42 protein-coding genes are annotated in these 40,998 nt (G+C 64.4%); 20 read left to right on the forward strand and 22 right to left on the reverse strand.

Annotated elements, in window-relative coordinates; translation table 11 throughout:
• Positions 1-159: 159 nt before the first annotated feature.
• The 5 genes from I6F31_RS35820 to pncA all read right to left on the reverse strand — a co-directional run bounded on the left by I6F31_RS35820 (position 160) and on the right by pncA (position 5,908).
• Positions 160-1,455 (reverse strand): DUF1236 domain-containing protein, encoded by a 1,296-nt coding sequence (locus I6F31_RS35820; RefSeq protein WP_225154102.1) that lies wholly within the window; start codon positions 1,453-1,455, stop codon positions 160-162.
• A 104-nt stretch (positions 1,456-1,559) separates the two neighbouring features.
• On the reverse strand, positions 1,560-1,943 hold the full coding sequence (locus I6F31_RS35825; RefSeq protein WP_036012369.1) for a GrlR family regulatory protein: 384 nt from the start codon (positions 1,941-1,943) through the stop codon (positions 1,560-1,562).
• Between the two features lie 30 nt (positions 1,944-1,973).
• On the reverse strand, positions 1,974-4,007 hold the full coding sequence (locus I6F31_RS35830) for an NAD(+) synthase (RefSeq protein ID WP_225145727.1): 2,034 nt from the start codon (positions 4,005-4,007) through the stop codon (positions 1,974-1,976).
• Positions 4,008-4,149: 142 nt separating this feature from the next.
• On the reverse strand, positions 4,150-5,265 hold the full coding sequence (locus I6F31_RS35835; protein ID WP_225187025.1) for an alpha/beta fold hydrolase: 1,116 nt from the start codon (positions 5,263-5,265) through the stop codon (positions 4,150-4,152).
• Between the two features lie 16 nt (positions 5,266-5,281).
• The gene (gene pncA, locus I6F31_RS35840) at positions 5,282-5,908 is read right to left on the reverse strand and encodes a bifunctional nicotinamidase/pyrazinamidase (RefSeq protein WP_036028076.1); all 627 of its coding nucleotides are present in this window, start codon (positions 5,906-5,908) and stop codon (positions 5,282-5,284) included.
• Positions 5,909-6,174: 266 nt separating this feature from the next.
• Here pncA and glk point away from each other — a divergent pair, with 266 nt between their 5' ends.
• Both glk and I6F31_RS35850 read left to right on the forward strand, forming a co-directional pair.
• Entirely contained in the window at positions 6,175-7,146 is a 972-nt protein-coding gene (glk, locus tag I6F31_RS35845) for a glucokinase (RefSeq protein WP_036012393.1), read from the forward strand.
• Positions 7,147-7,282: 136 nt separating this feature from the next.
• Positions 7,283-7,495 carry a hypothetical protein gene (locus tag I6F31_RS35850; RefSeq protein ID WP_036039656.1) on the forward strand — a complete coding sequence of 71 codons (213 nt, stop codon included), beginning with the start codon at positions 7,283-7,285 and terminating at the stop codon, positions 7,493-7,495.
• 33 nt (positions 7,496-7,528) lie between these two features.
• On the opposite strand, the gene I6F31_RS35855 is transcribed toward I6F31_RS35850, so the two are convergent.
• The gene (locus tag I6F31_RS35855) at positions 7,529-7,906 is read right to left on the reverse strand and encodes a response regulator (protein ID WP_036012398.1); all 378 of its coding nucleotides are present in this window, start codon (positions 7,904-7,906) and stop codon (positions 7,529-7,531) included.
• Positions 7,907-8,018: 112 nt separating this feature from the next.
• The gene (locus tag I6F31_RS35860; RefSeq protein WP_225187026.1) at positions 8,019-8,822 is read right to left on the reverse strand and encodes a Spy/CpxP family protein refolding chaperone; all 804 of its coding nucleotides are present in this window, start codon (positions 8,820-8,822) and stop codon (positions 8,019-8,021) included.
• A gap of 475 nt (positions 8,823-9,297) precedes the next feature.
• On the opposite strand from I6F31_RS35860, the gene I6F31_RS35865 reads away from it, so the two are divergent.
• From I6F31_RS35865 to I6F31_RS35890, 6 genes are all read left to right on the forward strand, one after another.
• Positions 9,298-10,638, forward strand: a complete 1,341-nt coding sequence (locus I6F31_RS35865; protein ID WP_036012401.1) for an extracellular solute-binding protein — start codon at positions 9,298-9,300, stop codon at positions 10,636-10,638.
• A gap of 121 nt (positions 10,639-10,759) precedes the next feature.
• Positions 10,760-11,698, forward strand: a complete 939-nt coding sequence (locus I6F31_RS35870; RefSeq protein ID WP_057029220.1) for a sugar ABC transporter permease — start codon at positions 10,760-10,762, stop codon at positions 11,696-11,698.
• Positions 11,698-12,609, forward strand: a complete 912-nt coding sequence (locus I6F31_RS35875) for a carbohydrate ABC transporter permease (RefSeq protein ID WP_036012407.1) — start codon at positions 11,698-11,700, stop codon at positions 12,607-12,609. The genes I6F31_RS35870 and I6F31_RS35875 overlap by 1 nt, the downstream gene beginning before the upstream one ends.
• A gap of 20 nt (positions 12,610-12,629) precedes the next feature.
• Entirely contained in the window at positions 12,630-13,730 is a 1,101-nt protein-coding gene (ugpC, locus tag I6F31_RS35880; RefSeq protein ID WP_225148761.1) for a sn-glycerol-3-phosphate ABC transporter ATP-binding protein UgpC, read from the forward strand.
• A gap of 37 nt (positions 13,731-13,767) precedes the next feature.
• Entirely contained in the window at positions 13,768-14,757 is a 990-nt protein-coding gene (locus tag I6F31_RS35885) for a hydroxyacid dehydrogenase (protein ID WP_109143714.1), read from the forward strand.
• A gap of 167 nt (positions 14,758-14,924) precedes the next feature.
• A complete protein-coding gene (locus tag I6F31_RS35890; protein WP_036012421.1) occupies positions 14,925-15,416 on the forward strand; it encodes a hypothetical protein in 492 nt (163 codons plus the stop codon).
• A gap of 4 nt (positions 15,417-15,420) precedes the next feature.
• On the opposite strand, the gene I6F31_RS35895 is transcribed toward I6F31_RS35890, so the two are convergent.
• Complete coding sequence (locus I6F31_RS35895) at positions 15,421-15,918, reverse strand: DUF1993 domain-containing protein (RefSeq protein ID WP_225187037.1); 498 nt, start codon at positions 15,916-15,918, stop codon at positions 15,421-15,423.
• A 300-nt stretch (positions 15,919-16,218) separates the two neighbouring features.
• Between I6F31_RS35895 and I6F31_RS35900 the strand changes: the two genes are divergently transcribed.
• The gene (locus tag I6F31_RS35900; RefSeq protein ID WP_225187027.1) at positions 16,219-17,082 is read left to right on the forward strand and encodes a DUF2147 domain-containing protein; all 864 of its coding nucleotides are present in this window, start codon (positions 16,219-16,221) and stop codon (positions 17,080-17,082) included.
• A 179-nt stretch (positions 17,083-17,261) separates the two neighbouring features.
• A complete protein-coding gene (locus I6F31_RS35905) occupies positions 17,262-17,618 on the forward strand; it encodes a hypothetical protein (protein WP_225187028.1) in 357 nt (118 codons plus the stop codon).
• Between the two features lie 139 nt (positions 17,619-17,757).
• On the opposite strand, the gene I6F31_RS35910 is transcribed toward I6F31_RS35905, so the two are convergent.
• Both I6F31_RS35910 and I6F31_RS35915 read right to left on the reverse strand, forming a co-directional pair.
• Complete coding sequence (locus tag I6F31_RS35910; RefSeq protein WP_225187029.1) at positions 17,758-18,162, reverse strand: cupin domain-containing protein; 405 nt, start codon at positions 18,160-18,162, stop codon at positions 17,758-17,760.
• Between the two features lie 23 nt (positions 18,163-18,185).
• Entirely contained in the window at positions 18,186-18,884 is a 699-nt protein-coding gene (locus I6F31_RS35915; RefSeq protein ID WP_036012452.1) for a ribonuclease activity regulator RraA, read from the reverse strand.
• Between the two features lie 257 nt (positions 18,885-19,141).
• Between I6F31_RS35915 and I6F31_RS35920 the strand changes: the two genes are divergently transcribed.
• The 3 genes from I6F31_RS35920 to I6F31_RS35930 are packed head-to-tail and all read left to right on the forward strand — an operon-like array spanning position 19,142 to position 21,710.
• Positions 19,142-19,873: an allophanate hydrolase subunit 1 gene (locus I6F31_RS35920; RefSeq protein WP_036012438.1), complete on the forward strand. Its 732-nt coding sequence runs from the start codon at positions 19,142-19,144 to the stop codon at positions 19,871-19,873.
• The gene (locus I6F31_RS35925) at positions 19,870-20,907 is read left to right on the forward strand and encodes a biotin-dependent carboxyltransferase family protein (protein WP_225158495.1); all 1,038 of its coding nucleotides are present in this window, start codon (positions 19,870-19,872) and stop codon (positions 20,905-20,907) included. Before I6F31_RS35920 ends, I6F31_RS35925 begins: the two co-directional genes overlap by 4 nt.
• Before the next feature lie 32 nt (positions 20,908-20,939).
• Positions 20,940-21,710: a 5-oxoprolinase subunit PxpA gene (locus tag I6F31_RS35930; RefSeq protein WP_225145723.1), complete on the forward strand. Its 771-nt coding sequence runs from the start codon at positions 20,940-20,942 to the stop codon at positions 21,708-21,710.
• Positions 21,711-21,819: 109 nt separating this feature from the next.
• On the opposite strand, the gene I6F31_RS35935 is transcribed toward I6F31_RS35930, so the two are convergent.
• The 6 genes from I6F31_RS35935 to I6F31_RS35960 all read right to left on the reverse strand — a co-directional run bounded on the left by I6F31_RS35935 (position 21,820) and on the right by I6F31_RS35960 (position 28,389).
• Positions 21,820-21,972, reverse strand: a complete 153-nt coding sequence (locus I6F31_RS35935) for a hypothetical protein (RefSeq protein ID WP_036028094.1) — start codon at positions 21,970-21,972, stop codon at positions 21,820-21,822.
• Between the two features lie 224 nt (positions 21,973-22,196).
• Complete coding sequence (locus tag I6F31_RS35940) at positions 22,197-23,813, reverse strand: sulfite reductase subunit alpha (RefSeq protein ID WP_036012449.1); 1,617 nt, start codon at positions 23,811-23,813, stop codon at positions 22,197-22,199.
• Positions 23,810-25,594 (reverse strand): NirA family protein, encoded by a 1,785-nt coding sequence (locus tag I6F31_RS35945; protein ID WP_225148732.1) that lies wholly within the window; start codon positions 25,592-25,594, stop codon positions 23,810-23,812. The genes I6F31_RS35940 and I6F31_RS35945 overlap by 4 nt, the downstream gene beginning before the upstream one ends.
• Positions 25,595-25,928: 334 nt before the next feature.
• Complete coding sequence (locus tag I6F31_RS35950) at positions 25,929-27,092, reverse strand: CmpA/NrtA family ABC transporter substrate-binding protein (protein WP_225148731.1); 1,164 nt, start codon at positions 27,090-27,092, stop codon at positions 25,929-25,931.
• Positions 27,089-27,679 carry an ANTAR domain-containing protein gene (locus I6F31_RS35955; RefSeq protein ID WP_036012463.1) on the reverse strand — a complete coding sequence of 197 codons (591 nt, stop codon included), beginning with the start codon at positions 27,677-27,679 and terminating at the stop codon, positions 27,089-27,091. Before I6F31_RS35955 ends, I6F31_RS35950 begins: the two co-directional genes overlap by 4 nt.
• Before the next feature lie 149 nt (positions 27,680-27,828).
• On the reverse strand, positions 27,829-28,389 hold the full coding sequence (locus I6F31_RS35960) for a hypothetical protein (RefSeq protein ID WP_225187030.1): 561 nt from the start codon (positions 28,387-28,389) through the stop codon (positions 27,829-27,831).
• A 151-nt stretch (positions 28,390-28,540) separates the two neighbouring features.
• On the opposite strand from I6F31_RS35960, the gene rimO reads away from it, so the two are divergent.
• Positions 28,541-29,860 carry a 30S ribosomal protein S12 methylthiotransferase RimO gene (gene rimO / locus I6F31_RS35965; RefSeq protein ID WP_225187031.1) on the forward strand — a complete coding sequence of 440 codons (1,320 nt, stop codon included), beginning with the start codon at positions 28,541-28,543 and terminating at the stop codon, positions 29,858-29,860.
• Between the two features lie 99 nt (positions 29,861-29,959).
• Here the strand turns inward: rimO and I6F31_RS35970 are convergent, their stop codons facing one another.
• Entirely contained in the window at positions 29,960-30,901 is a 942-nt protein-coding gene (locus I6F31_RS35970) for a hypothetical protein (protein WP_225187032.1), read from the reverse strand.
• Between the two features lie 314 nt (positions 30,902-31,215).
• Between I6F31_RS35970 and I6F31_RS35975 the strand changes: the two genes are divergently transcribed.
• The 3 genes from I6F31_RS35975 to I6F31_RS35985 all read left to right on the forward strand — a co-directional run bounded on the left by I6F31_RS35975 (position 31,216) and on the right by I6F31_RS35985 (position 33,868).
• The gene (locus I6F31_RS35975; RefSeq protein WP_346656514.1) at positions 31,216-31,668 is read left to right on the forward strand and encodes a tetratricopeptide repeat protein; all 453 of its coding nucleotides are present in this window, start codon (positions 31,216-31,218) and stop codon (positions 31,666-31,668) included.
• A 97-nt stretch (positions 31,669-31,765) separates the two neighbouring features.
• Positions 31,766-32,407 (forward strand): hypothetical protein, encoded by a 642-nt coding sequence (locus I6F31_RS35980; RefSeq protein WP_225187033.1) that lies wholly within the window; start codon positions 31,766-31,768, stop codon positions 32,405-32,407.
• Between the two features lie 270 nt (positions 32,408-32,677).
• Positions 32,678-33,868: an acetylornithine transaminase gene (locus I6F31_RS35985; protein ID WP_225148726.1), complete on the forward strand. Its 1,191-nt coding sequence runs from the start codon at positions 32,678-32,680 to the stop codon at positions 33,866-33,868.
• Positions 33,869-33,981: 113 nt separating this feature from the next.
• Here the strand turns inward: I6F31_RS35985 and I6F31_RS35990 are convergent, their stop codons facing one another.
• The 3 genes from I6F31_RS35990 to pcsA all read right to left on the reverse strand — a co-directional run bounded on the left by I6F31_RS35990 (position 33,982) and on the right by pcsA (position 36,501).
• Positions 33,982-34,956, reverse strand: a complete 975-nt coding sequence (locus I6F31_RS35990; RefSeq protein WP_036012480.1) for a quinone oxidoreductase — start codon at positions 34,954-34,956, stop codon at positions 33,982-33,984.
• An 85-nt stretch (positions 34,957-35,041) separates the two neighbouring features.
• Entirely contained in the window at positions 35,042-35,767 is a 726-nt protein-coding gene (locus I6F31_RS35995; RefSeq protein ID WP_036012482.1) for a TerC family protein, read from the reverse strand.
• Positions 35,764-36,501, reverse strand: a complete 738-nt coding sequence (gene pcsA, locus I6F31_RS36000; RefSeq protein WP_225114990.1) for a phosphatidylcholine synthase — start codon at positions 36,499-36,501, stop codon at positions 35,764-35,766. Before pcsA ends, I6F31_RS35995 begins: the two co-directional genes overlap by 4 nt.
• Before the next feature lie 129 nt (positions 36,502-36,630).
• On the opposite strand from pcsA, the gene I6F31_RS36005 reads away from it, so the two are divergent.
• Positions 36,631-37,815, forward strand: coding sequence for a UbiH/UbiF family hydroxylase (locus I6F31_RS36005; protein ID WP_225187034.1), 1,185 nt, complete (start codon positions 36,631-36,633; stop codon positions 37,813-37,815).
• Positions 37,816-37,957: 142 nt separating this feature from the next.
• Entirely contained in the window at positions 37,958-38,794 is an 837-nt protein-coding gene (locus I6F31_RS36010) for a hypothetical protein (protein WP_225187035.1), read from the forward strand.
• 39 nt (positions 38,795-38,833) lie between these two features.
• On the opposite strand, the gene I6F31_RS36015 is transcribed toward I6F31_RS36010, so the two are convergent.
• Complete coding sequence (locus tag I6F31_RS36015; RefSeq protein WP_036012489.1) at positions 38,834-39,787, reverse strand: AEC family transporter; 954 nt, start codon at positions 39,785-39,787, stop codon at positions 38,834-38,836.
• A gap of 106 nt (positions 39,788-39,893) precedes the next feature.
• Between I6F31_RS36015 and hspQ the strand changes: the two genes are divergently transcribed.
• Entirely contained in the window at positions 39,894-40,226 is a 333-nt protein-coding gene (hspQ, locus tag I6F31_RS36020; protein WP_024341905.1) for a heat shock protein HspQ, read from the forward strand.
• A 73-nt stretch (positions 40,227-40,299) separates the two neighbouring features.
• On the opposite strand, the gene I6F31_RS36025 is transcribed toward hspQ, so the two are convergent.
• On the reverse strand, positions 40,300-40,998 hold a 699-nt coding region (locus I6F31_RS36025; RefSeq protein WP_225187036.1), incomplete at its 5' end, for an invasion associated locus B family protein.

The raw sequence follows: 40,998 nt of genomic DNA on the forward strand, positions 1-40,998 counted from the left end.
CCACATGGGGCGGGGGATTGAAGGCTGGGGCAAGGTGACGAGGTCCGGACTCCTAGGCACTCCGGACCTCGAAACTTTTTAGATTGAACGCAGCAACGCGCCGTCCGGTGGGGCATCCGGGCGGCGCGTTGTCGTTTCAGAGCCTCTTTGTTTCGGCGCTTAGCGTGTCTGCGGCTCCAGCGTCACCGTGCAATCGCCCTGCCCTTGCGTCGCGACCACGATGTTGCCCGCGGGAGCGCCGAGAGCGATCGGCGTGGACGAGCCGCCGCCAGGCATCTGGACGATCACGCTCAGGGAATCGGTGCGCGCAGTCGAGCCCACGGTGGTCGGCTCGGCCTGAGCGACGTTGCCGGAGGCATCACGTCGCATGATCTGGCAGTTCACCATGTTGTTTCCGCCGGCCGCCGCCATGCTTGACGACGAGGAGGCGCTGCCACCCATTTGGGCCCGGGCCCGCGACGGATCGCGGGGTACCTGGCTGACGATGCGATGCGAGCGCGGCTCCACGATAATGACCTCGTCTTCCGTCGTGAAATATTCGTAGCCGCGATATGCAGGCTCGATCGAGACGATCTCGGGCGGCAGCCGATGCAGACGCACGCGCGAGGGAATCGTCTCGCCGACCCGGATCGAGATGTTCAGATTGCGCTCCGGCTGCGCCAGGCGTGCGCGGCTCACCGTTTCGGAGATCCGCACCTGCCTCTCGGTCGTCACCTGGGCCTGCTGGTTGACCTGCGTGTTGGTCTGCGTGGTCTGATTGGCCTGGTTGGTCTGCGTGCCCGTGGAGCCGGGCGCGGTCTGTGCGTTGTTGGTCGGTGCCGCGCGGCTGGTATCCGTCGCAGTGGCCGGCTGGTTGCTCTGTTGCGCCGGCGGCTGCTGCTCGGCGGCACTGCGCGGCGGCTGGGCCTGGTTGCGCTCGTTCTGGTTGGCTGTAGCTCCGGTGCGCTCGTTCTGCTGGCCAGCCGGACCAGTCGTCGGGCCAGTCTTGGATCTCTCGGATTCGGCGGTTGATTTCTGCGGCGCAGCCTTGTCCTGCGCAGCCTTGTCCTGCTTGGTTTCCGCACCGCTCTTGCCCGCATCGCGTCCGGGCTTGGTGCTCTCGGCCTCCCGGTTGCGATCGCGCGAAGGCTCACGAGAGTCTTGTGCCTGGTCCCTCGCCTTCGGTTGATTGCGCTCCGAGGCCGTCGCCGGCTGGCGCTTGTCGTCACTTGCCTCGCTCTTGGCAGCGCCGCCTCGATCCTCGCGGCCTGCGCCCTGAAGCCGCTCTTGGGCGCCTTGCGCGCGCTCTTGAACGCGTTCTTGAGCCGCACCACCGCGCTGCGGAGAAGCGCCCTTGGCCGGCTCCTCGGTCCGTTTCGGCTCGTCCCTGCGCTCACCGGGCGCCTGGGCATAGGCAAGGCCGGATGCGAGCATGAGCCCGACGGCCGCAGTCGATAACATCAAATGTTGACGCATGGTCCCTCTCCTCGACAATTCGCAACAATAAACGCGAACGTTCTGTTCGTACGAAGGTTCCTGAGCAGGAACGCAGTCGTGGAGGTGAGCCAATCAAGTCGCCATTACATCGCATCCTTCAGCGTCAGCCGCGCCGTGAACGTCACGCTGGTCTTGCCGACCAGCGCCATGCCTTCGACTTCCGCACCGCCGGGGAAATAGTCGCCGGAAAAGCCGCAGGTGACCTCCCTGCCGCCGAATGCGAGCGTCCTGCCGACCGCCTCGGTGTGCTGATTGACGATCATGTCGCCCCGCCACTTGCCGTTCCGGAAGGTGTAGCTGCCGGTGTAGTAGAAGTAGCTGTCGCCGCCCATGATGCGGCCGTCGCTGAGCACGACCACGCCCCTGGCCTGCCCACGCTTGCCGTCCCGCATCTCGATGTCGAAGATGTAGAGGCCGTTGACGACCCTGGCCTCCTCACCCGCTTCCGCTTCATCGCCAGCTGACATCCGATCATCCCCACCGATCCGCTGCCCCGATCAGTTCGGCACGTTCCGCTCGAGATCCTCGAGCCATGCCGCTGCACTCGAATCCGAGGGCGCGCGCCAATCGCCACGCGGCGACAATGAACCGCCGGCCGAGACCTTCGGCCCGTTCGGCATGGCCGAGCGCTTGAACTGGCTGAAGGCGAAGAAGCGGCGCAGGAACACCTCGAGCCAGCGGCGGATCTCCGGCAGATCATAGGCCCGGCGCCGATCGCTCGGGAAGGCCGGTGGCCATTCGCCCTTGGCAACGTCCTTCCATGCCTGAAGCGCCATGAAGGCGATCTTGGACGGCCGCATGCCGAAGCGCAGCGTATAGAACAGGTTGAAGTCCTGCAGTTCGTAAGGCCCGACGGACGCTTCCGTGCTCTGCGGCTTCTGGCCGGCCTCGACGGGCACGAGTTCCGGCGAGATCTCGGCCACAAGGATCGAGCCAAGCGTCCGGTTGACGTCGTCGCTGAACTGCTTGGAGGAGATCACCCAGCGGATCAGATGCTGGATCAGCGTCTTCGGCACGCCGGCGTTGACGTTGTAATGCGCCATCTGGTCGCCGACACCATAGGTGCACCAGCCGAGCGCGAGCTCGGAGAGATCGCCGGTTCCGATCACGATGCCGCCGTGATGGTTGGCGAGCCGAAACAAATAATCCGTGCGCAGGCCGGCCTGCACGTTCTCGAAGGTGACGTCGTAGACCTTCTCGCCCTTGCCGAAGGGATGGCCGATATCCTTCAGCATCTGCGTCGCCGTGGTGCGGATGTCGAGCTCCTGCCAGCTCGTCTGCAACGCCTTCATCAGCGCGAGCGCGTTGGTCTTGCTCTCGCTGCCGGTGGCAAAGCCCGGCATGGTGTAGGCCAGGATGTTCTCGCGCGGCAGGCCGAGCAGGTCGACCGCCTTGGCGGCGACGATCAGGGCGTGGGTGGAATCGAGGCCGCCCGACACGCCGATCACCACGCGCTTGGTACTGGTGGCGCGCATGCGCTGCACCAGCCCGGCGACCTGGATGTTGTAGGCCTCGTAGCAGTCCTGCTCGAGCAGGCTCTCATCGCTCGGCACGAATGGAAAGCGCTCGACCTTGCGCAGGAAGCCGATATCGGCGGCCGGCGGCTTCAGGGCAAATGTCACCTTGCGGAAAAACGCCTCGCGCTGCCGCCGGTTGTCGTCGAACGTTCCCATCAGCGCGCGCTCCTGCCGGAGCAGGTCGAGGTCGACGTCAGCCAGCGTGATCTGGCCGCCCTGGCGGAACCGCTCACCCTCGGCCAGCAGCACGCCGTTCTCGTAGATCGAGGTCTGACCGTCCCAAGCGAGATCGGTGGTGGATTCTCCGGCCCCGGCCGCGGAATAAACGTAAGCCGCGAGGCAGCGCGCCGAGGTCGATTGGCACAGCAACGCGCGCGAGCGCGCCCGGCCGATCGTGATCGGGCTGCCCGAGAGGTTGATCAGCACGCTCGCGCCCGCAAGCGCGAGCTCCGAGGCCGGCGTCACCGGGATCCACATGTCCTCGCAGATCTCGACGCCAATGGTGAGGCCCGGAACGTCCTCGGCCGCGAACAGGAGATCAACGCCGAACGGCGCATGCAGGCCGCCAAAGGCGATGGTCTCACCGGCGATGCCGGCGCCGGAGGCGAAATGCCGTCCCTCGTAGAACTCGCGATAGGTCGGCAAGTAAGATTTCGGCACGACGCCGAGGACGTTGCCGCGATGAATGACGACGGCGCAGTTGTAGATGCGATTGCCAAAGCGCAGCGGCGCCCCGACGATCAGGACCGTCATTAGCCCCGCGGAGGCCGCAACGACGCTTGCGAGCCCGCGCTCGACCGCATCAAGCAGCGGATCCTGCTTCACCAGGTCCTCGATCGCATAACCGGACAGGCACAGCTCGGGAAACACCGCGACCGCGACCGACTGCTCATGGCAGGCATTGGCCGCCGCCAGCACGGCCTTCACGTTGGCGCTGGGATCGGCGACGTGGGAGGTGGTCACGCAGGCTGCCACGCGCGCAAATCCGTGGGCGTAAATCGAGTGGAACGTCATCGAGCGCAGTACCCTCAAATCTCTCGCCGGCGGCCAAAGCCGTCAGCTCCGGTCATATTTAGCCCATCGATCTGGCCCCGTGCAGGCCATCCGCCGTCATGCATAACGGATTTGCGCCCCATCCGGTCCAGTGCCGGCGAGGTCAGGCGCTGCGGGCCAGCACGCCGGGCAGATCGCCGCGCAGCCACCCGGCGATTCGGGGCCAGGCATGCGCATGGGTGCGCGCGCCCATGAACAGGCCGAGGTGGTTGCTGGGCTCGGATGCCGCTGCAACGAAGGCAGGTGGCGTACCGACGAGCCCCGCGGTGGCCAGCGCTTGCGTCGCTGGCACTACATCGTCGTCGAGGCCGGCGAGCAGGAAGATCGGCGCCTTGACGTCCTTCAGATCGATCGGGCGCCCGAGCGCGACGAAACGGCCCTCGGCGATGCGGTTCTCCCGGAAGATCGCGTTGACGATCTCGAGATAATAAGTGCCCGGCAGGTTGAGCGTCTCGGTGTTCCAGCGGTCGAACCGCGCCAGCAGCTCGGAGCCCTGCTCGTCCGAGAGATCCCGCTGCAATGCCGTCCTGATATCGTCGTTGTCAGGGGTTTTGGACCAGAAGCGCAGCATCTCCTCGCCGCTGACATTGCCGCCGCCGCGCGCGACGAGCTGGTCATAGACCAGCTCGGGCGCGTTGCGGGCGAGCCGGGCCAGCGAGGACTCGATCGACAGGTCCACGGGAGCACCGACCAGAACCAGCCGCCGCACCTTGCCTGGAAAGCGCGCGGCATAGAGCAGCGACAGCCACCCGCCCTGGCACAGCCCGACGAGATCGACCGGCGCGCCGATCTCGTCGATGGCGACGTTGAGATCGCCGAGATAGCTGTCGATCGAGAGATAGCGCATGTCCGGCGTCGCTGACCGCCAGTCGGTGAGATAGATCCGGTCGATGCCGCCGTTCTGCAGCGACTGCACCACGCTGTGGCCTGGGGCGAAATCGGCGATCAGGGCCCGGTGCAGCGCATAGGGCGCGCAGACCAGCGCCGGCTGGCCGGACCGGGTCTGCGAGCAATCGCGCAAGTCCATCGTCGGGAGCTCCAACGCAACGCGGCTCGGCGTCGTCCATGGCAGGCTGCTGTCATCCTGTTGCTCGGGTGCCCGCTCCAGCCACCAGAAGCAGGCATCCATGGCGAGCTGCGCTGCCGCAAACGGCCAGAGCCGTGGATCATCATGAGCCTGGGCTGAACTGCGTGGCGGTTTGGAGGTCTTGTCCACCATGGCTACCTCGACATCCTCACAGAAACGCCTCGAGGCTCACGACGGCAATGCCGAGGTCCCGAAAACTCCGATGGGTCGCCGCGACCGAGCCGTCGAGATCGATGCCGCGACAGGCATCCTCGATGACGGCCACCTCCAACCCTGCCTTGCGCGCATCTTCCGCCGAGAAGCGGACGCAGAAGTCCAGCGCCAGACCTGCGACAAAGACGGTCTTCAGCTCGCGTTCGCGCAAATAACCAAGCAATCCGGTCGGTGTCCGATGGTCGTTCTCGAACAACGCCGAATAGGAATCGATGCCGCGGCGAAAGCCCTTGCGCACCACGAGGCTTGCCCGTGTCACGTGGAGATCGCGATGAAATTCCGCGCCGGCCGTGCCTTGCACGCAATGCGTCGGCCACAGCACCTGCCGGCCATAGTCGAGCTCGATGGTCTCGAACGGCTGCTTGCCGGCATGGTTCGGCGCGAACGAGACGTGGTCGCTCGGATGCCAGTCCTGGGTCAGCACCAGATTGGCGAATTTTTGGGCGATCCTGTTGATGGCGGGCACGACCTTCTCGCCACCGGGAACGGCGAGCGCCCCGCCGGTGCAGAAGTCGTTCTGCACGTCGATCACCAGCAACACGTCGCGGTCGGAAATCTTCATCGCCGTCCCATTTCGATCTGCCGGGCGCGACGGCGCCGGGCGACCACCTCAGTGTCGGCCTTCCCGCGCGGCTTCGCAACCACTGGCACGCGCGGCAGCTGCGCGAATTGGTCACCGTGGCCGCCACGATGCAACGGTTTGACCTCGTCCGTGTTGACTAGGCGCACCCAAGGGCAGATTCTCGCACCGCCCGCGCCAGGCGGATCGGGTCGAAGCAGCGGAGGACAGGGCTGCCAGGGCCTGAAGGTCGTGGCGGCGATGAGGCCATGAATATCGGCAAGACCGGAAAAATTCTTCTCGCCGATATCGGCGGCACCAATGCGCGCTTCGCGCTGAGCCCGAGCGGTCAGACCGGACCGATCGACTATGTCAAGGTCGCCGACTTCCCGACCGTGCGCGAAGCCATCGCGGACGTTTTGGCGCGCCGGTCCAACGGCGAGCAGCCCCATCGCGCGGTGCTGGCCGTGGCGGGTCCCGTCACCAACAATCGCTGCGTCATGACCAACAGTCCCTGGGTCATCGACGGCAACGAGCTGCAGTCCGCGCTCGGCTTCGACAGCGTCCATGTGCTGAACGATTTCGAGGTGGTGGCCTGGTCCCTGCCTGCCTTGGAGCCTTCAGACCTGGTCCCACTCGGCGGCGGCGACGGCCTGGCCGGCGAGCCGTTGCTGGTCGTGGGGCCTGGAACCGGATTTGGTGTGTCCTGCCTGGTCGACCGCCATGGTTCGCGCCTGGCCGTCGTTACCGAGGCTGGACATGCGACCCTGCCGGCGGAGAACGAGCGCGAGGAGCGCGTGATCGCCTGCTTGCGGCAGCGCCTCGGCCATGTCTCGATCGAGCGCGGTGCCCTCTCGGGCTCGGGGCTGCAAAACCTGTATGAAGCGTTGGCTGAGATCGACGGCGTCCAGGTGCCGCATCGCGATGCCGCCGGGATCACCAAGGCGGCCCTGGAGAACAGCTGTCCGGTCAGCCGCGCGACGCTCGAAATGTTTTGCGCCATCCTCGGCTCGGTCGCCGGCAATCTCGCGGTGACCTTCGGCGCCCGCGGCGGCGTCTATGTCGCCGGCGGAATCGTGCCGCGCTTCCGCGAGTTCCTCGCCGCCTCCGCTTTCCGGGCGCGCTTCGAAGCCAAGGGACGGTTCCAGGATTATCTGCGCAACATCCCGACCAGGCTCGTGATCAAACCCGATGCGAGCTTCCTCGGCCTGACGATGTTTGCCGAGCACAATTCCGGCTGAGGGCGCCCCCGCGGCGAGTTCCCGTCATGCACAGCTGATTGCGGCACATCTGCGGTTCCACGCAGGTTCGTGCTTGCCTACCTGTTCCCGATGAGAAACAATCTGTCCGTGTGTGGCGTAGTTGCGGGGGCGTGACATGCGTAAGCAGGATTCGGGTTTCGACTATCACCGCTATCACCGCCTGTTGCGCGAAGCGGACAGCGAAGACAAGCGGCTGGCGCTCATCGAGCTCCTGATCGAGGAAAAGGCCCGCGACCAGCTGGCTGCCCAGCGCGCTTCGGATCGCGCGGCCATGACGGCTCATACCATTGCAAGGGTGCTGAGGAACGGCCGCAACCCTGCCGGTTGAGTCCTTCCCGCCAGGCGGCAAAAGCGCGATCGGTCAGCTCGGGATAGTGGCCGACGGCTCCGGAAACATCGAGTCGATCATCGCCTTGAGCTGATCCATCGCGATCGGCTTGCGCAGGATCGGCCTGCGCCGGAGCAAGGACGGCAGCAGTTCCGGACCGTAGCCTGTGGCGAACAGAAACGGTTTTCCACGACGTTCGATCAAATCGGCGACGGGGTCGACATAGACGCCCATCAGATTGATGTCGAGGATGGCCAGATCGTACTGCGCGGTCATGGCAAAGGCGCTGGCGTCGCGCACATTGTCTGCCTCCGCAACGACGTGGTGGCCGAGTTCCTCCACCATGTCGGCGATCATCATCCGGATCAACGCCTCGTCTTCGACCAGGAAAACGGAGAGTCCGTCCGCCATATCAACCCCGCAATCAGCCGTGCGAAGCTAAGCATAACCGAATTGCGCTGTAGATACACGAATTCGTGGCGGGCGCCGTTAATTCACACGCGCCCGAACCGATTCAACTTGATCAATCCAGTCCGCGCTCGTGGCTGAGGCGCACCATTGCCTGGATGAACACCTGCTTCTGCTTGTCGTCGAGGCTGGAAAAGAGCGGCTCGGCGGCATCGGCGACGTTGCGCTGATCGCCGGCGCGATCGATCAGGAACTGGGCCTCGTTGCGCATCTGCTCGATGATGTCGTCGGGCGGATCGCGCTTGGCGCGCGCAATCCGCAGGTTGAGCCGCTCTGCGCCATTATGCCCAAGGTAGTGCATCGCGCTTGAGAAGCCGTACCAGTGCTTCTCCTGATCCGGCGTGAGGTTCAGCTCGCTCTTGATCCGCTCGATGTAGGAATCGCTGTTCGCGACGATCTGCTCGGCAGTCAGCTGCGGCGCACCGGGCTGGGTCAGAACCGTGACTTCCTTGTTGTCTTTACCCTTGTTGTCCTGCGGCGCGTTCTTCGCCTCCTTGGTCGCCTTGGCGTTCTTGCCCTTGGCGCTCTTGGCATCCTTGTCCTTGGCCCCGCCCTGCTGCTTGGAATCCTTCGCCGCGTCCTTGCCGGCCTCCCGGGGCGGCGGCGCCTGATTGCTGGTGTTGGTGTTGCCGACACCGAGCACGCCGGTGAAGACGCCGACCACGCCGCCGATGGCGCCACCGAGCACACCACCGACCGGACCTGCCGCCTTGTTGCCGGCCGCGGCGCCTTCCTGAACGCCCTTGACCAGACCTTGAGCATTCGCCACCGCGCCGGCCCCGAGCAACAGCGCGAGCATAGACCCCAGCGCCAGGCATCGCCGCAGATGAAGCCGCGCTGGTGCCGCCGGTTTGATCATTCTCGTCTCCATCATCGATCTGGCCTGTCAGCGAGGATCAGCCGCCAGGCGCAACTCTATCGTTTCCGCCACTTCGAGGTCCAGACGCGGCCGATTGCTGTCCACGCCCGAAAGGTCTTTCACGCGAAGCGGTTATCCAGCCTCTTGCGAAACTGAGGCGCAATTGCGCACGGCAGCGTTCGAGGCCGTTTGGCGCGAAGTGTGCGTCGCAAAAAACACCGTGCGCTGCGCCTGCGGCCCTATCGCCTTGCCAGACGTTGCGACCTTTCCGGGCACAACATGAGTTTTGGACGCGGAGCCGTTCGGCTTTCTCGACAGACGCGATCAATCATGATCTGATCGCGCTACCAATTTGCTGCGACAGGCGTGAATTGCCCACGCGGGCCGACGGCACCAACAAGAAAATCGACAACAAGAACTCAAGAAAGAAGTCTCAGAGGAAACTCCAACAACAACACCCAAGCGAGGAAACGAGATGTCACGCAAGACACTGACGCGACGTCAATTTGTGGCTGCCACTGCAATGTCCTCCGCGGCGCTGATCTCGGCGCCCTATGTCCGGGGCGCTTACGCCGCCGGCAAGCTCTCGATCGGCTTCTGGGACCATTGGGTGCCGGGCGCCAACAAGGCCTCGACCGAGCTCGTCAACGAATGGGCGGCGAAGGAGAAGGTCGAGATTTCCATCGACTACATCACAAGCCAGGGCAAGAAGATCGAGCTCACCATCGCGGCCGAGGCGGCGGCGAAGTCAGGCCACGATGTCCTGGCGATGCCGACATGGTGGCCGCACGCCCATGCCGAACTGCTCGAGCCGGTCAATGACATCATGGAGCCGATCATCAAGCAGAACGGCGACGTGAACGGCACCGTCAAATATCTGGGACGGGCCGGCAATAAATGGCTTGCGGTGCCCGCAACAATCGGAAGCCAGATCAAGGGGCCCTGCTCCCGCATCGATCTCCTGAAGAAGTTCGCCAATATCGATATCCAGGAAATATATCCGGCGGGCAGCCAGCCCAAGGCCGACAACTGGAACATGGAGACATTCCTGAAGGCGGCCGAGGCCTGCCAAAAAGGCGGCGTGCCCTTCGGCATCGGCCTGGGCGAGACCACCGACAGCACCGACACTGCCGGCGCCATCTTCCAGTCGTTCGGCGCTGAGCTGGTCAATGCCAAGGGCGATCTCACGGTGAAGACGGACGCGGTTCGCCAGGCGCTCGAATTCTACAAGAAGCTTATCGCGGTCCTGCCGCCCGACGTCGCCGCCTGGGATGACGCCTCCAACAATAAGTGGCTGATCTCCGGCAAAGGCGCGCTGATCATGAATCCTCCGAGCGCGTGGGCGGTCGCCAAGCGCGACGCGCCGCAGGTCGCCGAGCAGTGCTGGACCCACGGCATGCCGTCCGGTCCGAAAGGCCGTTATGCGCCCTACCTGCCTTATTTCTGGGGGACCTGGAGCTTCTCAAAGAACAAGGAAGCGGCGAAGAGCCTGCTCACGCATCTGTCGCAGCCGTCATCGATCGAGAAGTTCGTGGCCGCGAGCGGCGGTTACGACCTGCCGGCCTACGCGAACATGACGACGCTGAAGACTTGGCAGGAGGAAGGGCCGCCGAAGGGCACCCTTTATCACTACCCCAATCCCCACAATCACCAGACGCTGTCGATTGCGGCCTCTCCGGCTCCGCCCAAGATCGCCCAGCAGATCTATGCGCAGGCCACGCTGACCAAGATGTGCCTCCGCTACGCGCAGGGCGAGAAGATGGAGGCGACGCTCGCTTGGGCGGAAGGTGAGTGCGAAGGCTTCATGCGAAGCTGAGACAGAGACCGGCGGCTCACGCTGGACGTGAGCCGCCCGGTCTGGCTGCCGCCACAAGCTTCAATTTCTGAAGCCGGGTCCGCCGGCTTCCGTGCGAACGATCCTGCGAGGAAGATGCATCATGGCTGATGCCGTAGTTCGGCAACCCGGCGTCGCCCGGCCTGCGAGCGCCCACAAACGTGCAAGCCTGCACAACGCCCTCAGGCGGAAATCGACCGTGGCGTTCCTGATGACGCTGCCGCTGATCCTGCTGATCACGCTGCTCGTGGTCTATCCGGCCTTCTATTCGCTGCATCTGGCAACGCTGAACAAGTCGATGCAGAAGTTTGTAGGCTTCGGCAATTTCGAGTTCCTGTTCAGGCGCGACACATTCTGGCTGGTGGTCAAGCAATCCTGCATCTTCGCCATCACGGCCGTGGTCTTCAAGGCCCTGATCGGATTCGTCGTCGCGCATTTCGTTCACAACATTCCGGCCAAGGGCCAGCGCAAATGGCGCGGCATGCTGCTCGTGCCCTGGGTGATCCCGCCCGCGATGAGCACGCTTGCCTGGCTCTGGCTGTTCGACCCGTCCTACAGCGCCTTCAATTACACACTTGCATTCTTCGGTATCGGGCCCATCCCGTGGACCGGCGACGCCGCCTGGGCGCGTTTCGCCGTGATCCTGGTCAACGTCTGGTATGGCGCGCCCTTCTTCATGATCATGTATCTGGCCGCCCTAAAATCGGTGCCCGATCAGCTCTACGAGGCCGCCGCCATCGACGGCGCCAATTGGTGGCAGCGCATCTGGTATGTGACGCTGCCGATGATGCGCAACATCATCGCGATCACCACGCTGTTCTCCCTCATCGTCACCTTCGCCAATTTCGACATCGTGCGCATCCTGACCGCGGGAGGCCCGCTGGATCACACCCATATCTTTGCGACATGGGCGTTCCGGGTCGGCATCGAGGGCAGCGACATTCCGCTCGGCGCCAGCGTCTCGCTGTTCATGGTGCCGATCCTGGCGGTCGCCGCAATCTTCATCCTTCGCGACGTCAACAAACGCGGGAACGAGGCCTGATGAGCACCATGACAATCGACAAGGCCGGACCGCGCCGCAACGTCAAATACGGCAGCATGAGCCGCGACCGCGCCTGGGCGCTGCGCTGGTCCTACTTCTTCCTCGTGCTGTTTGCGATCTTCTCGCTGACGCCGCCACTCTACATGCTGATCACCTCGCTGAAGAGCAGCGCCGAGATTTCGGCGGCGACCAACCCTTGGTGGGTGTTCCATCCGACGCTGGACAACTATGCCGAGCTGCTGACGTCCAACCAGTTCCTGCGCTTCTTCTGGAATTCGGCGTGGGTCTCGATCATCGTGGTGACTCTCACCATGCTGATCAGCGTGCCGGCCGCGTTCGCGCTGGCACGCATGAAGTTCTGGGGCTCGGCGACACTCGCCACTGGCGTGTTCCTCACCTACCTCGTCCCCGACAGCCTGCTGTTCATTCCGCTATTCAAGATGTTCGCGCTGATCGGCGACTGGACGGGAGTCCAGCTGATCAACAGATGGTACGTGCTGCTCTTCATCTATCCGACGCTGACGGTCCCGTTCTGCACCTGGATCATGATCGGCTACTTCGCCTCGATCCCCAAAGAGCTCGACGAGGCCGCCATCATCGATGGAGCGTCCTGGTTTCAGACACTGACGCGGATCTTCATTCCGGTCGCGCTGCCCGGGCTGATCGCCGCGACCATCTTCGCCTTCACCGTATCCTGGGCGCAATTCCTCTATCCACTCGTGTTCACGACCTCAACGGACCAGCTCGTTCTGCCGGTCGGCATCATCACCACGCTGATCAAGGGCGACGTCTTCAATTGGGGACAGATCATGACCGGCGCGCTGCTCGGAGCCGCGCCGCCGCTCATCATCTACGCCTTCCTGATGGACTACTACATTGCCGGCCTTACCGCCGGTGCGACAAAGGGTTGAAAGCGGAGGGTTGAACTGAAATGGCCGACGTTTCCTTGCGGAAGGTAGTCAAGCGTTACGACGATGTCGAAGCCGTGCGCGGCATCGACCTCGACATCGCCGACCATGAGTTCATTGTGCTGGTCGGCCCCTCCGGCTGCGGCAAGTCGACCACGCTGCGCATGATCGCAGGCCTCGAGGACATCAGCGACGGCGACATCATGATCGGCGGCGATATCGTGAACGATGTGCCGCCGAAGGACCGCGACATCGCCATGGTGTTCCAGAACTACGCGCTCTACCCGCATATGACGGTCGCGGAGAACATGTCGTTCGGGCTGCGGCTGAAGCACTATCCCAAGGCCGAGATCAAGGCGCGGGTGACCGAAGCCGCCCGCCTCCTCGACATCACCGATCTGATCGACCGCAAGCCGAAGCAGCTCTCCGGCGGCCAGCGCCAGCGCGTCGCCATGGGCCGGGCCATCGTGCGCAATCCCAAGGTCTTCCTGTTCGACGAGCCGCTGTCCAATCTCGACGCGAAGCTCCGCGTGCAGATGCGGATCGAGATCAAGAAGGTGCACCAGAAGGTGCGCACCACGACGGTCTACGTCACCCACGACCAGGTCGAGGCGATGACGCTGGCCGACCGTGTCGTTGTCATGAACAAGGGCAAGATCGAGCAGATCGGCACGCCGAACGAGCTCTACCACAAGCCGGCGACGCGCTTCGTTGCCGGCTTCATCGGCTCGCCCGCGATGAACTTCATCCCGTGCCGGCTCGAGGATGTCGGCGGCACGCTTCAGATTCGCCTCACCGACCGCCTCGCCTTCGCGCTGCCGCCGGCCCGCGCCGCGCGCTACAACGCGCTGCCACGCACCGACAAGCTGCTGCTCGGCCTCCGTCCCGAGCATCTCACCGAGTGGCATGCGCATCTGGCGCCCGGGGTCGAGACCTTCGACACCGTGCTCGACGTCACCGAACCGATGGGCATGGAGACGCTGGTCTATTTCGGGCTCGAGGGCACGCCGGTCTGCGGCCGCGTCGATCCCAATGCCGGCGCCAAGGACGGGGCACCCATGCGCCTGGCGATGGACCTCAACAACATGCACCTGCTAAATGAGGAGACCGGCGTCGTGTTGTGACGCCGCGATCCAAGAAAAGCGAGCAGGTAGGGGAGCGATGGCGACCAACAAGAAGAAGATTTTCGTTACGCAGACTTTGTCGCAAGGGGCTCGCGCCCTCCTCACCCAGCGGGACGATATCGAGCTCGTCGAGTTTCCGAACCTGATCTCGGCGAAGGATTTCGAGGCCTTGTTGAAGAGCCATGCGCCGGTCCATGGCGTGGCGCTGGGCGCCACCGCCTTCGGCGAGACCGAGCTCGAGGCCGCGCGTGACATGAAGGTGGTAACCCGCATCGGCGTCGGCTACGACGCCGTCGACGTGCCCGCCCTCTCCCGCCGCAAGGTGCCGCTGATGGTCGCCGGCAGCGCCAATTCGCCCTCGGTTGCGGAGGCGGCGCTGTTCATGATGCTGACGCTGGCCAAGCGCGCGCAGGAGCTGCATTCCTGCGTCAAGGAGGGCACCTGGGCCGACCGGCTCGGCATGCTGCCGTTCGACCTCTACGGCAAGACCGTGCTGATCATCGGCTTCGGCCGCATCGGCAGCCGCACAGCGAAGCGCTGCCTGGCGTTCGAGATGAAGGTGCAGGTCTACGATCCTTACAAGGACGCCGCCGACATCAGGGCGGCCGGATGCGAGCCGGTCACCGACCTCGATGCCGCGCTGCCTCACGCCGACTTCGTCACCATCCACTGCCCGAAGACGCCGGAGACCGTCGGCCTATTCGATGCCGACAGGATCGGCCGCATGAAGGATAGATCCTACCTCATCAATACCGCGCGCGGCGGCATCGTGAAGGAAGCGGCGCTCTATGACGCACTGACGTCCGGAAAGCTCGCCGGCGCCGGCATCGACGTGTTCGAGGTGGAGCCGCCGCCGGTCGGCAACGCGCTGTTCGCGCTGCCCAACGTCATCATGGCCCCGCATGTCGCCGGCGTCACGGTCGAGGCGGTGAGCCGCATGAGCGAGCAGACCGCGCGCAATATTTTGAGCGTGCTGGACGGCGATCCCATCAGGCAAAACGTCATCAACCAGGACGTGCTGGGCTGAGATTATGAAGGTCGGCGGCGCCCTCGCCCGCCTTCGGAACGCCAGAAAGCGTCCCATTTTGGTGCAGATCGGGCCCCAACTCAGCCTTAATCAAACGCGCGTAATGGGCTTGAAACGCGGCGGCGGTGGGACAGACTGGCCGGCGCGACGAGCTGGAGGATGGCCCCTTGTCAGAGATCGACCCGACCGACCACGCGCTGGCGACCATCGCCAGCATCCTGGAGCACCCCGAGCCCGTTCTCGTCATTCGCCAGACCGAGACCGAAATCGTGGTCGCCGGAGAGCGTGAGCACATCGCGTCGGACGAGCCGCCGATCGTGGATGAGCATCCGGTGATCGACGAGCATCCCGTGGTCGAGGAGCAGCCGCTGGCGCCGGAGCACACCGATGCTGACGGCTACAGCAAGGTTGGTCCGGGACCCATGGTCGCGATCCGTCTGAAATGGACGGTTCATCGCGGCGATGACGGCCAGTACTATGTCCACGAGACCATCGGCGAGCAATCCGCCCCCGTGGTCAGTGGTCCCATGACGAGCGAGGCCGCGGTGCGCTTCGTCGACACCCAACAAGATGAGGCGAACAGGCGCTTCGAGCTGCTGCGCAGCGAAATCGCCGGCCGCAGCTCGCTCGCCGATTACGAACGCAAGGGCGAAGCGTAAGACCTCACTTCCTGCCGAGATAATCCTTCTTCACCAGCTCGACGCCGGCGTGGCGGAGCAGGTCGTAGGCGGTGGTGACGTGAAAGAAGAATTGCGGGACGCTGAACGTCAGCAGCAGCGTCCGGCCGGTGAAGGGCAGCTCGGTGCCGTTCTTCAATTTGAAGAAGACACTCCGTTCCGCCGCCGCATCGATCTCCGCGCGCGGCAGGCTCTCGATGAACTCGATGGACGTTGCGATGCGCGCCTGCAGCCCGGCCATGTCATGCTCCAGCCCCGGCAGCGTCACCGGCTCGCACTGCGCCAGCAGGGCCGGCGCGACCGTGGCATGGCGGCAGGCCTCGCCGACCTGCTGGGCGAGGTCATACATGTTCGGCGCAAGGCGCATGCCGAGCAGAATCGCCGGATCAAACTTCCGGGCCTCGGCATACGCGACGCCCTTGTCGAGCAGCGCCGACAGGTTACGCAAATAGGGCACGAACAGGCCGACCGAGGCCTCGTAGATCGAGATCGTCACTTCAAGGATTCCCTTCGATTTCTGCCTTCCGAGTTGTCCGCTTTTCGGTCGACCAGTGGCTGCACATTGCCATGGAAGACGGCGCCTGCAAGAAGATCTACCCGGCCTGGTTCGATAAGGCCGTGTCCTTCCGTCGCTTTGCCTCGCCAAACTTTGGACCGGCTCCGGGCCTATTGAACCCGGAACCGCCGGGAGACGACTCACAGCAACGACAGTGATCTAGATCACTTTTTGCAAGCGAGCCGGCGCGTAAGCGTCGGCGCGGGACCACCTGTTCAGGAGACGGAAATGAGGAAGCTGTTGGCCACGGCCGCATTCCTTTTGGCGAGCACTGCCGCGCAGGCGCAGTACACGTTTGAATATGGCGGGCGCACCATCCGCATCGATCCGGACCGTGGCACGGTGCAGATCCCCGGCGTCTACGACAACACAGGCCAGAATAAGCCCAAGAAGGCCAAGAAGAACGAGACGGCCCCGCAGCAGGCCACGGTCGACCCGCAGGCGCCGGCTGCTCCGGCCCCCGCTCCTGCTGCGCCGCCCGCAGCCGTGCAAGCGCCCGCGGCCGTACAAGCGCCCGCGGCCGCCGTCGCGCCGCCTCCTGCGCCGCCGGCTCCGCCGACGGCCGCGACCGCGGCCAATACACCGGCCCAAACGGCGGTTGCGCCGCCACCTGCACCACCTCCGGCTCCTGCGCCGGTCGAGCAGCAAGCCGCGCCCGCCGTGGCCCCGCCGCCCGCCCCGGCCGTGGCTGCGGCTCCGCCGGCCCCGCCTCCGCCACCTGCGCCTGCTCCCGCGCGCGTTCAGGCGGCCGCAGCGCCGCCTGCACCTGCAACTGCGCCGACGCGCGACCTCAATTCGCCGGTCGGCGTCTGGCTCACCGAGGAGAAGGAAGGCAAGGTCCGCATCGAGCAATGCGGCACCAACCTCTGCGGCTATTCGGTCGACAGCAAGTCGAACCAGAACGGCGAGCAGGTGCTGATCAACATGAAGGCGGGCAAGGACCAGAAATGGTCGGGCCGCATCCTCGATCCCAACTCGGGCTCGACCTACGATTCGACGATCGCCATGAAGGGCACCGACCGGCTGCGGGTGCAGGGCTGCGCCTTCGGCGGCATGTTCTGCGGCGGCCAGACCTGGACGCGGGTGAACTGAGATCCGCCTGATCGTTCTTACTCAGACAAGGGGCCCGCGATGCGGGTCCCTTTGCTTTTGCGCCCTGCCGTGCCGGCGTGCGCAGGCTCACACAGCCTCCTGCGCACGTGACAGCCCTCACATTGCCGGTTCCGCGCACGTGTCACGGTCCCCCGCATGGTCAACCACAGGGGCGTGTCATGAACGTGTTTCGCAAGGCTCTATTCGCCACCGCCGTCGTCATCGCTGTCCCGCTCGCGCAGGCCGACGCTGCGACAAGCACGTTCGATGGCGCGTGGAACGTCCGCATTGCTTCATCAAGCCAGGCCTGCGGCAACGGCGCGACTGTCTCCATCGGCATCAATAATGGTCAGATCGCCTCGAGCAGCGCCGCAGTGACGGCGTCGGGACGCGTCGCCGAGGCCGGCAGCATCAAGGTCACCCTGAGCACCGGCATCAGGCGTGCCATTGGCTTCGGCCGGCTCAGCGGCGCGTCCGGCTCCGGCACCTGGCGCGGCGCCATGTGCACGGGCACGTGGACCGCGGAGAAGATTTAGGTGCCGTGTCCCGGACAAGCGGCAGCGCGAAGCGTTGCCGCGCAGAGCCGGGACCCAGTGCTCTCAGTGGGTCGAAGATCTGGGTCCCGGATCGGCGACGCATCGCCTTGGGCGATGCGTCTTGTCCGGGACACGAGAGTCAGCCCACCGCCGCGCCATACTCCGCGTCGCTGACCGGCTCCAGCCAGGTCGAGTAGACGCCGTCGAGCGCTTCCTGCATGGCGATGTGGCACATGCCGTTGGTTGGTGACGCTCCGTGCCAGTGCACTTCACCCGGCGGAATCCAGACGGTGTCGCCGGGACGGATTTCCTGGACCGGGCCGCCCTTGGTCTGAACGCGACCGACGCCTGAGATCACGTAAAGCGTCTGGCCGAGCGGATGATGATGCCAGTTGGTGCGCGCGCCGGGCTCGAATGCGACGCGCGAGACGTTCAGCCGTGCAGGCGCCGGCGCCATGTTGATGGGGTCCTGCCAGACGGTGCCGGTGAAGTGTTCCTTCGGCGCGCGGCGGGTCGGCCGCGTGCCGGCGAGCGTGATGTCCATGAGGGTCCTCGTTCCTTTGTCCGTTACTTCTTGCTGGCGGCGTAGCGCGCCTTGGTTTCGGCGTTCATGGGATAGAGGCCCGGCAGCACCGCGCCGTTGTTCACCTCGTTGACGATCCAGGCTTCCATCCGCTCCTGCTCGACGCCCTCATTGAGGACATGATCGAGCATCGCCTGCGGGATCAGCACGCAGCCGTCCTGGTCGGCGACCACGATGTCGTTCGGGAAGACGGCAACGCCGCCGCAGCCGATCGGTTCGCCCCAGCCGACGAAAGTGAGGCCTGCAACCGACGGCGGCGCGGCATAGCCGTCGCACCAAACCGGCAAATTGGTGCCAAGCACGCCCTCGACGTCACGCACCACGCCGTCGGTGACAAGCGCGGTGACGCCGCGCTTGACCATGCGCGCGCAAAGGATGTCGCCGAAGATGCCGGCATCGGTGATGCCCATGGCATCGACCACGGCGATGCAGCCCTCCGGCATCGCCTCGATCGCGGTGCGGGTCGAGATCGGCGACGACCAGGATTCCGGCGTCGCCAGATCCTCGCGCGCCGGCACGAAGCGCAGCGTGAAGGCCGGTCCCACCAGCCGCGGCAGGCCCGGCCGCAACGGACGCGCGCCGCGCATCCACACATTGCGCAGCCCCTTCTTCAGCAGGACCGTGGTGATGGTGGCGGTGGTGATGCCGGCGAGGGTCTTGCGGGCTTCGGGGGACAGCGACATGGACGAGAACGAGCTCCAAGGTGCGGGACAGAACGCGCGCATCTTGCGAGCCGCGAGCTTTGCGTCAAGGGCCAAGAGGCTAGCAATTACGCAGGGCCGCAGCGCCGTTATGCGATGCGATAACAAGGCTTTATCGCTTCCCCTTGCATTAATTTATTGGACTTGCGGGCACATTTACGCGAAGCAGGGACAAGCGGAACTCAAGGTCGAGCCCGCATTCCCGAGAAGCCCGATTACGACAGCGCTCTGACAGCTCAATGGCCGCGACGCTTCCCCCGCCCCGCCTTCTGCCCAGCGGCGACAGTGCCGTCACGGTCGAGTTCAGCCGCACCATCGACGACGATGCCAACCAGCGCGTGCTGGCGCTCGACAAGGCGCTCGCTGCGACACCCATCGACGGCATCACCGAGACGGTGCCGACCTATCGCTCGCTGCTGGTCCATTACGATCCCGGCAAGATCGGCTTTGAGGCGCTGGGCGAAAAGATCCTCCCGATCGCCACCCGGCCGCTGCCGCCGGTCACCAAAGCGCGCCGCTGGCGCGTTCCCGTCGCCTATGGCGGCGAGCACGGCATCGACCTCGAGGACGTCGCCAAGACGTTGGGCACCACGCCCGATGACATCGTCATCAGGCATTCTGGCGGCGATTATAAAGTCGCCATGATCGGCTTCACGCCGGGCTGGTCCTATCTCAGCGGTCTCGACAAATTCCTACACATGTCGCGGCGGCAATCGCCACGGCTGCTGACGCCATCAGGCACGATCTCGATCGGCGGCGTCCAGGCCGGCATCCAGTGCCTGGCCGCCCCGAGCGGCTGGCATCTGCTCGGCCGCACCCCGGTGCGAACCTATCAGCTCCACCGCAATCCGACCTTCCTCACCGAGCCCGGTGACCGCGTCACGTTCTACCCGATCGACCACAAGACATTCGAGGACATGGACCGCGCTGCGGAAGCCGGCGAGATCGTCGCCGAGCAGGTGGACGCATGAGCCGGCTCGTGGTTGCCAGCATCGGCCCTGCCAGCTCGGTCCAGGACGGCGGCCGCCACGGCGCGCAGCGCTACGGCTTGACCGTGAGCGGAGCGATGGACCGGCTGTCGCTTGCGGCGGCGAACACGCTGGTCGGCAACGAGCCGTTCGCGGCCGCCATCGAGATCGGCCCGTTCGGTGCCTCCTTCACCGCCCGCGACGGCGCCGTGCGCGTGGCGATATCGGGCGCGCCGCGCAATGCGGACATCGCCGGCAGCCCGGTCGCGATGGACACCTCGGTGACGCTCAAGGATGGCGAGACGCTGACGCTCGGCTTTGCCCGCGGCGGCGCCTTCACCTATCTCGCGATCGAAGGCGCCATCAAGGGCGAGGCAGTGTTCGGCAGTCTTGCTGTGAACGCCCGCGCCGGCCTCGGCAGCCCCTACCCGCGCCCGCTCCAGGCCGGTGACGAGTTCACGGTCGATGCCGCCAGCGGCGCACCGGAGCTGCGCATCGAGCTGCCGAAGCCGGCGACCGGTCCGATCCGCGTGCTGCTAGGGCCTCAGGACGACGAATTCGACGACGCCAACAAGGCGCTGTTCCTGGACAGCGAATGGAAGATCTCGGCGACCTCCGACCGCATGGGCTACCGCCTCGAGGGCCCCGCGATCAAGCATCTGCACGGCCACAACATCGTCTCCGACGGCACGGTCAACGGCAGCATCCAGGTGCCCGGCAACGGCGCGCCGATCGCGCTGATGATGGATCGCGGCACCTCCGGCGGCTATCCGAAGATCGCAACCGTGATCACGGCCGATATCGGCCGCCTCGCCCAGACCTCGGCAGGAACCGCGTTCCGCTTCAAGGCGGTCAGCATGGCCGAAGCGCAGGACGAGGCGCGCAAGTTCGCGCAAGCGATCCGCAGCCTGCCCGATCGTCTGCGCTCCTCCGACATCGTCGCCCTCAACATCGAGGCGCTCAGCGATGCTAACGTAGCGGGCTATGCGGTCAGCGCGGTCGATTCCGGGACGTGGCAGGTCACGGCGGAGCCGTAAGCGACAACAAGACCAGAGGCGGAGAGCAACCCATGAAGACAGTCGATCTGAATTGCGACCTCGGCGAAGGTTTTGGCGCGTGGGAGATGGGCAACGACGCCGCGATGATCGAGCTGGCAAGCTCGGTCAACGTCGCCTGCGGCTTCCATGCCGGCGACCCCGACATCATGCGCCGGACGGTGGAGCTTGCGAAGGCGCGCGGTGTCTCGGTCGGCGCGCATCCCGGCTATCGCGACCTGCACGGCTTCGGCCGGCATCCGATCGCAGGGCTCAAGGCCTCCGAGATCGAGAACCTCGTCGCCTATCAGATCGGCGCGTTGCAGGCGATCGCGACTGCGGCCGGCTACAAGGTCACCCATGTGAAGGCGCACGGCGCGCTCTCCAACGTCGCCTGCGAGGACGACATGACGGCGAAGGCGATCGCTGCCGGCATCAAGGCGGTGGATCCCAGCCTGATCTTCGTCGTGCTCGCCAATTCGAAGCTGGTGAAGGCCGGCGAAGACGCCAACCTGCCGATGGTGCACGAGGTGTTCGCCGACCGCGCCTATGAGGATGACGGCAACCTCGTCTCGCGCAAGAAGCCCGGCGCGGTGCTGCACGACGCCAAGGCGATCGCCGAGCGCGTGGTACGCATGGTGCAGGACGGCGCGGTGGTGTCGGTCACGGGCAAGGTCATCAAGATGCGCACGGATACGGTGTGCATCCATGGCGACACGCCCGGCGCGGTCGAGATCGCGCGCGGCGTGCGGCAGGCGTTGAAAGCTGCGGGGATCGAGGTGGCACCGTTCAAGCGCGGGGCGTAACAAACGCTTGGTAACGTAGGGTGGATTAGCGAAGCGTAATCCACCTCTTCTGCTGCAGCCATACAAGTGGTGGGTTACGCCTTCGGCTAACCCACCCTACGCAGACACATCAAAACGGGTGCACCGACAGGGTCCCGAACACGATCGCCGCGATCACCGCAAACGCGCTGTACATCGCAACGTGATGCATGCTCGCCCCGGTCCGGCGCGAGAGCGAGCGCGCGTAGAAGTGCAGCCTGGCTTCCGCCGATAGTTCGCGCATGGTCGATCTCCAACGCCCCATTTGCGGGAGTATGAAGGAACAACCAGGGCGGGAGGCAAGACGGTGGCGGAAAAAGCGATGAGGGTTCTTTGGAGGCCCCCCATCGCAGATGCAAATTCTCTTCACCAGCAGGTTCCGAGAATCTTATTCGTTAGAATCCAAGCCAGTTGGAACCGGGACGGATGACAATCGGATGACGCCCAACCCCGAGAGGAGTCGTCCGACTAGTACACGTCAGCCTGGAAGCGGCCAGTCTTCTTGAGCTCGGCGACGAAGCTGACGGCTTCATCGGTCGAACGTGCCCCGAACTGCGCGACGATGTCGACCAGCGCGCGCTCGACGTCCTTGGCCATGCGCTTGGCATCGCCGCAGATATAGAGATGCGCGCCCTCGGCGAGCCAGGTCCACAATTCGCGGCCAACCTCGCGCATGCGGTCCTGCACGTAAAACTTCTTCTCGCCGTCGCGCGACCAGGCCAGCGACAGGCGCGTCAGAAGCCCTGAGGTCTTCATGGCGTTGAGCTCGTCCTGATAGAAGAAATCGCAATCGCTGCGCTGATGGCCGAAGAACAGCCAGTTCTTGCCGGGCGCGCCGGTCGCCTTACGGTCGAACAGGAAGGCGCGGAACGGCGCGATGCCGGTGCCGGGACCGACCATGATAATCGGCGTCTTCGGATCTTGCGGCAGGCCGAAATTGTGCGCCTTCTGCACATAGACCTTGAGCTTCTCGCCTTCGTTGATCCGCTCGCCGAGGAAGGTCGAGGCGACGCCGAGCCGCCTGCGCTTGCCGATGACGTAGCGCACCGAGTCCACCGTCAGTGACAGCTTTCCCGGCGTCGCATTGTGCGAGGACGAGATCGAGTAGAGCCGCGGCTGCAGCGGCTCCAGCGCCTCGACGAAGGCCTCGGGATGCGGCCGCGTGCCGGAAAACTTCTGCAGTGCCGCCATCACGTCGAGCGTCGCGGCATCGCCATCGGGATCCTCTCCCTGCGCCAGCGCCCGCGCCTTCTCGCGCTGCGCGCCGCCGGTGATGAAGGAGATCAGCTCGAACAGAGTGTCGGGCGCCGGCGACAGCGAGACGTCGTCGATCAGCACCTCGCGCAGCGTCTTGCCGTTGACTTTGGTCGTGTGGGAGGCGCCGAGCAGCGCGATGATCTGGTCGACGAGGCCGACGTCGTTGCGCGGGAAGACGCCAAAACTGTCACCAACGACATAGTCGAGCTTGCCCTCGGAGAGATCGAACTCGATGTGATAGGTCTCCTTCTCCGACTTGCCCTTGTTGAGAAGACGGCGCGACAGGAAGGTCGCCTGGATCGGATTGTCGCGCGAGCGGCCGGGCTCTGCGATCGTCACGGTCACAGCCGGTGCCGGAGCGCCGGCCTTGTCAGTGCTCTTGTCGGTGGTCTTGGCCGCGGGCGCCTTGTCGAGCTCCTCGTACAGCGACTTCAGCATCCGCGCGGTTTCCTTGCCGCCGGGGACGCACAGATTGAGCCGCGCTTCGCTGCGGCTCGCGATCGCTTCCGAATAATCGTGGCAATTGTAGCCGCACTGGCCGCAATCCTGCTGTGCCATCGCCGCCATCATCTTGCGGCGCAAGGGACGGCCTTCGGCAAGCTTCATTCGCTCGGCGATCGGCATGGTCTGGTCGTGCCACGGCGCTTCGCCGTCGTCGCCGTCACCGGCCTGCATGACGGCGGCGCCCTGCTCTGCCGACAGCGGCGTTGCGACATCAGGCGAGAGCAGTCCGGCAAAGAAGCCGTTCAGCCAGGAGCGTTGCGCGTCGGAGAATGGCGCGCTGGCGGGGATGATATCGAGTTTCGGCGGAGGCGTGATCTGGTTCATGCGGACACCTGTGCATCGGCAAGCTTGCGCAGCGTTTCGCCGTCATGGCGGCGCGCGAACGAGAGGAAGGTTTCGTCGGGCGAGGCGCGATTGGCGAGATAGGCCTTGAGCAGCGCCTCGACCGTCTTCGGTGCGTCCTCGGCCTTGAGGTCGTGATAGACCTCCTGCCCGACATCGGCGTCGGGGCCGAACCCGCCGCCGGTGAAGAGGTGATAGCCCTCGACGGTGTCCTCCTCATCGATCGGCACGCGCGCGCCGATCAGTCCGATGTCGCTGATGTAGTGCTGCGCGCAGGAATGATGGCAGCCGGTCAGGTGGATGTTCACCGGCTTGTCCATGGCGACGCGCGGCTCACACCAGTCACCGATCTCGGCGGCATTGCGCTTGGTATTGGACGCCGCGAAGCGGCAGCCGGCATTGCCGGTGCAGGCGATCAGGCCGGCGCGGATGTGCGAGGCCTCGACCGCGAGCCCGATCTGCTTGATCGCAGCAATGGCGAGCTCGACATTCGCGTCGCGCACGCCCGAGATCAACAGGTTCTGCCAGACCGTGAGCCGGATCTCGCCGTCACCGAGATCTTGCGCCACCTTGGCGAGGCCCCGCATCTGATCGGAGGTGAGCTTGCCGAGTGTCAGCGATACGCCGATCCAGTTGAGGCCGTCCTGCTTCTGCTTGTGCACGCCGATATGCGCCATGCGGTCCGCCGCGGCCCGGGGCGCGAACGCCTCTTCCGGCACGCGCGTGAACGGCGTCTTCAACCGCTCCTCGACCAGCTTGAGGAAGCCGTCATGGCCCATTGCGTCGAGCACGTATTTAAGCCGTGCCTTGTTGCGGTTGGTGCGGTCGCCATGCTCGATGAACACGCGCACGATGGCGTCGGCGACGGCGGTCGCCTGCTCCGGCTTGACGATGATGCCGGAATATTTCGCGAAATCCTTGTGGCCGGTGATACCGCCGAGGCCGAGCCGGAACCAGACGCCGGGTTCGACGCCGAAACCGTCCTTCACCTCATAGGCCGTGAAGGCGATGTCGTTGGTCTCTTCAAGCACCGCGATCTGGCCGGCGCCGTCGAAGGCGACGTTAAACTTGCGCGGCAAACCGTAGAGCGAGCGGTCGTTGAGGATGTGGTAGTGCCACTCGCGGGCATAGGGCCGCGTGTCGATGATTTCCTGCGGATCGATGCCAGCGGTCGGCGTTCCCGTCACGTTGCGGATGTTGTCGGCGCCGGAGCCGCGCGAGCACAGGCCGAGCTCCTGGATGCCCTCGATCATTCTGATCGCGTGCTTCGGCGGGATCTCGCGCAGCTGGAGATTGGCGCGCGTCGTCACGTGGCTGTAGGGGCCGCAGAGCTCGTCGGCGAGATCGGCAAGGCCCGACAGCTGCCAATGCTTCATGATGCCGTTCGGGATGCGCAGGCGGCACATGTAGGAGTCCTGCGTCGGCGCGACATAGAAGATGCCGTAATAGCGCCAGCGGAAATTGTCCGCCGGGCTCGGCGGGGTGTTGTCGAGCGCCTGCTGGCGCAGCCGCGGGTAGGCGTCGAAGGGGTGCTCGTCGCGCTTGAACTTCTCCTGATCGGCGAGCTTCTTGCCCGACGCGATCACCTTGTCCTGCGCCTTGATGTGCACGGCATCGGGACCCACAGGCTCGGCATTCGCCTTGCCGCTGCCGCCACCACCAAGGCCGCGGCCGACGCGGCTGATCTGCAGGCCGGTCGTGAAGCCTTCGAGATAGCGTTTCTGCTCGTCGGTAAAGTCGACTGAGACCGTATCGATTTTCATGGTGTGTAACGAAGCTCCTGCGGCCACCTTCGGTGGCTTCGACGGATTGCGCGACCCGCGAGGAACGTCAGGCTGGCTCAGGAGCCGGCTTCGTCACTCACGGTCCGATCAGCTTCGTTGCTGCGGGACTTGGCTCAGCAGGCACCTATGACAAGCTGGCCGCAGCGCAACATTCAAGTTGCGTGCCAGCTTGGTCGAAATAAAAACCAATGAAGTTTCAGATAATTAGGACGTGACCCGGAAACTGCTGGCTTGGGAACTCTCCTGAAATACGAGCAGCCAGCTCAAACATTAGCCAAGGATCTTAGATGCTCAAAAGCGAAGCAACCGCGAATCAGGCCTTCCAGCGCCCGACACCGAAGGCCTCGAGATGCCCGCGGATATCGGCGGGGTCGAAGGCCGGACCGGCAAAGGCGCCGAACGCTGCGGGAGCCTCAGGCGGCGCCCTGTTGCCGAGCGCCGCGTCGTAGAGATCGGGCCTGAACACCGCCATCGCCGTCTTGACCCCGTCAGGGGTGAGCGCCGTCTGGCCCCAGCGCACCATTTGGGCATAGAGCCAGGCGGCCTGGACCGGATCGGGACGCCCTGCCCCTTCGCGTCCGACCAGCAGGTAGCGGCCGCTTTCGCGGAAGGTGCCATCGGGCGAGATCTTCAGGCGCCCCGTCAGGGTGCGTTGGATGACCTCGGCGTCGACGCCGATCCGTTCGGGTTGGGCCAGGATCTGCGCCGCCTCGGTCCGGTTCTCGGGATGCTCGATGAACTCGGCGGCCTTCACGGCTGCCCGCACCAGGGCTGCGACCACGTCCGGGTTCTTGTCGGCAAAGGTCTGGCGGACCGCCAGCACCTTCTCCGCCGCACGCACCAAAATGTCGGCGACGAAATGCAGGATATGGCCGATGCCGAGATCGACCGCGACCGAGTTCCAGGGCGCGCCGACGCAGAACGCATCGACATGGCCGTTCTTGAGACTGTCGACCATATAGGGCGGCGGCAGCACCACGAGGCGCACGTCCTCGTCGGGATCGACGCCCGCCGCCGCCATCCAGAACCGCAATTGATAATTGTGGGTGGAGAACGGGAAGGTCATGCCGAAGGTGAGCGGCTCGGCCCCTGCCGTGCGGCGCTTGGCAACCACCTTCGCCAGCGCTTTCGCCGTCGCCATCGGGTCGAAGCGATCGCCGTCGATCTCCTCCATCAGCGCGGCATGGAGCGCCGGCGACACCGTGATGGCATTGCCGTTGATGCCGAGATTGAAGGCCGCGGCGATCGGCACCTTGACGTGGCCGAGGCCGAGCGAGGACGCGATCGCCACCGGCGCGAGCAGATGCGCGGCATCGAACAGGCCGATATTGAGCTTGTCGCGGACGTTGGACCAGGAGACCTCGCGCACCAGCTCGACCTCGAGCCCCTCGGCGGCGGCAAAGCCCTTGTCGACCGCGACGATCAGCGCGGCGGCATCGACCAGCGGAATGAACCCGATGCGGAGGGGGACGGTCATTTCAGCATCTCCGACGCGGTGATGATCGACTGCGCGATCTCGCCGATTTTCTTCTTCTCGCGCATCGCGGTGGAGCGCAGCAGCACATAGGCCTCGTCCTCGGTCAGGCCCTTCACCTTCATCAGAATGCCCTTGGCGCGCTCGATGATCTTGCGGTCCTCGAGCTGCGACTTGGTGCGCTCCAGTTCCTCCTGGAGCTTGGCGAAGGCGTTGAAACGGGACACGCAAAGGTCGAGGATCGGCTTGATGCGCTCCTTCTTCAGCCCGTCGACGATATAGGCCGACACCCCCGCCTCGACCGAGGCCTGGATCGAGGCTGAATCGCTCTGGTCGACGAACATGGCGACCGGCCGCTTCACCGCGCGGCTGACCTGGAACATCGCCTCCAGCACGTCGCGGCTGGGGTTTTCGAGATCGATCACGATGATGTCGGGGTCCGCCGCATAAATACGGGCCAGCAGGCTCTGCATCTCGCTGATATGGACGACTTGGGTAAACCCGGCCTCGCGCAATCCCTCCTCCAGGATCGCGGCCCGGATCGGGCTTTCGTCGACGATCACGATTTTGGGCGACTGTTCGGCGCTCATGGCTCACTCACGGCAGCTGATTCATCCATAGCACGCCGGATCGCCCTGCAAAGGGTTGTAATTATGGGCAATTGGGACTAGCTCAGGCCGGTCAATCAGGCAGATCCGATATGGATCAGACGGCTGCGCCCAAGGTTAGCTTGGTGCTCTCACGGAATCTTCGCGCCAACGATCATCTTGTCGAGAAGTGGCATGGCGGCCAGCACTGCCGCCTCAGTGCGGCCGGAGACCGCTAGCCGCACGACGTAGGAATTGCCGTCCTTGTCGCGGTCGGCGTAATGCGCGATGACTTCGATCGGCTGGTCCTTCAAGGACGGATTGTCGTAGCGGTTGATGATGACCTTCGGGTTGACCGAGGGAAGCGTAGTGATCTTGGCATGGTCGCCGGATGTCGTCGCCCAATCCTTATCACTCGTTGCGATCCATTGAACCAGTTCGGTCCGGACCTCGTTATAGCGACCTTCGGCATAGATGATTGCTTCTGCTTTACCGAATGTCTTCCCTTTAGGAACGAACATCGATGCGCCGTATTTGAGACTCGCGGCCTCGTCCCTCGCCCACCCATGAGGTGCCTTCACGCGAGGCCTGAATTCCGGACACAATCGTTCCTGCCGATCGCAGACATGGATGATCTTGTCGACTTCAGCTCGCGCCGGGAACATTGCGCAGGAAGCGGTAACGAAAGCCAAGCCGAAGATGAAACGACGCATCGTGGTCAAGCCCGTGAAGTTCGGTGAAATCAAGCAACGCGCGAAAGACTGCTTTAGCTTCGCGCCGCATACGTTAGTTGTTGAATTTCGCCATCGGTTCAATTACTTGGATCGCAAATCCAGACAATTCAGATAGGCTTCAGGCGATACCATGGACAGAGCGCCGCGCATTTCATTCACGTCACTCGGCTGCCCCAAGGCCTTGGTGGATTCCGAGCGCATCATCACGCGCCTGCGCGCGGAGGGCTATGAGCTCGCCCGCAAGCATGACGGGGCCGACATCGTCATCGTCAACACCTGCGGCTTCCTCGACAGCGCCAAGCAGGAATCGCTCTCGGCGATCGGCGAGGCCATGGCCGAGAACGGCAAGGTGATCGTGACCGGCTGCATGGGCGCGGAACCGGAAGCGATCGAGCAGGCCTATCCGGGCGTGCTCTCCATCACCGGCCCGCAGCAATATGAGAGCGTGCTGGACGCCGTGCACCGCGCGCTGCCGCCGGCGCACAATCCGCATCTCGACCTGGTGCCGCCGCAGGGCATCAAGCTGACCCCGCGCCACTACGCCTATCTGAAGATTTCCGAGGGCTGCAACAACCGCTGCACCTTCTGCATCATTCCGAAGCTGCGCGGCGACCTCGTCTCGCGCCCCGCCGATGACGTGCTGCGCGAGGCCGAGCGCCTCGTCGGCGCGGGCGTCAAAGAGCTCCTGGTGATCTCGCAGGACACCTCAGCTTACGGCGTCGATCTCAAATATGCCGAGAGCCCGTGGAAGGACCGCCAGGTCCGCGCCAAATTCCTCGACCTCGCGCGCGAGCTCGGCGAGTTGGGAGCCTGGGTCCGGCTGCAATATGTCTATCCCTACCCGCATGTCGACGAGGTCATCGCACTGATGAACGAGGGCAAGGTACTGCCCTATCTCGACATCCCGTTCCAGCATGCGAGCCCCGAGGTGCTGAAGGCGATGAAGCGTCCGGCGGCGCAGGACAAGACGCTGGCGCGGATCAAGCGCTGGCGCGAGGAATGTCCCGATCTCGCCTTGCGCTCGACCTTCATCGTCGGCTTCCCCGGCGAGACCGATGCCGATTTCGCCTATCTGCTCGACTGGCTCGACGAGGCCGAGATCGACCGCGTCGGCTGCTTCAAGTACGAGCCGGTCGCCGGCGCCACCTCGAACGCGATCGAAGACCCGGTGCCCGAAGAGGTCAAGCAGGAGCGCTACAACGCGCTGATGGCCCGGCAGCAGAAGATCTCGGCGCGCCGGCTGAAGCGCAAGGTCGGCACGCGGCAGCAGGTCATCATCGACGAGGTCGGCCCGACCGTGGCCAAGGGCCGCTCCAAGGCCGATGCGCCGGAGATCGACGGCGCGGTGTATCTGACGAGCCGCCGCCCGCTGCGCGTCGGCGAGATCGTCACCGCCAAGATCGAGCGCGCCGACGCATACGATCTGCACGGCAGCGTCGCGGGGTTCTGACCGCGTCCGTCATTGCGAGCGTAGCGAAGCAATCCAGAATCCCTCCGCGGGAACAGTCTGGATTGCTTCGCTACGCTCGCAATGACAGTGTGGAGACAATCACGCCAGCCATTTCGGCACCCAGCGCTCCGGGCGTGGTGCGCGGGCGAGATCGGCTTTCGCCTCGGAGAGCAATGCCGGTTCGCCGTCGATGGTCGGGCGCGCATCGTATTCGAAGCTCGGCATGACGCGGCCGTCGGCGTAGAGGCCGAACCTCATCGCATACCATAACCCGAGCTCAGGCTGAGCCTTCCACATCTGTTCGCGCAGATCGCGCAGCAGGGATTCGATCGAAGCGGCTTCCTCGAACGGCTGCGGCCCGCGCGTCAGCACGCGCGCCTCATACTGCTTGCCGACGATTGCGACCTCGAAACGCGTCTTATCCCAGGCATTCTTGCCCTTGGGCAGATGGGCGGCCAGCCGCCAGCCGAGTTCGGCCATCATGCGATGGTTAGCCCAATAGTCCTCACGGTCCCGGCTCCATTTTTCCATGAAGCCGCGGAAATCAGGCAGCTCCGGGGGCCCGTCGTCACACGCCGCCTTGTCGCCAACGGGCTGTCCAGCGAGCCATTGCGCAAGTTCGACGGTCTGAGGCTCGACTTCGTCATGCGGCTTCAGATCGCTCCAGGCCCTGTCGAATTGCTGCGACGTCAGCCTCGTCAGCAGCGCATCGAGGCTCGGCGCCAGCAATTCGTAGTCACCCTCGGATCCCAACCCGACGATCGGTGGATTGTCACGATCAAGACCCGCGCCATACCAGCCGCCAACGGCCGAGCCGTCAGGCAGGCGCATGAATAGCGAGAACCGGTCGCGCAAGGAACTGCCGTCGACGATCGGCGCGGAGTCCGAGAATTGGCCCTGCAGCGAGAAGCAGCCGACGCTGCCCCAGGGACGCCCCTTCAGCCAGGCCGCAAAGTCGACCAGCAGCGGCGGCGCCTCGATGCCGGGCGGAAACGCGCCGCGAATGCTGTCGAGGTCGATCGGATAGGGCGTATCGGACAAGGCTTTGAGCTATCTGGTTGGTCCCGCCTTCTTGGTCTGGGCGGTGGCGCATTCGGTTCGAACCAAGTCGCGTCCTTCGATCACAAACACGCTAGAGGCGCAATGGGAGAATCCCTGACGTTTCATCGTGTTTCATTGTTTCCGCGTCGAAAACCTCAAGCTGTCCGCAATCGGCCTGACGATGACCCTGCTCGCGCGCGCGATCACCATCCGCCGCGCAGGCCCGCCAGTGGTGCTTCGCAAACGACGGCGGAGACAGTGACGACCGGCGCTTCGCCGGCTGCTCGGCCCTGCTCAAGGCCAATCCCGACGATGTGCACGCGCTCGCCAATCGCGGCGAAATGTTTCGGCGACGTGGCGAGCCCGAGCGCGCCGTGGCGCTGGCGCTCGACGATTACGACCGCTCCATCAGAGCGAATGCGAGCCGCGCGGACGTGTTCAATTCGCGCTGCTTCACCCGCGCGATCGTCGGCCGCCTGCAGGAGGCGCTGGCCGATTGCGAGCAGTCGCTCAAGATGGCTCCCAACGATGCCTACACGCTGGACAGCCGCGCCCTTGCCCATCTCAAGCTCGGCAATCTCGACGCGGCGATCGCCGATTACGATGCCGCGCTGAGCATCAAGCCGGGGCTCGACGGCTCGCTCTACGGCCGCGGACTGGCGAAGCGCAAGAAGGGTGACAGCGAAGGCGCCGTGCGCGACATCGCGGCCGCAAAGGCGATCAACGCCGGCATCGCCGATGTGTTCTCGCACTATGGCGTGGAGTAAGCGTCACGTTAGGAATGTGACACTATAATGCATTCACGCAGCGGTCACGGACTCGGCCTAACTCTGCCCGCGTCTTCAACGCGAGCGAGGGATGAGGATGAGCCGCCTCTCGGACATGCTGCGCACGCAGCGCTTCGACGATTACCGCTTCTACCACCAGAGCACCGTCAACCAGACGCTGCACCTGATCAGCGCCGTCATCTTCCTCGGCTGCTACGCCCTGCTGATCAAGGACCCTGCTCTCGCCGGCATCGTCGGCTGGCTCGCGATGCTGACGCGGCAGACCGGGCATTTCTTCTTCGAGCCGAACGGCTATGACGCCGTCAACGACGTCAGCAACCACTACAAGGAAGCGGTCAAGGTCGGCTACAACCAGACCCGCAAGATCGTGCTGCTGCTGGTCTGGGGCAGCGCGCCGCTGGCGCTGTTCGCTTTTCCGACGCTGTTCGGATTGTTCGATGCGCCGGCGTCCCGCCTCGATTTCATCCGGCATGTCGGCGCGCTCTGGCTCGCCATCGGCATCGGCGGCGGACTTGCGCGCATGCTGCAGCTCTTCGCCACCCGCGACGTCACGACGGGCCTGGTCTGGGTGTTCAAGGTGCTGACCGACCCCTTCCACAACATCGCGCTGTACTGGAATTCGCCGCTCAAACTGCTGCGCGGCGAGCTGATCGACACCGCGATCGCGGACGCGGATTGGGGCGGTGAAGAGGCCGAGGAAGCCGCCCACCCGACCTGACCGATACACGCTCGGCGAGCAACTTGCAAAATGCCTCCTTGACAAGTCCTGCCATTCGGCTGTACGGACGCGCCCCATGATCAACGCCCGGACCAACCAGCGCACCGAAATGCTCCGCCGTCGCTCCCGCGACGACGAGAGGGTGCGCCATGTCCGAGGACGCCGCTGAACCACTGAATTCAGCTAATTTTCGAGAAAGGCCGCACCCGCAAGGTGCGGCCTTTCTGCTTTTTGCGCCCTTTTTTCCACCCGCCTCCAGAGGAGTACGACATGACCACGCATCCGTATGACGCGCTGATGGACATCACCGCACGGCCAAAGACCGTGTTCGTCCGCGGCGCCGGCTCCTACCTCTGGGACGACAGCCGCAAGCGCTATCTCGACTTCGTGCAGGGCTGGGCCGTGAACTGCCTCGGCCATTCCCCGCCCGCGATCGCCGATGCGCTCGCAGCTCAGGCCAAGCGGCTGCTGACGCCGAGCCCGGCCTTCTACAACGAACCGAGCCTCAAGCTGGCGCAGGCGCTGGTCGAGCACAGCGCGTTCGATCAAGTGTTCTTCGCCAATTCGGGCGCTGAAGCCAACGAAGGCGCGATCAAGCTCGCGCGCAAATATGGCAGCCTGCACAAAGGCGGCGCGTTCGAGATTATCAGCTTCGAAGGCGGCTTCCACGGTCGGACGCTGGCGACGATGTCGGCCTCGGGCAAGAAAGCGTTCGAGCCGCTGTTCGAGCCGAAGGTCGCGGGCTTCAAGAAGGCCAAGCTCAACGACATCGGCTCGGTCGAAGCCCTGATCAACGCCAACACCGTCGCCGTGATGCTCGAGCCGATCCAGGGTGAATCCGGCGTGTGGCCTGCGACCGATCAGTTCCTGCAGCAGCTGCGCGCGCTGACCGAGGCGCACGGCCTTTTGCTCATCTTCGACGAGATCCAGACCGGCATGGGCCGGACCGGAAAGCTCTTCCATTACGAGCACACCGGCATTGCGCCCGACATCATGACGCTCGGCAAGGGCATCGGCGGCGGCGTGCCGCTCGCGGCCCTGCTCGCGACCGAACGCGCGTCATGCTTCGAGCACGGCGACCAGGGCGGCACGTTCAACGGCAACCCGATCATGTGCGCGGCGGGCCTCGCGGTGCTCGAGGAGGTCAAGAAGCCCGACTTCCTGAAACAGGTCGCCGAGACCGGCCTCCTGCTCGAAAGCGACCTGCAGAAGGTCTCGGCCCGGCATGGCCTCGGTGGCGTGCGCGGACGCGGCCTGTTGCTCGCGCTCGATCTCAAGCTGCCGATCGCACCCGGCATCGTCGCGCAGGCGTTCGAGGCCGGCGTGCTGCTGAACGCGCCGCAGGTCGACAGCTTGCGCTTCATGCCGGCGCTGAACGTCACGAAGGAAGAGATCGCCGAGATGATCGAATGTCTCGACGCGATCTTGACCAAGGCCGGCGCGGCAAGACGCGTCGCGTAGTGCTGTAGGGTGGGCAAAGCGAAGCGTGCCCACCATTTTTCACCGCAATGAAGATGGTGGGCACGGCGCTCCGCGCCTTTGCCCACCCTACGAAACCGCCGATGCCGAAAGATCTACGGCTTCAAGATCGAAGCCCCCGTGGTCTTGCGGCTTTCGAGATCGATATGCGCTTTCGCAGCGTCCTTGAGTGCGTAGGCGTGGTTGATCGGCACGTGCAGCTTGCCGTTGATGACCGCGGCGAACAGGGTGTCGGCGCCTTCGAGCAGTTCCTTGCGCGTGCCGACATAATCGTTGAGCTTCGGCCGCGTCGCGAACAGCGAGCCGTGATTGTTGAGCTCGGCGATCGCGAACGGCGGCACCGGGCCCGAGGCATTGCCGAACGAGACGAACATGCCGCGCGGCTTCAGGCATGACAGCGAGCCCGGGAACGTCGCCTTGCCGACGCCGTCATAGACGACGTCGCAGCCCTCGTTGCGGCTGATCTGCTTCACGCGCGCAACGAAATCCTCCTCGTTGTAGAGGATGACGTGATCGCAGCCATTGGCCTCCGCAAGCTCGGCCTTCTCGCGCGAGCCGACGGTGCCGATGACATGCGCGCCAAGCGCCCTGGCCCATTGGCAGGCGAGCAGGCCGATGCCGCCGGCGGCGGCGTGGACCAGCACGCGATGATGCGGCTCGACCTTGAAGGTCTTGTGCAGGAGATACCAGACCGTCAGCCCCTTCAACATCAGCACGGCACCCTGCTCGTAGGTGATGTGATCGGGCAGTTTGACCAGCTTCTCCCAGGGGATGTTGCGCTCGCCGGTATAGGCGCCGAGATTGTGGTAATAGGCGACGCGGTCGCCGGGATGAAAATTCGTCACGCCTGGCCCGACCGCGACCACCTCGCCGGAGGCCTCATTGCCGGCGATGAAGGGCAGCCCCGGCGCCTTGTAGAGGCCGGTGCGGTAATAGACGTCGATGAAGTTGAGGCCGACCGCGTGCTGGCGGATGCGCACCTCGCCGGGCCCGGGCGCCGGCACGTCGACGCTCTCATAGACCAGGGCTTCGGGGCCTCCGACCTTGTGCACACGGATGGCTTTCGTCATCACCTGACCTCCTCTTCGTGCGGCTGAGCGAAAGCTATCGCGCCCGCCTTGTCAACTCGACGCCGACTGGAACGACCCAACGCGACTACTTGGCGGCTTTCCGGCGGTTGCGCCTGGCCAGCACGTTGAAGAACTCCACCGCCGCCGAGAACGCTATTGCGAAATAGATGTAGCCGCGCGGAATGTGGAAGTGGAATCCGTCCGCAACCAGCGCGACGCCGATCAACACCAGGAAGGCCAGTGCCAGCATCTTGGTGGTCGGATGCTCCGCGACGAATCGCGCCACCGGACCCGCCGAAACGTACATGACCGCGCATGCGATCACGACCGCCGCGATCATGATCTTGATGTCCTCGGCCATGCCGATCGCAGTGATGATCGAGTCCAGCGAGAACACGATGTCGATGATCACGATCTGGACGATCACCCAGAAGAAGGCGCTGCCTGTGGAGTCCTTCTCGCTCGCGTCGTGATCGGATTCGACCTCGCCGTGAATCTCATGTGTGGCCTTGGCGATCAGGAAGAGGCCGCCGCCGATCAGGATGAGATCGCGCCAGGAAAAAGCATAGCCCTGAATCGAGAGCACCGGAGCGGTCAGGCCGATCAGCCAGACCAGGAGACTGAGCAGGATGAGGCGAAAGACCAGTGCCAGCGCAAGCCCGATCTGGCGGGCGCGCTGCGCCGGTTTCTCGGGAAGGCGCGAGACGAGCACCGAGATGAAGATGACGTTGTCGATGCCGAGCACGATCTCGAGCGCCGTCAAGGTGAGCAGCGCGGCCCAGGCTTCCGGGCTGGTCAGCAGCTCCATCACGCCGATAATCTCGCCAGGGATTTCGCCAACCGGATCAAGGCATCGCTGAAGCTGATCCAGAGCGCGATGGCGCAGAGCACGATGGTCACCCCGGTGCCGACGCGAAAATCCATTTGCAGTGTGTAGAAGGCGAGCAGCGCCCAGACCGCGATCAGCGACATCGTCAGCCAGCGCAGCCGCACCACTCTGACAGGGTGCAGCACATGGAAAGGCACGAACGTCAGCACGACCAGCGCGGCGACCAGCAGCGTCGCCCACAGCGGCGGCCAATGCAGCAGGAACAGATAGAACGCGGCCGCGTTCCAAAGCGCCGGGAAGCCGCGGAAATGATTGTCGTCGGCCTTCATGCGCTGGTCGGCGAAATACAACGCGCTGGTCACGATGATGGCGATGCCGAGCAAGGGAGCCGCTACCGGCAGCAGCATGCCGCTCGCAACGATCGCATAGGCCGGCACGAAGACATAGGTGCAGAAGTCGACCACGAGATCGAGCACGTCGCCCGACCAGTTCGGCTGCACGTTCTTGACGTCGAGCCGCCGCGCGATCGGCCCGTCGATCGCGTCGATGATCAGGGCGACGCCCAGCCATTGAAACATCGCCGCCCAGTGCTCGCGCACGGCCTCCAGCATCGCCAGGAGCGCGATTGCCGCGCCGAAGGCGGTGAAGATGTGCACCGAGAAGGCTGCGGCGCGGATCACCGGTCTCGGCTTCAGGGAATCCTGCTGCGTATCCATGGCTTCTGCTATCAGAATGCGACCGGTTTGCACATCCGCCATTGCGGCGCACGATCGCAAAATTCGCCATAAAATCAGGGAAATATAGGTAGGCTTGAATTTGCCGCCCGGCGTGTCAAATGTCGTTCCATGATAGACGCATCGACACTCCATGACGCGGCCGTGATCGGCGGCGGACCTGCCGGCCTTGCCGCGGCGATCGCCCTGGCGCAGGCGGGTGCCCGGACGGCACTGGTGGCGCGCCGCGTTCCCTATGCCGACAATCGCACCACCGCATTGCTCGGCGCCTCCATCGATCTATTGGAAGGCCTCGACGTCTGGTCGCGCTGCAGGGACAAGGCGGCTGCGCTGGAAGTCATGCGCCTCGTCGACGACACCGGCCGGCTGTTCCGCAGCCCCGAGGTGCGCTTCTCCTGTCACGAAATCGGCCTCGATGCGTTTGGCTACAACATCGACAACCGCTCGCTGATGCTGGCGCTGGAAGCGCGCGCGGCCGAGCTGCCCAATCTCGTCCGCTTCGACGACGAGGCCGAAAGCGTCGTCATCGAGGCCGACGACGTCGCGCTGCGCACGGCGTCCGGACAGTTTCTCTCGGCGCGCCTCGTGGTCGGCGCCGACGGCCGGCACTCGCTGTGCCGCGAGGCCGCCGGCATCGCCGTGACGCGGCGCGAGCTGAACCAGACCGCGCTGACCTTCAATGTCGGCCATAGCCGGCCGCATCGCAACGTCTCGACCGAGTTCCACACGCCGCACGGGCCTTGCGTGTTCGTGCCCCTGCCCGGCGACCGCTCCAGCATCGTCTGGGTCGCAGCGCCTGCGGAGGCCGAACGGCTGCGCGGCTTGAGCGACGAGGAGCTGTCGGCGGCGATCGAGAAGCAGTCGCATTCGATCCTGGGACGGATGAATGTGGAGCCCGGGCGCAACCTGTTCCCGCTCGCGATCGAGCGTCCGAAATGCTTCGGCCGCGACCGTATCGCGCTAGTCGGCGAAGCCGCCCATGTGGTGCCGCCGATCGGCGCCCAGGGCCTCAATCTCGGCCTGCGCGATGCCGCCGACATTGCCCGGCTCGCGGGCGAGACCATCGCCGCGGGACAGGATCCGGGCGCGGACGATGTGCTCAAGCGCTATGACCGCGCCCGTCGGCCGGACATCTTGAGCCGCACCTTTGCGATCGACATCGCCAACCGCTCCTTGCTCAACGACTTCCTGCCGCTCCAGCCCGTCCGCGCCGTCGGCATGCACCTGTTAGGTGCCATCGGTCCGCTCCGCCGCTTTGCGATGCGCGAAGGCCTGACGCCGACCTGGCGAAGGTAGTCCTTCCAAGTACGAGTGGAGCGGGAAGCCGAGAAATTGGGGATTACAGCGCAAAAGCCACCGATAGCCTCTCTGGGCTTAGGGGCGGCTGTTATATTCAGAAGCTGTCTCTCCTAAACTAGCCTCCAGACAAGGAGGGCGTATGTCTTTGGATTGGGGCCTTATTTTAGGAGTCGTCGGCGTTCTTGGAATCCCGGTTGGTGCCGGCATCGGCATCGCGGTGGCCGACCCATTTACCAAGGGCGAACTTCAATTTGTGCGCGGCTGCTTTGCGGCAGCAGCAATCATCACCCTACTTTCATTCCTTCTCCTGACTTACGAGATTCCTGTGGGACTGGGTAAAACTATCGGCGCAGGTGTCGTCGGAGCCCTCACGCTGATGGGACTAGTCATCGCGCTTGACTGGACCAAGCAACGTTTCGAATCCAGCAAGTCAGATGCTACGTCTCAGCAGAAGCGTAGCGCGCTCGACGGTACCATCAAGTTCGAGTGTCTTCAGGAAGCCTTCCGTTTACCGGCGGACGGCAAATTATTGGAACTAATCGCAAGCGACGATACTGCGAGAACTGTAGGACTTCAAAGCCACTGGGTGAGCGAGCACGCCTACAATAGCAACCCAGGCATCATCCCGACCAGACATGGATGGATTGATAAGTGCCGAATTACAAATTTTGGTACGTCGCCAGTGTTTAACGTCAGCATAAATGTCGAAGCTATTTTCTCGGAACATATTCCTATTGCCGAGAAAACGGTCGAACAAAAGGAAATTGATCGGAAAACAATTCGTTTCTCGGTGGACCAAGTTGATGCCGGCCAAGGCAACAGCGTCGATATCCTAATATGGAATACGACTCGCTTTCTGACACACCTTTCGTTTGCAAATGACGTTAAACTACAGCGGCTCGGCTCGGTGGAACGAGAGAATGTAAAACTCATCCCGGCGCAACGGATGGTGGCATTGTTTCCTCCAAAAACATAGCGCTCCCCAGGACAGTTCGTTTCAGTGCGATAAACTCCCCTACGGAAACGCCAACCTTCCCGTCTGGATCGCCCACATCACGCTGGTCAGCGTGACCACCGACGCGAAGGTGCCGAGCAGCACCGCGACGGAGGCGGACTCGATCCAGGCATCGTTCTGCCGGGCGATGACGAACACGTTGAGCGCCGGCGGCAGCGCGGCCATCAGCACGGCGGTGGCGGCCCAGGGCTGCGCGAACGGGCCGAACGCCAGCATCAGGGCGAACGCCGCGAGCGGATGGATCAGCAGCTTGACCGCGATCACGCCCGGCACCTCCCACGGCACCCGATCGAACGGACGGAGCGCCACGGTCACGCCGAGCACGAACAGCGCGGTCGGCGCGGCCGCGTTCTGCAAGAAGGTGATGGTGCGGTCGAGCGCGACCGGCAGCTCGATATGCAGCGCCGCCACCGCCGCTCCGAAACAAGCCGACATGATCAGCGGATTGAGCACGATCTGCTTCAGCACGACGCCGAAAGCATGGACGAGCGAGGGATGGTCGCGGTCGGAAAGCTCGATCAAGAGCGGCACGATCGTGAACAGGAAGATGCTGTCGCAGCAGAAGATCAGCGCAGTCGGCGCGGCCGCCTTCGGCCCCAGCACCGCAAGCGCGAGGCCCGGGCCCATATAGCCGATATTGCCGTAGCCGCCGGAGAGGCCCGCGAGCGTCGCTTCGCGCAGCGTCAGCCGTCCGAATAGCTTGCCGACCACCAGCGCCAGCGTGAATGCCGCGACCGTCGAGAGCGTCGTCGCCACAAGGAACGGCGGGTTATTCAATTCCGAAAACGGCGTCTTCGACATAATCGCAAACAGCAGCGCCGGCAGCGACACGTAGAGCAGGAAGAAGTTCATCCAGGCGAGCCCCGATTCCGGGATGGACTTGACCTTGCCGCAGGCAAAACCGACGAAGATCAAGCCGAAATAAGGCAGCGCCAGATTGAGGATATCGACCATTGCTGAAGTTTTTTCTGAAGGCTTGGGGGCTATCCGCCCCGGAGACGAAGGTTAATTCCCAATAAGGCCACTAGCATCGGCCACAATCCTGGTCTATCGACGGGGGATGATTAAAGCGCGGACCGCCAAATTCCAGATCGGACAGGTCGTTCGCCACCGGATCTTCTCGTTCCGGGGGGTGATTTTCGACATCGATCCGGAGTTCAACAACACCGAGGAATGGTGGTTGTCGATTCCCGAGGAAGTGCGGCCCCACAAGGACCAGCCGTTCTATCACCTGCTCGCGGAGAACGCGGAATCCGAATACGTCGCCTATGTCTCGGAGCAGAACCTGTTGCCGGACGATTCCGGCGAGCCGGTCCGGCATTCGCAGGTCGCCGAGATCTTCGTCAAGGACAAGGCCGGCGGCTATCGCCCGCGCAATCCCTCGCTGAACTGATCGTCGCGATCGTCGGCCAGCAAAAAAGGCGCTCGAACCGAGCGCCTTTTTCACGTCCGGGATTTGCTCCCGATTACTTCTGACCGGTCGGAGCCGCGCCGGGCGCGCCACCACCCTGCTGTTCGAGCTTCTTGCGTTGCTCCTCCGCCTTCTTCTGCAGCTCTTCCTGCAGCTTCTTCTGGGTCTCCTCGAACACCTTCGGATCGGTCGGCGGACCGTCATAGGCCTTCTGGAATTCGCCGGCGAGCGGCAGCGGCAGCGTCAGCGGCGCGCCGTTGGCATTGATCGCCTGGACAACGAGATTCTGGCCCTTCTTCATGTTGTTGATGAGCTCGGGCGTGGCCTCGTAGTCGGACATGCAGCCGTTCTGGAAGCAGATCACATAGGGCTGCTGCAGCGGCGCGTTGCTGTCGACGATGATTCGGGTGCCGTGCACGAGCTGCATGCCGAGCGGCAGCGTCACGCGCAGGATCTTCTTGGGCTCGCCTTCCGGCTCGATGATCACGGCCGCGATGACCGGCTGGCCCGACTCGATACGGCCGTCCTTGCCGGTGAAGCAGACCTGCTTGGCATTGGCGTCCTGGCCCTTGAGGCAGAACTTGGTCCAGGGCGCATAGATCAGCTGGATCTGCTGATCGGCGGGCTGAGCTGCGCCCTGCTGCGGGGCGCCTTGCTGCGGGGGAGCCTGCGGGGATGCTGCGGGCGCCGGAGCCTTGGGAGCTGCCTTGGGAGCGGCCGCCTTCGGAGCCGGGGCCGGGGAGGCCTTGGGTGG

The organism is Bradyrhizobium sp. NBAIM01, from assembly GCF_020194115.1.
In the GTDB taxonomy this organism is placed as follows: Bacteria; Pseudomonadota; Alphaproteobacteria; order Rhizobiales; family Xanthobacteraceae; genus Bradyrhizobium; species Bradyrhizobium yuanmingense.

Excerpts from the sequence above, each read along its gene's own strand:
- ugpC (WP_225148761.1), top strand. The coding sequence starts at position 12,630 with ATGGCCGACGTTTCCTTGCGGAAGGTAGTCAAGCGTTACGACGATGTC.
- I6F31_RS35885 (WP_109143714.1), top strand. The coding sequence starts at position 13,768 with ATGGCGACCAACAAGAAGAAGATTTTCGTTACGCAGACTTTGTCGCAA.
- I6F31_RS35850 (WP_036039656.1), top strand. The coding sequence starts at position 7,283 with ATGCGTAAGCAGGATTCGGGTTTCGACTATCACCGCTATCACCGCCTG.
- I6F31_RS35825 (WP_036012369.1), bottom strand. The coding sequence starts at position 1,943 with ATGTCAGCTGGCGATGAAGCGGAAGCGGGTGAGGAGGCCAGGGTCGTC.
- I6F31_RS35950 (WP_225148731.1), bottom strand. The coding sequence starts at position 27,092 with ATGACCGTCCCCCTCCGCATCGGGTTCATTCCGCTGGTCGATGCCGCC.
- I6F31_RS35905 (WP_225187028.1), top strand. The coding sequence starts at position 17,262 with ATGAACGTGTTTCGCAAGGCTCTATTCGCCACCGCCGTCGTCATCGCT.
- I6F31_RS35915 (WP_036012452.1), bottom strand. The coding sequence starts at position 18,884 with ATGTCGCTGTCCCCCGAAGCCCGCAAGACCCTCGCCGGCATCACCACC.
- I6F31_RS35900 (WP_225187027.1), top strand. The coding sequence starts at position 16,219 with ATGAGGAAGCTGTTGGCCACGGCCGCATTCCTTTTGGCGAGCACTGCC.
- I6F31_RS35855 (WP_036012398.1), bottom strand. The coding sequence starts at position 7,906 with ATGGCGGACGGACTCTCCGTTTTCCTGGTCGAAGACGAGGCGTTGATC.
- pncA (WP_036028076.1), bottom strand. The coding sequence starts at position 5,908 with ATGAAGATTTCCGACCGCGACGTGTTGCTGGTGATCGACGTGCAGAAC.
- I6F31_RS35960 (WP_225187030.1), bottom strand. The coding sequence starts at position 28,389 with ATGCGTCGTTTCATCTTCGGCTTGGCTTTCGTTACCGCTTCCTGCGCA.
- I6F31_RS35875 (WP_036012407.1), top strand. The coding sequence starts at position 11,698 with ATGAGCACCATGACAATCGACAAGGCCGGACCGCGCCGCAACGTCAAA.
- pcsA (WP_225114990.1), bottom strand. The coding sequence starts at position 36,501 with ATGGATACGCAGCAGGATTCCCTGAAGCCGAGACCGGTGATCCGCGCC.
- I6F31_RS35835 (WP_225187025.1), bottom strand. The coding sequence starts at position 5,265 with ATGGTGGACAAGACCTCCAAACCGCCACGCAGTTCAGCCCAGGCTCAT.
- I6F31_RS36015 (WP_036012489.1), bottom strand. The coding sequence starts at position 39,787 with ATGGTCGATATCCTCAATCTGGCGCTGCCTTATTTCGGCTTGATCTTC.
- I6F31_RS35920 (WP_036012438.1), top strand. The coding sequence starts at position 19,142 with ATGGCCGCGACGCTTCCCCCGCCCCGCCTTCTGCCCAGCGGCGACAGT.
- I6F31_RS35830 (WP_225145727.1), bottom strand. The coding sequence starts at position 4,007 with ATGACGTTCCACTCGATTTACGCCCACGGATTTGCGCGCGTGGCAGCC.
- I6F31_RS35935 (WP_036028094.1), bottom strand. The coding sequence starts at position 21,972 with ATGCGCGAACTATCGGCGGAAGCCAGGCTGCACTTCTACGCGCGCTCG.
- I6F31_RS35980 (WP_225187033.1), top strand. The coding sequence starts at position 31,766 with ATGAGCCGCCTCTCGGACATGCTGCGCACGCAGCGCTTCGACGATTAC.
- I6F31_RS35870 (WP_057029220.1), top strand. The coding sequence starts at position 10,760 with ATGGCTGATGCCGTAGTTCGGCAACCCGGCGTCGCCCGGCCTGCGAGC.
- I6F31_RS35820 (WP_225154102.1), bottom strand. The coding sequence starts at position 1,455 with ATGCGTCAACATTTGATGTTATCGACTGCGGCCGTCGGGCTCATGCTC.
- I6F31_RS35910 (WP_225187029.1), bottom strand. The coding sequence starts at position 18,162 with ATGGACATCACGCTCGCCGGCACGCGGCCGACCCGCCGCGCGCCGAAG.
- I6F31_RS35925 (WP_225158495.1), top strand. The coding sequence starts at position 19,870 with ATGAGCCGGCTCGTGGTTGCCAGCATCGGCCCTGCCAGCTCGGTCCAG.
- I6F31_RS35865 (WP_036012401.1), top strand. The coding sequence starts at position 9,298 with ATGTCACGCAAGACACTGACGCGACGTCAATTTGTGGCTGCCACTGCA.
- I6F31_RS35955 (WP_036012463.1), bottom strand. The coding sequence starts at position 27,679 with ATGAGCGCCGAACAGTCGCCCAAAATCGTGATCGTCGACGAAAGCCCG.
- rimO (WP_225187031.1), top strand. The coding sequence starts at position 28,541 with ATGGACAGAGCGCCGCGCATTTCATTCACGTCACTCGGCTGCCCCAAG.
- I6F31_RS36010 (WP_225187035.1), top strand. The coding sequence starts at position 37,958 with ATGTCTTTGGATTGGGGCCTTATTTTAGGAGTCGTCGGCGTTCTTGGA.
- I6F31_RS35930 (WP_225145723.1), top strand. The coding sequence starts at position 20,940 with ATGAAGACAGTCGATCTGAATTGCGACCTCGGCGAAGGTTTTGGCGCG.
- I6F31_RS35945 (WP_225148732.1), bottom strand. The coding sequence starts at position 25,594 with ATGAAAATCGATACGGTCTCAGTCGACTTTACCGACGAGCAGAAACGC.
- I6F31_RS36005 (WP_225187034.1), top strand. The coding sequence starts at position 36,631 with ATGATAGACGCATCGACACTCCATGACGCGGCCGTGATCGGCGGCGGA.
- I6F31_RS35940 (WP_036012449.1), bottom strand. The coding sequence starts at position 23,813 with ATGAACCAGATCACGCCTCCGCCGAAACTCGATATCATCCCCGCCAGC.
- glk (WP_036012393.1), top strand. The coding sequence starts at position 6,175 with ATGAATATCGGCAAGACCGGAAAAATTCTTCTCGCCGATATCGGCGGC.
- I6F31_RS35990 (WP_036012480.1), bottom strand. The coding sequence starts at position 34,956 with ATGACGAAAGCCATCCGTGTGCACAAGGTCGGAGGCCCCGAAGCCCTG.
- hspQ (WP_024341905.1), top strand. The coding sequence starts at position 39,894 with ATGATTAAAGCGCGGACCGCCAAATTCCAGATCGGACAGGTCGTTCGC.
- I6F31_RS35985 (WP_225148726.1), top strand. The coding sequence starts at position 32,678 with ATGACCACGCATCCGTATGACGCGCTGATGGACATCACCGCACGGCCA.
- I6F31_RS35860 (WP_225187026.1), bottom strand. The coding sequence starts at position 8,822 with ATGATCAAACCGGCGGCACCAGCGCGGCTTCATCTGCGGCGATGCCTG.